Below are 40,982 nucleotides of genomic sequence, written 5' to 3' on the forward strand. Positions count from 1 at the left end.
GCTGCACCCATGGGTCACCTTCAACTGGACCCTCAGCTATGCGCCCACCCGCCGACTCAGCCTCATGCTCACGGTGGACAACCTCGCCAACAAGATGCCGCCGCGCGATGCCACCTTCGGCGACTACCCCTACTTCGACGTCGAAAACTACGACATCTACGGTCGCCAGATCATGATGCAGGCGCGGCTGGTCTTCGGTGCCCGCTGAGGCCTCTGGCCAGCAAGGCAAGTAAGACGGCAACAAGGCGGTTCCCGCACGCACCGGATCCACCGGGTCCGGACAGCGCAGAACGGTGCCGCCCCGGCATCCGACTAACCGACGCGCCCCACGCGGGTGAAGAACGGCCAGCGCACGGCTCGCGCCACCGTGGGGTCGCCCCAGGCCGCCGCAAGCTCCGCAGCAGCTGCACCGACCGCATCGTTGCCGGTGCGTTTCGCGTGCCGCTGGGTGGCCGACCACGAACGCAGGTAGGCGAGGAACTGCGCGAGATTCCAATCCGCGCGCATCATGAAGCTGGGGGGCTCCACCGGCTCGAACGGGAACGGCAGCCCTCGGTAGCCGGCATCCACCAGTTCGCGCTCTGGCGGCCAGTCCGGTCCAAAGGTATCGGCGTAGAGGCGGCGTTCGACCGCATCCACCGCGCGACTCACGCTGCAATTGCCATAGGCGGAGATCGCCAGCAGTGCGCCCGGCTTCGCGACGCGGCGCACCTCGGCGTGGAAGGCGTCGAGGTCGAACCAGTGCAAGGCCTGCGATACGCCGATCAGGCTGGCGCTGCCCGCGGCAAGCGTGCTGCGTTCGGCCCGCTCCACGCGGTAGTCGATGCGGGGGTGCGCTGCGGCCTGCCCGATCTGCGTGGCGCTGGGATCGGTGGCGACCACCTGTCCGAAATGGGCGGCGAGGCCAAGGCTGGCCTGGCCGTTGCCGCAGCCGGCATCCCAGGCCAGCCCGCCGTCGGGCGCCTGCTGCGCCAGCCAGTCGAACCAGTCAACAGGCGGCAGCGGACGGGCGTCGCGGTACAGCGCGGCATGGCTGGAGAAGTGATCCTTGAAGTTCATGCGAGGCACCGTGGGAACGGGTCCGGGGATTATCGCGCTTCAACCCTGCAGCACACGCGTCTGGCCCGGCGCCAGCCCGTCCAGCGCGTATTCGCCGATGCGCAGGCGGATCAACCGCAGCGTGGGGAAACCCACCGCCGCGGTCATGCGCCGTACCTGGCGGTTGCGTCCCTCGCGCAGGGTAAGGGTGAGCCAGCTGGTCGGGATGCTCTTGCGGAAACGCACCGGCGGATCGCGCGGCCACAGCCACTCCGGCTCCACCGCGTGTTCGGCCGGCGCGGGCAAGGTGGGCCCGTCGTTCAGCATCACGCCGCGGCGCAGGGCGGCGAGCGCCGCATCGTCGATCGCGCCGTCCACCTGGACCAGGTAGGTCTTGGGCTGCTTGTGGCGCGGGTCGGCCAGCCGCTGCTGCAGCCGGCCGTCGTCGGTGAGCAGCAGCAGGCCTTCGCTGTCGTGGTCCAGCCGGCCCGCCGCGTACACGCCCTTCTGTTTCACGCAGTCGGCCAAGGTCGACCGGCCGTGCTCGTCGGTGAACTGGCAGAGCATGCCGTAGGGTTTGTTCAACGCGATCAGCATGACGGCCTGCGCGTGGCGTTCAGTGCGCCGGCGCGGCGGCCGTTCCCGCCGGCTTCACGAAGCGCAGCGTCATGCGGTCCGATTCGCCGATCGCCAGGTACTTCGCCCGGCCCTGCTTGCCCAGCGCCAGCGTGGGCGGCAGGGTCCACACGCCCTTCGGATAGTCCTTGGTGTCTTTCGGGTTGGCGTTGATCTCGCTCTGGCCGGCGAACTTGAAGCCGGCGTCAGTGGCAAGCTTGATCACGTAGTCCGTGGGCAGGTAGCCGCTGGACTCCACCGCCGCCAGCCTGGCGCCAGGCGCGGCGCGGTGGTCGGTGACGCCGAGCACGCCGCCCGGGCGGAGCACCGCGAAGAACGCCTTGAACATCGCCGGTGCGGTGCCGGCTTCGGTCCAGTTGTGCACGTTGCGGAACGTCAGCACGCGGTCGGCCGAGCCGGGCGGCCCGAACACCGGTGCGCGGGGATCGAACTCGACGATGCGCGCATTGCCGTAGTCGACCGGATCGGCCGCGAATTTCTTGCGCAGCCTGCTGTCGTCGCGCCTGGCCTCGTCGCCGCTCGCCGGCGTGGGCTCGGCGGCGATGTAGTGGCCGTGGTCGCGCAGCAAGGGCGCGAGCACCTCGGTGTACCAGCCGGCGGACGGATTGATCTCGACCACCGTCTGGTCCGGCTCGACACCGAAGAACTGCAGCGTGGCCTTCGGATGACGGTAGACGTCGCGCGCGCGGTTCGCCGGCGAGCGCCAGCCACCCGCCAGCACCGCATCGATGTTGCCGGTGCTGCTCGATGCCGCCGCGCCGGCGGGATGCTGCCGGGCCGCCTGCCGTGCGCCTGCCGCTGCGCCGAAAACCATCAGGGTGACGCCTATTCCACGGAGCTGCGAACGTTTCATGGGTGACTCCTTGGGCATGAAACCGGCTGCAAAGCCTGCCAACCGGTCGGTGGAGGGAGGGTCGAGACGCAGCAACCGGCCTCAGAACGGCCGCGGGCACACCGACTGCAGGCCGTCGATGTGCTCGTGCAGATCGCTGGCGATGCCCTGCCACATCGGGTCGAGGATGAAGTCGATGCCCTCGCGCCGCGCGAGTTTGGCCGCGGGAATGAAATCCGCGTCGCCAGCCACCAGCACGATCTGGTCCACCAGGTGCTTGTAGGCCAGCGCGGCGATGTCGATGCCGATCTTCATGTCCACCTGGGTCTGGCGCATGTCGGGCTCGAAGTGGTCGTCGCGCAGGTCTTCCCACTTCAGGCTGCCTTCGCGGAGCTGCTGCATGGCGGTGTATTTCAGCTTCCACTCGCCGCGCTCGGCCAGCCGGCCGAGCCGCAACGCCATCTTGCGCTGGCGGCGCAACTGCTCGTGCAGCTCGCGGCGGAACGCGGCGGCGCCGCTGCGGCCGAAATCCACGCTGTCGCCGCTCACCGGGCGCACGAAGGTCTTGTCCAGCGGAGGACAGTCGTAGAAGAAGATGCGATACAGCGATTCGCGCGGGCGGTCCAGCGCCTTCAAGTGTTCCAGCGCCATGCCGAACACGGTCTTGGCCACGGTGCGCGCGTCGTTGGCGTCGCGCTCGCCCCACACCTTGCGGTAGCGGGCAAGGAAGAAGGCGCCGTCGACGAGGATGGCGGTGCGTTGCATAGGAAATCCTTATGGGTGGAGCGCAATGGATAGGGCGTGCCGTGCATGACGGCCGCGCAGCGGCATTTTAGAGCCTGTTCAATGTCTCCGCGTGGCCTGCACCGGAGCTGCCTGCACGCCGCCGACGGAACGTCAGGCGACCGCCAGCGGTGCGCCCGGCTCCCAGGCGGACATCTGCGCGCGGTAGGTCTCCGCCTCGGCCAGCAGCCATTCGCGGAAGCTCTGCAGGCCGCGGTGCTCCTGCGACCGTGGTGGGTATACCAGCCAGTACGCCTCCTGCACTGGCAGGTAATTGCGGCCAAGCACCACCAGCAGGCCGGCGTCGATCAGCGACTTCGAGGTCACCATGCGGCCCAGGCCGACGCCGAGGCCTTCCAGCGCCGCGTGGCGCGCCGCGTCGATGCTGTCGAAGTTCGCCACGCGGCGCGCCGGCAACCGGCCGCCGAAGTTCGCGAACCAGTCGCGCCAGCGGTCGGCCGGGTGCGGATCGCCGAGCAACGGCCAGTCGCTGAGGTCGTCGCGGCTGGCGTCGCCCATGCGCGCCACCAGTTCGGGCGCAGCCACCGGCGCGATCCACTCGCCGAACAGCCGCTCGCAGTGCAGGCCTTCCCACTGGCCGCGACCGTAGCGCAGCGCGCAATCCACCGGCTCGCGCTCGAATTCCACCAGGTTCGAGCCGGACTGCAGGTTGAGCTCCAGCTCCGGATGAGCCGCCACCAGCCGCGGCAGCCGCGGCACCAGCCAGCTCGACATGATGCCGGGGCTGGCGCTCAGCACGAGCGCGTCGTGGCGGTATTCGCGGTAGCGCATCAAGGCGTGCTCGATGCCGTCGAAATGCGTACCCACCGCCTCGAACAGGCGGCAGCCTTCCACGGTGAGGCTTACCCCGCGCGGGCCGCGCTCGAACAGGCGCCGGCCCAGCCGTTCCTCCAGCTGGCGCATCTGGTGACTGAGCGCGCTCACGGTGAGGTGCGCCTGCTCGGCGGCGCGCGACAGCTTGCCGTGGCGGGCAACCAGCACGAACTGCTGCAGCAGGTCCAGCGAGAGCCGCGTCATGTTGAACGTCCTTCAAGGCAGGCTTGCGAAGATATCGCTTTTTCGGGCGCCCGCAACGCTTTAACTTGCACTCGTCCCCCACCCCACTTGCAAGGAATTCATCATGCGCTCGCCCTTCGTCGGCCTGCTGCTGCAGCACGGCCATGTGCATTCCCCCGAACTCGCCCGCCAGCTGGACCGCGCGGACCGGCGCCCGCTGACGTTGCGGGGCGCGTTCCGGCAGCTGACTGCGCCGGATCCCGCCGAACGCCGCAACTCCTGGCGTGCCACGGCCGGCGGTGCGCGCCGGCTGTTCCCCATCAACTCGCCGTGAGCGGGCCAGCCGGCGCAGGCCCGCGCCGACACGGCCGACGGAGTCGCGCATGAGCCGCCAGGCCATCAACTTCCGGCAGAAGTTCGCCCTGTTCGCCGAGCCCTGGCAGCCCAGGGTCGTGGCTGAGAGCCTGTTTACGACCTCTGCATAGCCCACGTTGCCTTGCCATGGCCGTTAGGTGGTGGCGCGTGGCGCAGCGCCTGCCTGGCTGGCAGGCCAAGCCGCGCGCTGCCGCATGGCGGCCACGGCAAGACAACCCGAAGGGCCGGGTCTGTTTGCCCGCATCCCCGCGTCATCACTCGGTCGTGGACGGACGTCCACTCTTTCGTTCTTCCTTGGCCTGCGCGCAAACAGCTCCCGGCGCGGGCCATGCGGAGGTCGTAAACAGGCTCTGCAATGAACGACTACCAGTTCAAGCTAGTGCGGCTGGCGGGTGAGTTCGTCTGGCATGCCCACGCGGACACCGACGAGGTCTTCATCGTGCTCGAAGGCCGGCTGCGCATCGACTTCCGCGACGGCGCCGTGGATCTCGCCGAAGGCGAGATGTTCGTGGTGCCGCGCGGTGTCGAGCACAAGCCGTTCGCCGACGGCGAGGCCAAGGTCCTGCTGGTCGAACCGCGCGGCGTGGTCAACACAGGGCAGACGACCAGCGACCGCACGGCCCGCAACGATGTCTGGATCTAGGCCGTTGCCGATCCGCCGACCAGGGAGAATCCGATGATCTGCCGCATCTGGCACGGCATCACACCATGCTCGAAGGCCGATGCCTACGCGGACTTCCTTGAGCGGCGCGCCATTCCAGACTACCGTTCCGTCTCCGGCAACCGCTCGGTCGCCGTGCTCCGCCACGACGAGGCCGCGGTCACGCATTTCGTGACCGTGACGCACTGGGATTCGGAGGAAAGCATCCGCGCCTTTGCCGGAGACGATCTGCTCAAGGCCAGGTACTACCCCGAGGACCGGGACTATCTGCTGGAGTGCGAACCGCTGGTCCGGCATTTCGTCGTGACCGCCTTCGAAACTTCCGGCTGACATGGGCCCCGCGGGCGCCGGCCACATCCGCACCAGGAGCCCGCCATGCCACATCGCCCGCTCGGCCACTCGCCACTCTCCATCGCCCCGCTGGTACTCGGCGGCAACGTGTTCGGCTGGAGCGTCGACGAGGCGCACGCGTTCGAGCTGCTCGACGCCTTCGTCGACGGCGGCGGCAACCTGGTCGACACCGCCGACGTCTACCCGGCCTGGGTGCCGGGCAACCGCGGCGGCGAGTCGGAGGCCATCATCGGCAAGTGGCTGAAAAAGAGCGGCAAACGCGACCGCGTGCTGATCGCCACCAAGGTGGCGAAGTGGGACCAGCATCCCGGCCTGTCGCCGATCAACATCCGCGCGGCGGTGGAGGGCTCGCTGCGGCGCCTGCAGACCGATCGCATCGATCTCTACTTTGCCCACCAGGACGACGCCAGCGTGCCGATGCACGAGACACTGGGCGAGTTCGCGCGGCTGATCGCGGAAGGCAAGCTGCGCGCGATCGGCGCCTCCAACTTCACCGCGGACCGCACCGCCGAGGCGCTGGCGACGTCGAAGGAATACGGCCTGCCCCGCTACGAATGCCTGCAGCCCGAATACAACCTCGTGGCGCGCAGCGGCTACGAGACGGAACTCGAACCGCTGGTGCGCAAGGAAGGCCTGGGCGTGACCTGTTACTACGCGCTGGCCAGCGGCTTCCTCAGCGGCAAGTACCGCAGCGCGGCGGACCTAGCCAAGAGCAGCGCGCGCGGCGGCGCGGCAAGGCGCTTCCTCAACCCGCGCGGCTTGCGGGTGCTAGCCGCGCTGGACGGCATCGCCGCCGCGCACCAGGCCACGCCCGCACAGGTCGCGCTGGCGTGGCTGATCGCCCGCCCGACCGTCACCGCGCCGATCGCCAGCGCGACCAGCGTGCCGCAGCTGCGGGAGCTGCTGGGCGCGATGCAGCTCGCGCTGGGCAACGACGAGATCGAGGCGCTGGATGCCGCCAGCGCGGGCTGATCAGCGCGCGGCGGAAACCGCTGGTGCGGGCGCAATGCCGCCTGGCGCGACCGGTGCCTCGTCCAGGCCGATCGGCGCTTCCACCGTGTAGCCCTCGGCCTTCAGCTTGCCCACGTAGCCGGCGGGCGACAGCAGCTCCTCCATCGGCAACATGGCGAAGCTCACCGCATTGCTTGCCAGCGTTGCGCGGGCCGCGGCCAGCCAGGCGGCCTCCAGCTGCGCGGGCACGTCGTCGAGGCCGAGCTGATGGGCGAAGCCGGCGCTGGTGATCGCGGTGACGCAGGCGTCGCGGCGGTGGCTGTCGGGTAGCCGGCGCAGCTCCCCCAGGTCGCCGGTGGCCCAGGCGTTCGCGCGCGCAGTCATCGCCGGCACGTCGTACTCGACGCTGTCCAACGTGCGGTTGAAGCATTCCAGGTCGCTCGGCGCCGCGGCCTTGAACGCCTTCAGCGCGTCGCGCGGCTGCCTGATCTCCACGCGGTACGCCACCGGCGTCTCCGGCACGCCATCCCGCCTGGCCATCGCAGCCACCGCGCCCGACACGCCGCCGTCGCTGCTCAGACCGTTCGCCTTCAGCGCCTTGCGGTATAGCTCCTGCGCCGCGAACAGCGGGCGCCAGCGCTCGATGCCGCGGTCGTCGCCGAGGTACTTTTGCTTCAGCGCCAGCCAGCGCGCGTAGGTCGGCGCATCCATCACCTGGTCCAGCGTCTTGCCGTCCGGATTCTTGCGCGCCCCGTAAGCCGAGGGCAGCAGGAAGAGCTTGCCGAAGAAACCGATGTCCGCCTTCAGCTTGATCTTCGGCTCCAGCAGCACCTGCCTCGACTGCGCGAGCACCCGCTCCACCTCATGCGACTCCCACTGCATGTGCCCCGGCAACGGCGACAGCGTGCCCAGTACCCACAGCACGTGGCCGCCCTTGCTCACCTTCCACAGGCCGGGGCCGGGAACGATGCCGCTGACCACGACGGGGGCCAGCAGCGGCACGTCGCCTGGTACCGGCGGCACCGAGGTCGTGGCCGCCGCCGACGGCACCTGCGCGGGGGCGGCAAGCAAAGCCGGTGCAGCCAGCGCGAGACACAGCAGCGGAATCCAGGGGCGCATCCGGTTCATCCTCGTCATCGATCGCGGCTGCGTCGGTTGCGCGATGTTCGCCGCGGCGACGGCAACGGCACTTGAACGGCTGTCACCGCCACGGAATAATCCTCGCGTTCGCGTCACTGGCGCCGCGAGAGGGAGCACCCTCGGGGAGCGCGAACACCATACCGCAGCCGCGCGCCTGGGCACTCCTCCCTCTGCCACGGAGTCGTGCCATGCCCGCCACGCCCCACCTGCTTGCCTTCGCGCTGGTTGCCCTCGGCCTCGTGCTCACGCCAGGCCCGAACATGATCTATCTGGTCTCGCGTTCGATCTGCCAGGGCCGCGCCGCCGGGCTCATTTCGCTTTGCGGCGTGGCGCTGGCGTTCATCGTTTACCTGCTGTGCGCGGCACTGGGCATCACGGCTCTGCTGCTCACCGTACCCTATGCCTACGAAGCACTGCGTTTCGGCGGCGCGCTCTACCTGCTCTGGCTGGCCTGGCAGGCAGTGCGTCCCGGCGGACGCTCTCCGTTCCACGTGCGCGAGCTGGAACGCATACAGCCCCCCAAGCTCTTTGCGATGGGCTTTCTCACCAATCTGCTCAATCCGAAAGCGGCCGCGCTTTATCTTTCGCTGCTTCCGCAATTCATTGCCCCCGGGCAAGGCAGCGTGTTGAGCCAGGCGCTCGTGCTCGGCACCACGCAGATGAGCATAAGCCTCACGGTGAACGCAGCCATCGTCATGCTTGCCGGCAGCATCGCCGCATTCCTCGGCAGTCGACCGCTCTGGTTGGGAGTGCAACGCTGGATGATGGGCACGGTGCTCGCGGGGCTTGCCGTGCGTATGGCCGTACAGTCCAGGCGTTGAAGCGACAAAACAAACGGGGCGCCGCAGCGCCCCGTTTCGCCGGTCGGCGGGATGGCTTACCGCAAACCCGCCAGCGCCGCATTGAACGTGGCGCTGGGCCGCATCGCGGCACTCACCAGGCCCATCTCCGGGTGGTAGTAGCCCTTGATGTCGACCGGCTTGCCCTGCGCCCCGTTGAGTTCGCCGACAATGGTCGCCTCGCCCTCGGCCAGCGCCCTGGCCAGCGGCGCGAACTTCGCCTTCAGCTCCGCGTCCTCGTCCTGCGCGGCCAGCGCCTGCGCCCAGTACAGGGCGAGATAGAAATGGCTGCCGCGGTTGTCGAGTTCGCCGACCTTGCGGGCGGGCGACTTGTTGTTGTCGAGGATCTTGCCGTTGGCCCGATCCAGGGTCTTCGCCAGCACCTTCACCTGCGTCTCGCCGGTCTTGTCGCCCACGAACTCCAGCGAGGCCTGCAGGGCCAGGAATTCGCCCAGCGAATCCCAGCGCAGGTAGTCCTCTTCGAGGAACTGCTGCACGTGCTTGGGCGCGCTGCCGCCGGCACCGGTCTCGAACAGTCCGCCGCCGGCCATCAGCGGCACGATGGAAAGCATCTTGGCGCTGGTACCCAGCTCCATGATCGGGAACAGGTCGGTGAGGTAGTCGCGCAGCACGTTGCCGGTGACCGAGATGGTGTCCTCACCCTTGCGGATGCGCTCCAGCGAGAACCTCGTGGCGGCCACCGGATCGAGGATGCGGATGTCCAGTCCCGCGGTATCGTGGTCCTTGAGGTAGCGCTCCACCTTCTTGATGATCTCGCGGTCGTGCGCGCGCTGCGGATCGAGCCAGAACACGGCGGGCGTGCCGGACAGGCGCGCGCGGCTCACCGCGAGCTTCACCCAGTCCTGCACCGGCGCGTCCTTGGTCTGGCACATGCGCCAGATGTCGCCGGCGTCCACGGCGTGCTGCAGCAGCACCTTGCCGGACTCGTCGGTGACCTTGACCGTGCCGTCGGCGGCGATCTGGAAGGTCTTGTCGTGCGAGCCGTATTCCTCGGCCGCCTGCGCCATCAGGCCCACGTTCGGCACGCTGCCCATCGTCGCCGGGTCGAACGCGCCGTGCGCCTTGCAGTCCTCGATGGTCGCCTGGTAGACGCCGGCGTAGCTGCGGTCGGGGATGATGGCCTTGCAGTCCTGCTGCCTGCCTTCGGCGTCCCACATCTTGCCGGAGTCGCGGATCATCGCCGGCATCGAGGCGTCGATGATCACGTCGCTGGGCACGTGCAGGTTGGTGATGCCCTTGTCGGAATTCACCATCGCGAGCGCAGGGCGCTGCGCGTACTCGGCGGCGATGTCGGCCTTGATCGCCGCCTGCGTGGCGGCGGGCAGCGCGTCGAGGCGCGCGTACAGGTCGCCGATGCCGTTGTTCGGGTTGAAGCCGGCCTGCTTCAGCGCCTCCGCATGCTTCGCCAGCACGCCCTTGTAGAACTCGCCCACCACCACGCCGAACATGATCGGGTCGGACACCTTCATCATGGTGGCCTTGAGGTGCACGGAAAACAGCACGCCCCGCGCCTTGGCGTCGGCGATCTGCGCGTCGACGAAGGCGGCCAGCGCCTTGCGGCTCATCACCGCGGCGTCGATGATCTCGCCGGCCTTCAGCGCGACCTTGTCCTTCAGCAGCTTGCTGCTGCCGTCCCTGCCGAACCACTCGATCTTCACCGTGGTGGCGCCGTCGACGACGGCGGACTGCTCGCTGCCGTAGAAGTCGCCGCTGTCCATGTGCGCCACATGGGTCTGCGAATTCTTGCTCCACGCGCCCATCTTGTGCGGGTGCTTGCGCGCGTAGTTCTTCACGGAAAGCGGCGCGCGGCGGTCGGAGTTGCCCTCGCGCAGCACCGGATTCACCGCGCTGCCCTTCACCTTGTCGTAGCGCGCCCTGGCGTCCTTCTCGGCGTCGCTGTTCGGCTCGTCCGGGTAGTCCGGCAACGCGTAGCCCTGCGCCTGCAGCTCCTTGATCGCGGCCTTGAGCTGCGGCACCGAGGCGCTGATGTTCGGCAGCTTGATGATGTTCGCGTCCGGCGTGGTGGCGAGGCGCCCCAGCTCGGCGAGGTGGTCGCCGATCTTCTGCGCGTCCTTCAGCCGGTCCGGGAACTGCGCCAGGATGCGCCCGGCCAGCGAGATGTCGCGCGTCTCCACCGCGATGCCGACGGTGGCGGCGAATGCCTCCACGATGGGCAGCAGCGACGCCGTGGCGAGGAACGGCGCTTCGTCGGTGAGCGTGTAGATGATCTTCGGCGTGTTGGACATGGTCGGCGGGACTCTCTAGACGGCGATAGGGATGGCGCGAAACCCCGCCATTGTCGCGGTTTCGTCCGCGGCCGGCAAAGCGCGCGCCCCGTCGGCGCGAATCGCGCCGGCACGGCGCCCGTCCGGCGTGGCGCGGCCTGCCCGCCCGTTACATCGATCTGCTAGCGTGCCGGTTCCATGTGCTTATTCGATCCCGTCATGTTCCCTCGCCGCGCCGCCCTAGCCCTGCTCGCCACCGCCCTGACCGCGGGCTGCGCCCATCAGCCTGCGCATGCGCCGGGCCTGCCCGACGGCGCGCACGCCACGGTGGCGATCCTGGAAACCACCGACATCCACTCCAACATCCTCGGCTACGACTACTACAAGCAGAAGGCCGATCCCACGCTGGGCTTCGAGCGCACCGCCACGCTGATCGGCGCGGCGCGCAAGCAGTATCCGAACCACTTCCTGTTCGACAGCGGCGACACCATCCAGGGCACGGTGCTGGCCGACTGGCAGGCGCAGGTGCAGAAGATGCCTTGCGACCATGAGCTGGCGATCTATCGCGCAATGGACGCGGTGGGCTACGACGGCGGCACCGCGGGCAACCACGAGTTCAATTACGGTCTGGGCTGGCTCTCGCAGGTCACCGGCACGCCGATGAACGTCGACGGCGGCGCGCGGCAGCGCTGCGCCGGCCCGCATTTCCCGCTGGTGCTGGCGAACGTGGACAGCGCGCGCGACGGCCGGCCGATCTTCCAGCCCTGGACGATCGTCACCAAGCCCATCGTCGTGCAATTGCCGGACGGCAGGACCGAGAACGTGCCGCTGCGCGTGGCCATCATCGGCTTCACCCCGCCGCCGATCCTGCAGTGGGACAAGCAGAACCTCGCCGGCAAGGTCACGGTGGACGGCGTGGTAGAGGCGGCGAAGAAGTATCTGCCGCAGATCCAGTCGCAGCATCCCGACCTGGTGGTGGCGATCGTGCACGGCGGCCTCGACACGGCGCCCTACACGCCATCGATGGAAAACGCCGGCTGGCACCTCGCCGGCGTGCCCGGCATCGACGTGCTGCTGCTGGGCCACTCGCACACCGAATTCCCCGGCCCGCGCTTCGCGCACATGAAGGACGTGGACGACGTGCGCGGCTTCGTGCGTGGCGTACCCGCGGTGATGGGCGGCTTCTTCGGCAAGGACCTGGGCGTGATCGAACTGGCGCTGGACCGCAAGGACGGCCGCTGGACCGTGGACAAGAGCCGCACCCACAGCGAGGTACGGCCGATCTGCAGCAGGCCCGGCGACGCCGCCAGCTGCGTGGCGCCCGATCCCGCCATCGCACCGCGGGTGGCCCGGGTGCAGGCGGCCACCGTCGCCTACGTCAATACGCCGATCGGCCGCAGCGACGTGCGCATGTCGAGTTACTTCGCCGACGAGGGCGACATGAGCGCGCTCGCCGTGGTCAATGCCGCGCAGCGCGACTACGTGCGCACCGAGCTGCCGCGCCTGCATCCCGAGCTCGCCGGCCTACCGGTGCTCTCCGCCGCCGCCGCGTTCCGCACCGGCTTCGGCGGCCCCGACGACTACACCGACGTGGCGCCCGGCCCGCTCACCCTGCGCAGCGCGGCCGACCTCTACTTCTACCCGAACACGCTGGCCGCGGTGAAGACCGACGGTGCCGGCGTGAAGGCGTGGCTGGAGGAATCCGCCAGGCGCTTCAACCGCATCGATCCGGCGCAGCCCGGTACGCAGGAACTGATCAACACCCGTTTCCCCGGCTTCAACTTCGACCAGATGCAGGGTGGCCTCCGCTACGTCATCGACGTGAGCAAGCCCGAAGGCCGGCGCATCGTGTCGCTGACGCTCGACGGCAAGCCGGTGCGACCTGACCAGCCCTTCATCGTGGTCACCAACAACTACCGCGCCAGCGGCGGCGGCCGCTTCCCCGGGCTCGACGGCAAGAATATCGTGCTGGCCGCGCCCGACGGTACGCGCGAGATCGTTGCACGCTGGCTGCAGCGGCACCGCGAGATCACCGCGCGCGACCTGCCCGCCCGCTCCTGGCGCTTCGCGAAACTGAAGGTCGCCGGTCCGGTGGTGTTCACCAACGCCAGCGGCAAGGCCGGCATCGCCCGCGCGGACGGGCTCGACCACATCCGCGAACTCAAAGACCACGGCGACGGCACCGCGACCTACGCGATCGACTTGTCGCGCTGAGCCCCGCCCATCACCCAGGACCGCCTGCCGATGCACCGCGCCACCCGGCCCCGTCGCACCATCGCGCCGCGCTCATGCCTTCAGGAGCGCCGGGCATGAGCGGCGCGGCTATGCTGCGACGTATCCCGAAGGGCATCTGGGCGCTGGGTTTCGTATCCCTGCTGATGGACGTTTCCTCGGAGATGATCCACGCGCTGCTGCCGGTGTACCTGGTGGGCACGCTGGGCCTCTCGACCCTCGCGGTGGGCCTCATCGAGGGCATCGCCGAATCGACGGCGTCGATCGTGAAAGTGTTCTCCGGCGCGCTGTCGGACTGGCTGGGCCGGCGCAAGCTGCTGGCGGCGATCGGCTACGGGCTGGCGGCGCTGGCCAAGCCGGTGTTTCCGCTGGCGCAGACGGTGGGCTGGATCATGGCGGCGCGCTTCGTGGATCGCGTCGGCAAGGGCATCCGCGGCGCGCCGCGCGATGCGCTGATCGCCGACCTGGCGCCGCCGGGCATGAGCGGCGCGGCGTTCGGGCTGCGCCAGTCGCTGGACACCACCGGTGCCTACCTCGGCCCGCTGCTGGCGATCGTGCTGATGTGGCTGAGCGCGGACGACATTCCCCTGGTGTTCTGGGGCGCCGTGCTGCCGGCCTGCGCTGCGTTCGCCCTGATCGCATTCGGCGTGCGTGACGCGCCACGCGAAGCGGGCGCGCGACAGCCGCGCATGCCGCTCTCGCGCCGCGAACTGGCCCGACTGCCGGCGCTGTACTGGTGGGTGGTCGCGGTAGCCGCGGTGTTCACCCTGGCGCGCTTCAGCGAGGCCTTCCTGGTGCTGCGCGCGCAGGAGCTGAAGCTGGAGCTGGTGTGGATGCCGCTGGTGCTGGTGCTGATGAACGTGGTCTATGCGCTGGCCGCCTATCCGTTCGGCAAGCTTGCCGACCGCCTCGACCGCGGCGTGCTGCTGGCCGTGGGCTTCGGCGTGCTGGTGCTGGCCGACCTGGTGCTGGCGCTGCCCGGCGGCCTGCCCGGCCTCGCCGCCGGCGTGATGCTGTGGGGGCTGCACATGGGCATGACCCAGGGCCTGTTGGCCGCGCTGGTGGCCGACGCGGCGCCGAGCTCGCTGCGCGGCACCGCGTTCGGCATGTTCAACCTGGTATGCGGGGTCACCCTGTTGCTGGCCAGCGTACTGGCGGGCGAGCTGTGGCAACGCATCGGCGCGCAGGCCACCTTCCTCGGCGGCGCCGCGCTCGCGGCGCTGGCGCTGATCGGCCTGCTGGCGCTGCTGCGGCTGCGGCACGCCGCGAGGCGCTGAGCGACGCCGCCACCGCAGGAACGCCTCCCGCGCGGCGGCGGTCGCGGACTCAGGCGCGGTCTGCTGCCGCCATGCTTCGCAGCCGGTCCGCCGTCGCCGCATCGGCGGGCACGAAGGCCTCCAGCGCCAGCTCGGCCAGGGTGATGTCGACCGGCGTGCCGAACACGGTGGTGGTGCTCAGCAGGGAAAGGACCTGGCCATCGACCTCCAGTTGCATGGGTACGGCAATGGACGCCCGCGGGTCGGTTTCGCCCGCGTCACCCGGCGCCGGCAGCGCCTGCAGTTCGCGCAGCAGCGCGATGAGGCCGGGGTCGTGGCTGGCGTCGATCTGCTGGCGCAGGCGATGCAACAGGTGCGCGCGCCACTGGTCGAGGTTGCGGATGCGCGGCGCGAGCCCGCCGGGATGCAGGCCGAGGCGCAGCACATTGACCGGCGGCTCCAGCAGCGCGGGGGCCACGCCGCCAAGCAGGCGCATGGTGGCGCGGTTGCTGGCGACAAGTTGCCAGTAGCGGTCGACCGCCAGGGCGGGGAAAGGCTCCAGTCCCTGCAGCAGCAGGTCTATGGTGCTGCGCGCGGCGGCGAGCGCGGGGTCGTCCAGCGCGCGCTGGCGGAAGGCGGGCGCGAAACCCGCGGCGGCGAGCAGGGCATTGCGCTCGCGCAGCGGCACATCGAGGTATTCGACAAGGCGCAGGATCATGTCGCGGCTGGGTTGGGCACGACCGGACTCGACGAAGCTCAGGTGCCGCGTGGAAAGCTCGGCGCCGTTGGCGAGTTCGAGCTGCGAGAGGCGCCGATGGCGGCGCCACTCGCGCAGCAGGTCGCCGACGGGGCGGCCGGCATCGATGGGTTGGGCGTTCATGCGGCGATGATGCCAGCGCCGGACGCCCCGGAGGCGCGGGACCCGGCATCGGTCTCGCGCAGGAAGGCGTGGATGTCGGCCATCAGCCGCTCGCGATGCGTGTGGTAGAAGCCGTGCGGGGCGCCGTCGTACTCCAGGAAGCGGCCGTCCGGCACCATCGTCGCGACGGCACGGCCCTGCTGCACCGGCTCGCTGGCGTCGCGGTTGCCGTGGATCACCAGCAGCGGCACCGGCAGCATGCGCAGGTCCTCCCGCAGGTCCACGCGCTTGGCGCGGAAGCATTCCACCAGCGCCTGCAGCGAAGCGTCGCAGATCGCGTCGATGGTGTACTGCATGTATTCCGGCGTGGTGCCGGTTTCGGCGGGCAGGAAGAAGTCGTTCGCGTTGTCGGTCAGCCAGTACGGCAGGTCGTGGCGAATCGCGGCAAGTACGGCGGCGGTGGTGGGCTCGTCCATGCTCCACGGTTCGCGGCTGCCCTCGGCGTAGCTGGGTGCGGTCGGTGCAAGGAAGACCGCGCGGGCGACGCGCCCCCGGCCGTGCCGCGCCAGGCAGCGCGTGGCTTCGCCGCTGGCCATCGAGTGCGTCACCACGCTGACGTCGCGCAGGTCCAGGTGTTCGAGCAGCTCGGCCACGTCGTCGGCGAGCCGGTCCAGCCGATAGCCGTGGCCGGGATCGTCCGAACGACCGTGGCCGCGCCGGTCCAGCGCGACGCAGCGATAGCCAAGCTCCTGGAAATGCAGCATGTACGGGCCCCAGGCGCGCGAATCCAGCGCCCAGGAGGCGACGAACACGATGGGCTGGCCGCGACCGCAGTCGCGGTAGAACAGCCGCGTACCGTCGGTGGTAGTGAAGTGGCTCATGGCGTACTCCGGCAAAAGGGGGGGGGGTGGAGACGGATGCGATGCGCCCGGCTCAGGCCGCCTGCGGCACCTTGTCGAGGAAGCCGCTGATGCGGCGCATGCGGCCTGCGTCCAGCTCGACCACGTCGAAGCCGATCACCAGCGGTTCGTCGGCGCCGTGGGCACCCAGCTGCCACTGGAAGCGGGCGATGTCGTGGTGCGCGTCCACCGTGCCGGCCAGGGCGAAACGATGGCCGGGGAACATGCCCTGCACCGCGGCGATGGTGGCGTCGATGCCTTCCCAGCCGCGCACCTGCGCCAGCGGGTCGGTGTAGGCGACGTGCTCGTCGCAGACGCGCTCGATCAGGGCGCGGCGGCGCAGTGGATCGGTCTCGTTCCAGCTGCGGATGTAGTTCTCGATCAGCTCGCGGGTGGCGCTCATTGGCTGTGCTCCGTGGTGGGTATGGGCACAGCTTGCGGCGGCCACCGCAGCGAGGCGATTACCTGGCAGGTAATCGAAAAGGGGGCGGGCTGTGCGACGGGGTCGCCGCGCAACCGGCACGACGCCTCAATCCACCGGCGTGTGGCGCAGGCGACCGACTTCGGCGGGCCGCACCGCGCTGGCGCGGTTCGACCAGGACTGGCGGATGTAGCTGACCACCGCGGCCACCTCGTCGTCGCTCAATTGCTGGGCGAACGGGGGCATCGAATACGGCCGCGGGTTGCCGGCAGTGGCCGGCGCGAAACCGCCCAGCAGCACGCCGCGCACCGCATTGGTGGCGGTGGGCCCGGTCACTGAGCTGTTGCCGTCCAGCGGCGGGTAGATGCCGGGCACACCTTCGCCCTGCCTGCCGTGGCAGGCGGCGCACTGCCGCACGTAGAGCTCGCCACCCTGCGCGTGGCTGGCGGCCTGCGCGAATGCACCGGGCGCGGGTGCAGGCGCGCGAACGGGCAGCGCCTGTAGGTAGGCCGCCACCGCCTGCAGGTCGGCATCGCTCATGTGCTGGGTGCTGTTGCGCACCACGTCGGCCATGGGACCGAATGCGGCACCCCTGGCCGACTGGCCGGTCTTCAGGAGGTCCACGATGTCCTGGCTGCTCCAGCCCGCCAGGCCGCCGCCCGGTTGCGTGCCGAGATCAGGCGCATACCAGTCCTGCGCCGGAATGGTGCCGCCCGCGAGGCGGCGATTCCGGTCCATGCCGCCCCAGGCATTGCGCGGGGTGTGGCACTCGTTGCAGTGGCCCAGGCCCTGCACGAGATAGGCGCCGCGGTTCCACTCCGGCGACCGGGCCGGGTCGGGCCGGTACACGCCCGGCTCGAAGTACAGCGCACGCCACGCCAGCAGGCTGCTGCGCACGCTGTAGGGAAAGGCCAGCGCCGGCTCGCGGTCGGGCTGGTGCACCGGCGGCAGCGATTTCAGCCAGGCAAAGATCGCCAGCGCATCGTCGCGGGTGACCTTGGTGAACGAGGTGTAGGAGAACACCGGATACAGGGGTTCGCCGCGGCGGCCCCTGCCCTCGTGCAGCGCGCGCCAGAAGTCCTCGAAGTTCCACCGGCCGATGCCGGTCTCCGGATCGGGCGTGATGTTGGGTGCGGGCAGGTCGCCGAACGGGGTGGCCAGCATGCGGCCACCGGCATAGCGCCGGCCTCCGCGCTCGGTGTGGCAGGCGGCGCAGTCACCCACCGCGGCGAGGTATTCGCCACGCGCGATCAACGCGGGGTCGCGCAGTCTCGCCGCCTCGGCCTCGCGTTGCGCGATCTGCACCTGCTGTACGCGCCCGGGCACGAACAGCCACCAGCCGAGCAGCACCATCCCGGGCAGCACGAAGACCAGGACGCCGCGCAGCCATCTGCGTGTCATGGGTTCACTCCGCCATTGCCAAGCACGCACCAGCCCGGCAGCGGCTCGCGCTGCGCACCGGCCGGCGCGGGATGCACGCCGGCCGGCGGCGGCTGGCTGGCCAGCCATGCGGCCACCGCGACGACATCGCCGCCGGTCATGCGATTGGCCACCATGACCATGCAGCCGGGGCCCTCGGCGACGCGCCGGCGCGTGCGCCACGCATCGAGCTGGGCGTCGATGTAGGCGTAGGACAGGCCCGCCAGGCCCGGCATCATCGGCTGCACGCCGGTCAGCGCGTCGCCGTGGCAGCTCTCGCAGGGCGGCACGCCCCGGCCGGGATCGCCGTGGCGTACCAGTTGCTCGCCGCGCCGCATTGCGGCGGCGGAAACCGCCGGCGCCGCCTGCCTGCGATACGGCACCTGCAGGGCCGCGAAGTATTCGGCAATCTCGCGCAGGTAGTCCGGATCCAGCTCGCGCACCACGTATTCCATCGCCGCGTGGTGGCGCCGGCCGCCCTGGAAGGATTCGAGTTGCTGCAGCAGGTAGCCGGCCGGCTGGCCCGCCAGGCGCGGTGCGTTCGCGCTGCCGGGCAGTCCTTCGCCATGGGCGCCATGGCAGCTGGCGCAGGCCGCCACGCGCTGCTGCATGGGGTCCCGAACATCCGCCGCAGCGGCTGCCGCACCGGCGCCGGACACAAGCAACGCGACGCCGGCGCGGAACAGCCAGCGCGAGGGGGAAGAGGAATTCATCGCCGCGATTGTAGTGACGCGGGTCCGCGCCGGACGGCTGAAGCGGGCCATCGCGACAACCTGCCGCGGCCATCCGCCGCCGTCTTCAGCGGCGAGACAGTTGCAAATGCATCTGTTGACTGCAGTGCAGCATCGGACTTAGTGTCGATGCCATGTCGCTGCATTCCGCCCTCGCCCGCATGCACTTCGCCCCGGCTTCGGCCGGCCGCATGCCGTCGCGCGCGGGCGACATCACCAGCATCATTACCACCACGATTACCACCGGTACCACGCGTCCCGGGCGGAGCATCGTGCGTAACTGAGTTTTCCCACGCAACGGCCCGCCCTCGACGAGGCGGGCCGGCACGCGCCGACACGCCAGCAGGGACGGGCCTCCAACGGAGAGGCCGTCGTGATTACCTGTGCACCCGAGCAAGTCCCGCTGCATCCCCTGCCGCCGCTGGCGATGCCGCGCACCGGCACCACCGGCCGGCGCACGCTGGCGGTGGGCGTGATCGGCCCCGGCCGGGTCGGCGGTGCATTGCTGGAGCAGTTGCGCGCGGCACGGCCTCGCCTGGCGCGTGACCACGCCCTGGAGCTGAGACTCTGCGGCGTGGTGGCCAGCAAGCGCATGTGGCTGGACTGCGACGACGCCGAACTCAACGGCCGCCATGGCGGCGCGCAGACCTGGCGGCCGAACGACCTCGACGCGTTCGCAGCCCATGTGCGCGGCGACGGCGACCGCCACGCGCTGCTGATCGACTGTAGCGCCAGCGAGGCGGTAACCGCGCACTACCCCGGATGGCTGGCTGCAGGCTTGCACGTGGTGACGCCGAACAAGCTGGCCGGCAGCGGTCCGCTGGAGCGCTGGCGGGCGATCCGCGCGGCCTGCGCCGGCGGTGCGCGCTTCCGCTACGAGGCCACCGTCTGCGCCGGCCTGCCGGTGCTGCAGACCCTGCGCGACCTGCTCGACACCGGCGACGAACTGCTTGGCATCGAGGGCATGTTCTCCGGCACGCTGGCGTGGCTGTGCAACCGTCACGACGGCCGCCAGCCGTTTTCCGCGTTGCTGCGCGAGGCGCATGCGCTCGGCTATACCGAGCCCGATCCTCGCGCGGACCTGTCCGGCCTCGATGTGGCGCGCAAGCTGGTGATCCTGGCCCGCGAGGCCGGCTGGCCGCTGTCGCTGGACCAGGTGGACGTGGAGAGCCTGGTGCCGCCCGGGCTGGCCACGCTGGCACCGGAGGAGTTCATGGAGCGGCTGGACGAACTCGACGCGCCGCTGGCCGCGAAACTCGCCGCCGCACGCGCCGAAGGCGGCGTGCTGCGCCATGTCGCCAGCCTCGACCACCGCGGCAACGCCAGCGTGCGTCTCGCGGCGTTGCCGGCCACGCATGCCTTCGCGCACAGCCGGCTCACCGACAACGTGGTGCAGTTCACCACCCGCCGCTACTGCGATAATCCGCTGCAGGTGCAAGGCCCCGGCGCTGGGCCGGAAGTCACCGCGGCCGGCGTGTTCGCCGACCTGCTGCGCATCGCCGAGTCGCTGGGGGTGCAGGCATGAACGCCCTAGCCCCGCTGCAGGAACCCATGAGCGTACGATCGCACCGCCCAGCCCACGCCGCCGCCTTCGCGCCCGCCTGCGTGGGCAACGTCGGCGTAGGGTTCGACATCCTCGGCCACAGCATGGCCGGTGCCGGCGACCGCGCGGAGGTGCGCCGCATCGACGAACCGGTCGTGCGCATCGCGGCGATCCACGGCGTGATCCGCGAGCTGCCACTCGACGCGGCCGCGAACACCGCCGGCGCCGCCCTGCTTGCCCTGCGCAAGGCGCTGGGCCTGCAGCACGGTTTCGAACTCGTGCTGCACAAGGGCATCGCGCTGGGCTCGGGCATGGCCGGTTCCGCGGCCTCCTGCGTGGCCGCCCTGGTGGCCGCGAACGCGCTGCTGGAACGGCCGCTGCCGCGCGAGGCGCTGTATGGCTTCGCGATGGACGGCGAGTCGGTGGCCAGCGGCGGCCGCCACGGCGACAACGTGGGGCCGCAACTGCTCGGCGGACTCGCACTGGCCACCCACGAGCGCGTGCTGCGCATCCCGGTGCCTGCCGACTGGCACTGCGCCCTGGTCCATCCGCATTACGTGCTCGAGACGCGCAAGTCCCGCGCCGCGCTGGCCGGAGCCTACGAGCTGCGCGAGTTCGTGGCGCAGAGCGCGAACCTGTCGCTGCTGCTTGCCGGCTGTTTCCGCGGCGATGCCGCGCTGGTGCGCGAAGGCCTCAAAGACGTGCTGGTGGAGCCCCGGCGTGCAGCGCTGGTGCCGAATTTCGCGCGCGTGAAGCAGGCGGCGCTCGATCATCGCGCGCTGGGAGCAAGCATTTCCGGAGGCGGCCCCAGCGTGTTCGGCTGGTTCGAGGGCCGCGCGGAGGCCGCGGCGGCTTCCGTCGCGATGCAGGCGGCGTTTGCCGAGGCTGGCCTGGACAGCGATGCCTACGTCGCACCGATCGACGGACCTGCCGCCGAGTTGCTCGACGACGCGGCGAAGGCCGGCCATGAGTGAGCGCTTGCGGTACCCGAGCACCCGCGGCCGCGCGCCGGCCGCCACCCTGAGTGCGGCTATCGCCACCGGCCTCGCACCCGATGGCGGCCTGTACGTGCCGGAGCGGCTGCCCACCCTGGCTGCCGCCGACTTCGACCCGGCTGGCACGCTGGCGGATACCGCCGCCACCTTGCTCGCCCCGTTCTTCGCGGGCGATCCGCTGGCTTCCGAGCTTTCCGCGATCTGTGCCGAGGCGCTGGATTTCCCCGTGCCGCTGCGCCCGCTACGGTCCCGCAGCGCCCAGGTGCTGGAGCTGTTCCACGGCCCCACCGCAGCATTCAAGGACGTGGGCGCGCGTTTTCTCGCCGCCTGCCTGCGCCGGCTGCCGCGGGCGGACGCACGGCCGCTGACCATCCTCGTCGCCACCTCGGGCGACACCGGTGCGGCGGTGGGTGCGGCGTTCCATCGCCAGCCGAACGTGCGCGTGGTGATTCTGTATCCGGATGGCCTGGTCTCGCCGCGGCAAGCGCATCAGCTCGGCTGCTTCGGCGGCAACGTGCAGGCGCTGCGCGTGGCCGGCCGCTTCGACGACTGCCAGCGCATGGTGAAGGCCGCGCTCAACAACGCGGAACTGCAGCGCGACGTGCCGCTCAGTTCCGCCAACAGCATCAGCCTCGGCCGCCTGCTGCCGCAGATGAGCTATTACGCGCACGCCGCGCTGGGCTTCTGGCACGCGCATGGCGCGCCACTGAACTTCATCGTGCCCACGGGCAACCTCGGCAATGCGCTGGCCTGCCTGTGGGTGCGCGCGCTGGGCCTGCCGGTGGGCGAGCTGCGGCTGGCCTGCAATGCCAACGCCACCCTGCCCGAATTCTTCTCGGGCCGCGACTACGCGCCGCGCGAGGCGGTGGCCACGCTGGCCAACGCGATGGACGTGGGGGCGCCCAGCAACTTCGAGCGCCTGCGCTGGAGTTTCGGCGACGACGACCGGGCGCTGCGCCATGCCCTGCATGCGCAGGGCGTTGACGACGCCGGCATCCGTCACACGCTTGCCGCGCACGCGCGCGAGCATGGCGAAGTGTTCTGCCCGCACACGGCGACCGCCGTGCATGTGCTCGACCGCCTGCGCGAAAGCGGGGACGCGCAGGCGTGGGCCGTGGTCGCCACCGCGCACCCGGCGAAGTTCGAGCAGGTGGTCGAGCCGGTGCTCGGGCATGCCGTCGACGTGCCGCCCGCGCTGGCGGACATGCTGCAGCGCTCGGCCAGCGCCGAACCGCTGGCGGCGACGGATGCGGCGCTGGAGCACTGGCTGCGCGGGCGGCTGCCGGCCTGAACGCAGCCACGACGGCGACCGTGCGCGCTATGCGACAGGACGGAGCAGCCGCTACGATAGGTCGAGCGGGAGCGCCAGCGTCAACTTTCGAGCGCACGATCCCGCACCTGCGGCCCGCGGATCCGTCCGCGACCGCGGCGGCGCGACCGCCGCCATCCGTAGCGGCCGCCCCGAGGCAGCCGCGTGCCAGCCAGCAGATCCCAAGGACGCCCGCATGCGGAATCCGGAAGACAGCAAGATCGCCATCATCGGCCTGGGCTACGTCGGCCTGCCGCTGGCGGTGGAATTCGGCAAGCACCACGACACGCTCGGCTTCGACATCAACCGGACGCGCATCGAAGAATTGCGCGCCGGCGAGGACCGGACGCTGGAAGTGGATGCCGACGAACTGGCCGCCGCGAAGCGGCTGAGGTTCTCCGCCACGCCGGACGAGCTGCGCACGTGCGACGTCTACATCGTCACCGTGCCCACGCCGATCGATGCCGCCAAGCGGCCCGACCTCACCCCGCTGGTGAAGGCCAGCCAGATGCTGGGCAAGGTGCTCAAGCGCGGCGACATCGTGGTGTACGAGTCCACGGTCTACCCCGGCTGCACCGAAGAGGTCTGCGTGCCGCTGCTGGAACAGGGCTCCGGCCTGGTGTTCAACCGCGACTTCTACGCCGGCTACAGCCCCGAGCGGATCAATCCCGGCGACAAGCAGCACCGCGTCACCGGCATCCTCAAGGTCACCTCCGGCTCCACGCCCGAGGTTGCCGATTTCGTCAACCGCCTGTATGGCTCGATCATCACCGCCGGCACGCACCAGGCCAGCTCGATCAAGGTGGCCGAGGCGGCCAAGGTGATCGAGAACACCCAGCGCGACCTCAACATCGCCCTGGTCAACGACCTCGCCATCCTGTTCAACAAGCTCGGCATCGACACCCTGGAGGTGCTGCAGGCCGCCGGCACCAAGTGGAACTTCCTGCCGTTCCGCCCCGGCCTGGTCGGTGGCCACTGCATCAGCGTGGACCCCTACTACCTCACCCACAAGGCGCAGGAAGTGGGCCACCACCCCGACGTGATCCTCGCCGGCCGGCGCACCAACGACGGCATGGGCCCGTACATCGCCGGCGAGGTGATCCGGCTGATGGTGCGCAAGGGCATCAACCCGGTGAACGCCCGCGTGCTGCTGCTGGGCCTGGCGTTCAAGGAGAACTGCCCGGACCTGCGCAACACCCGCGTGGTCGACATCGTGCACGCGCTGCGCGGTTACAACGCACAGGTCGACGTGCACGACCCGTGGGTGGATGCCGCCGAGGCCGAGCACGAATACGGCCTCGCCCCGCTGGCCGAGCCGGCCACCGGCGCCTACGACGCGGTGATCGTGGCCGTCGGCCACCGCCAGTTCGTCGCGCTGGGCGCCGCGGGCGTGCGCGCCTACGGCAAACCGCAATCCGTCGTCTACGACGTGAAATACGTGCTGCCCCGCGAGGCAGTGGACGGGAGGCTGTGATGGCGATGCTCGACACCCTGCTGCCGGCCGACCTGCAGGCACGCGTGCGCGCCGAATCGGGCACCTGGCTGGTCACCGGCGCCGCCGGCTTCATCGGCTCCAACCTGGTCGAGGCGCTGCTGGGCCTGGGCCAGCACGTGGTGGGCCTGGACAACTTCGCCACCGGCCACCGGCGCAACCTCGACGAGGTTGAGCAACTGGTCGGCTCCGCGGCCTGGTCCCGCTTCCGCTTCATCGAGGGCGACATCCGCGAGATCGCCGACTGCCGCACCGCCTGCGCCGGCGTGCGCCACGTGCTGCACCAGGCCGCGCTGGGCTCGGTGCCACGCTCGATCGAGGATCCGCTGGCCACCCATGCGGCCAACGCCACAGGCTTCATCAACATGCTGGTGGCCGCGCGCGACGCCGGCGTGGCCAGCTTCACCTACGCCGCCTCCAGCTCCACCTACGGCGACGAACCCAGCCTGCCCAAGGTCGAGGACCGCATCGGCCGCGCGCTGTCGCCCTATGCGGCGACCAAGCTGTTCGACGAAATCTACGCCGAGGTGTTCGCGCGCTGTTACGGCTTCAAGTCGATCGGCCTGCGCTACTTCAACGTGTTCGGTCGCCGGCAGGATCCGGAAGGCGCCTACGCCGCGGTGATCCCGCAATGGATTGCCACCATGATCCGCGGCGACAACGTGTTCATCAACGGCGACGGCGAGACCACGCGCGACTTCTGCCACGTGGCCAACGCGGTGCAGGCGAACCTGCTCGCCGCGCTGGCCTCGGACGGGGACCGCGACCTGATCTACAACGTGGCGGTAGGGCAGCGCACCAGCCTCAACCAGCTGTTCGAGGGACTGGTGCAGCAGCTTGCGGCCGAGCGGGTGCGCTACGATCACCCCCCCGTCCACCGCGAGTTCCGCGCGGGCGACGTGCGCCATTCGCTGGCCGACATCAGCCGCGCCGCCACGCGGCTGGGCTACGCGCCCACCCACACCCTGGTCCAGGGCCTAGGTGAGGCGATGCCGTGGTACCTGGGCTTCATCGCGCAGCAGCCCACTCCGTGAGCCTGTGCCCGCCCGGCACCCCGCCGGGACGGGCCCGTCACCGCCGCCGCCTGCGAGCCCAACTCGCCGCAGCTGAGCCGCTCCCAACCCCCTCGAAGCCGGCGGCCGGGCATTCGCCGTGCGCGCCCGTCGGGGATCCGTCCATGCGGCGACCGCGATCCGGGAGCGCGCCCGCGGCAGGGGATTCCGGGTTGGCGGGCGACCCACCGGTGACGATGTTTCATTTTGTGATTCATTTCGCAAAATGTGTCTTGCGTAACAGTCATGTAAATGTTATGGACAGCGGCTCGCCGCGTTGCTAATCTTCCACCCCCGCCGGCACCGGATGCCGGGGAAGGGGGTAGAGGGATGTTGCGGTTCATGCACCGACAGTCCACGCGCTGGCTGCTTCTGCTGGCCGTGGCCGAAATGCTTTTGCTTTGCGCGTCGCTCAGCGCCGCCATCTGGCTGCGCTTCGGCAGCATCGACGAGCTGAGCCACCTGCCTGCGCGTTCGTTGATGTTCGCGTGGGTGCTGATGCTGGGCCTTGCGGCGATGGGCCAGTATCAGGCGCACATGCGCGCGACCTGGTTCGGCCTGCTGGCGCGCCAGGCGGTCGGCTTCGCGCTTGGCGGCTTGGGCCTGGTCGTGGCCTATTACGTGCTGCCGAAGGCCTATGTCGGCCGTGGCGTGCTGGGCATCGCGCTGGCGCTCGGCTTCGTGGCGGTCACCGCGTTCCGCGCGGCGTTCCTTCAGCTGGTCGAAGTGGAAGCGTTCAAGCGGCGCATCCTGGTCCTCGGCGGCGGCACCCGCGCTTCGCAGATCCACAACCGCATGCGTCGCCGCTCCGACCGGCGCGGCTTCGTCGTGGTCGGTTTCGTGCCCCGGCCGGGCGAGGCCGTCGACGTGCCCGCGGAATTGCTGGTCACGCCCGATGCGCCGCTGGACGTCTGGGCCGAACGCCACGGCATCGACGAGATCGTGGTCGGCGTCGACGACCGTCGCGGCAGCCTGATGATGGACGAGCTGCTCGAGTGCCGGCAGCTGGGCATCGAGGTAACCGACCTCACCACCTTCTTCGAGCGCGAGTCCGGCCGCGTGCAGCTGTCGCTGACCTACCCCTCCTGGCTGGTCTACTCGGGCGGCTTCTACGCCTCTCCCATGCGCCGGCTCAGCAAGCGCTGCTTCGACCTCGCCGCGGCGCTGCTGGTGCTGGCGCTGACCTGGCCGCTGATGCTGCTCACGGCACTGGCGATCCGCCTCGAATCCGGCCCGGGCCAGCCCATCCTGTACCGGCAGGAACGCGTAGGCGTGCGCGGCCGCACCTTCTGGCTGATCAAGTTCCGCAGCATGCGCACGGATGCCGAACGCGACGGCGTGGCGCGCTGGGCGGCCAAGGACGACCACCGCGTGACCCGCGTCGGCCGCTTCATCCGCAAGGTGCGGCTGGACGAGCTGCCGCAGTTGTGGAACGTGCTGAAGGGCGAGATGAGCTTCATCGGCCCGCGGCCCGAGCGGCCGCAATTCGTCGCCGACCTGGCGCAGAAGATCCACTACTACAACCTGCGCCACTGCCTCAAACCCGGCCTGGCCGGGTGGGCGCAGCTGCGCTACGCCTACGGTGCGTCGGAGGACGACGCCGCCGAGAAGCTCAAATACGACCTCTACTACGTCAAGAACAACAACCTGCTGTTCGACCTGCTGATACTGATCCAGACGGTCGAGGTGGTGTTGTTCCGTCGAGGCGCGCGCTGACCGGGAGCTTCCGCCGGGGGCGGCCTGGCGGGCCCATCTGATCCGAGGATTCGCCATGCCGAGCCGAAGCTTGCCGGGTCATCCGGATACTTCCGTCCCGCTCGGGCGGGAACCCGCCATGCCCCGCCGCTGGCGTTGGCGTTGGCGCGCGATGCTGGCCGCAGTCGCCGCCCTGCTGGCAGCCGTGGTGATGGCGCAGGCGATCGTGCGCACCCGCAACCAACGCACCGCGCTGCCGCCGGAGGGCCCCATCTCGGCGCCAGCCGCGGTGCGGGCAGCGGAACCGGACGCCATCCCCGCCCCCGCACCGGCTCGCGTCGCAGCGGCGGCCGTGCAATCCGCGCCTGTCGTGCCGGTGATGCGGGCGGCGCCAGCCGCGCTGGATGCCGCAGCCACCGTGCAACTACCCTCGGAGCGCCTGGCGTGGATGCACCAGGTGCTGCCTTGCGAGGCCGGCGCCGCTCCCTGCAAGCCCTCGCACGTGCTGGCCCTGGTGGACACCAGGACGACGACGCACGGCGCGCCTGCACCCGCCGCCTTCGCGGTGCGGGCGCTGGCCACCGTGACGCTGGCGCCGCATCCGCGCCTGATCCTGGACGCCACCACGCTCGCGGCGCTGCGTCAGCGGGCCACCTCCTCCAACCCGCAATGGACGGCGCTGAAGGCCAAGTGCGACTCCTACATCGGCGGCACGGTCGAATACCCCTCGGGCAACGCCTATCCGAACCTGCCCAATATCGGCCAGGGCTACCAGGGCAGCGACTATGTTCCCGCGCTGCTGGCCGAGGGCATGTGCTACCAGGTGCTCAAGACCAGCAATGCCTCGGCGGCCGCCGGCTACGGCGCCAAGGCCGTGGACATCCTGATGAAGATGTCCGCCCCCGGCAGCCAGGGCCAGCCGCCCTGCACCGACAGCGGCTATGGCATCCGCTTCTACGGGGTGGGCATGGGCTTGGGCTATGACTGGGTCTACGACTTGCTGACGGCGGCGCAACGCACGCAGGTCTACACTACCGCGAATGCCTGGATCACCGCCTGGGAAGCGCCGAACGGTTGCGCGGATTTCGAGTACGCGCACCCGCAGAGCAATTACTACGCGGGCTATTTCCACGCCAAGGCCGCCATCGCGCTGGCCACCTACGACGAGAATCCCTCGGGGCCGGCGGAGTGGGACGACTGGCTGAACAACCAGTTCGCCAAGCGCGTGCAACCGTACTACCAGCAGCACATGCTGGGCGGCGGCTGGCCGGAGGGCTACGCCAACTACGCGCCGCTGGGCATCCTCAACATGACCTTGCCCCTGCGCGAGGTGAAGACCGCCACCGGCCAGGATCTGGTGCACGCCAGTGCGCCGTACAGCTATCCGACGGACAGCGCCGAGTACGCGATGCACTTCACCTGGCCCTCGCGCGCCTATTTCGATGACCGCGACACCAACCACTCGAACTCCGACAGCCAGCCTCCGGGCACGACCCAGGTAGGCCTGTTCCAGCAGCTGCTCGGCGCACTCGACTACTGGGGCTCGCCGCACACCGCGATCTTCCGCCAGTACCTCGCCGACGTGGACGCAGCCACCAGCGGCTATGGCTACGCGGACGAATGGCTGCGCTTCCTGTCGCTGGATCCGGCCGGCACCACGGCGCCGGTGAGCGGCTTGCCGCTGTCCTATTTCGCGCCGGGCCTGGACGCGGTCGCGGCGCGCTCGGACTGGGGCAACAGCGCCGCCTGGATGTCTTTCCGCGCCGCGCCCTATGCCAACAACCCCGGGCAGGGCGAGGAATACTTCGACCAGGGCAGCCTGGCCCTGGTGCGTGGCGGCACGCCACTGCTGCTCAACGCCAGCGGCTGGCTGGTGCACAACCCCAACGGCACCGCCGACGAGAACCTGGTCTATACCGACAACTTCGGCAGCTTCAGCAGCGGCAACGCGTACTCGGGCAACCGCCAGATCTACAACATCTTCTACGTGCGCAACCTCAGCAACGGCGCACCGGCAGAGCAGTACGGACAGTTCGCCAGCACCACCGAAAGCAACCAGGCCACCACCAAGATGGCCGCGTTCGAGGACGGCAGCAGCTACGTCTACATGCTGGCGACCGGCCTGCAGGACATGTACCGCAGCTTTGCCGCCGGCCCGGCCGTGACCAACTGGTCGCGCGAGATCGTGTACGTGCGGCCCGACCGCTTCGTGGTCTACGACCGCACCACGGCGGGCAGTGCCAGCTACGACCAGTACCTGGCCTGGCATTTCCCGGCCAACCCGACCGCCAGCACGAACTCCAGCGGCGGCAATCGCCTGGATGTCACTTACGGCGGCAGCTACGCCGGCGCGATGACCACCGTGCTGCCGCAGAAGGCCACGCTGTCCACCCTGGCGATGTACCCGTCCAGCAACCCGACCAAGGCCTGGCAGGTACAGGTGCGCTCGCCGGTCGCAGGCGCCAGCCAGCAGTGGCTTACCGTGTTCGACCTGTCCACCGCGTCATCCTCGGTGGCCAGCGCGAAACCGGTGGCCGTCGTCCAGGGCGGCATCCTCGGCGTGCAGCTGGCGGCGCCCGACGGCAACGCGGTGGTGGTCAGCAGCACCGGCGCAGCAGGCACGCCGCTGAGCGGCACGATCGGCTACACCGTCGACAACCTCGCCGCGCTGCACGTGATCACCGACCTGGCTCCCTCGGCCGGCTACACCGTGACCGTCGCGACCAGCGGCAACCAGCAGACCATCACGGTGACCCAGGGCGGATCCTTCGTAAGCAGCGTGCACGGGGTGCTCAGCTTCACGGTGAACGGCGGCAGCGTGCAGCAGCCGACGCTGCGGCCGCCACCGGTGTCCGACCTTCCGGTATCCGGCTACCCCAGGCCGTATACGGGATGAGTGCAGCGGTGGAGATGCCGGCAGTGCGCAAGCGCCCTTCAGCCATCCTGTTCGATGTCGGTGATGTGCAGGCCGATGCCGACATCACCGTCGTGGCCCGCTTCCGTGCCGTGCACGAAGAACGGTCGCTGCCCGCGCGTGACGAAACCCTCGGCGCGCCACGCATCGAGCACCGGCTGCGCGGCGGTCAGGCGCAGCTGGATAGCGTCGTAACCGGCTTCGTAACCCATCCGGCACAGTTCGCGGATCGCACGGCGATCGGCCGCGCGCACGCCACCCGCGAACCAGGCGTCGGTCACGGTCATGAGCCCGGCCGCATGCGCATTGGTCTCGCAGGCAAACCAGGCCAGCAGCGGCGCGCCCGGTGCCGGAGAGACCAGCAGGAAGCGGCGGCGTACCGCGGGCAACCCGAGGAAACGCCATTCGAACATCCGCGTGCTGCGCAGGGTGCACAGGCCCTGGCCATGTTCGGACTGCTCCCACAGCGTCTGCATGCGCGGATCGACGGCATCCGACCAGGCCACGTGGAAGGCGGCGCGGCGCCCCCGCAGGGGCAGATGCCGACCCGGGGCGAGCGCGCCGTCCAGCAGCACGCCGCCGGCGTGCCCGAGCGGTCCCGGCAGCACGCGTGCCATGTAGCGTCGGTAGTGCGGCACCCGCACGTGCCGGAACAGTTGCGCGGGCACCGTGAAATCCACGCGGCTGCAGATCGCGCCGCCGCTGGAGTTGGTCATGGCTTAGCCGAACGCGAAATGCTCCCGGCAGCTTGCGATCATGGCTCGGGCCAGCCGCATCGCAGGCTTGAGCGAGCGGTGCGCAGGCAGCACCACGAAATGGCTGGAGACGCCAACCAGCAGCTCGCGCCCCTGCCACAGCATGGGCCGCGGTCCGACGCCGACCGTGCCCACGATCTCGCCGCTGGCACGATGGCGCAGCAAATGCAGCCGCGGTCGCCCGAACGGGCAGCCCAGGTAGAACACGTCGTACATCCGATCCAGCTGGTCCTGCCAGCCGATCTGGCCACGCCAGAGGCCGATCACGGTGTTGCGATCCCGTTCGAGGTGGCCCTCGACCGTCTCGTAGCGATCGTCGAAGACGGTGTCGGACATCCCCATCGGTGCAGCCCCCTTGCTTCCGCGCCGGCATTCTGCGCAACACCCGCCCTTCGCACAAGGCGAGATCGCCACGTCGACATGCACCGGGCGAGGGAACGTCCATGAGCCCGCAAACCGGCCTGCTGCAGATCGATTGGGATGCGTTCGATCCCTGGGCGGTCACTCCGGTGCGCCATCGACTGATGCAGCATCCGCTGCTGCAGATGGACGCGCTGGTGGAACTGGGCGCACGCCTCGATGCCCGCGGCTGCGTGCGCACGCACAGCAATGACGCCACCGCGGGTACGCCGTTCAACAACGCCCCGCGGATGCATCCCAATCGGACAGGCACGGTCGCCACCCTGGCCGGCATCGCCGAGGCGAAGGCCTGGATGTCGCTGCTGAACGTGCAGACCGACCCGCTTTACCGCACCCTCGTCGACGAAGTGCTGGACAGCATCGCCCCCGGCATCGCACGCCGCGACCCGGGCATGTGCTACCGAGGCGGCTGGATCTTCGTCACCTCGCCGCGCACGGTCACGCCATACCACTTCGACAAGGAACACAACTTCATCCTGCAGGTCCACGGCCGCAAGACACTGTACGTGTGGGACCCGCGCGACACCGTGGCCGCCAGCGAACAGGCGCGCGACCTGTTCCACGCCACCCACAGCCGCGATCGGCTGCGCTGGGACGAGTCGCTGCGTGCGCGGGCACGGGTGTTCCACCTCGAACCCGGCGACGGCGCCTACATGCCCTCCACCAGCCCGCACATGGTGGAGAACGGCGACGGGCCATCGGTGACGATCAGCTGCACCTACTACACCGACGCCACGCGCCGCGACGCGCTGCTGCACCGGGCGCACGAGCGGCTGCGCGCGTGGGGCGTGGAGCCGCCGCCGGTCGGCCACAACCGCTGGCTGGATGCCGGCCTGCTGGCCGGTTTCCGTGCCGCTGCCCTGCTGCGCCGTTGCCGCGCGCGCGTCGCCGGCGTTCCATTGCCGCAACCGGACCGCGGGCCGTACGCGCTCGCCCGTTCGTCGTGACCGCCATGGGCAACGAACACGCCCTCGCCGTGTCGGACGCATCGCCGGGATTGCCGGAGGCCCTCCCCTACGTCGGCCCACGCGGCACCGGCGTCGCCGACACGGCATGGCCGCTGGATCCGTCGCTCCCGGCCGCGCTGGAGCGCCGCGCCGCACGGGCCGGAATCGATCCGCCCAGCCTCTACCAGGCCGCCCTCGCCCTGCTGGAAGCACGCCTCACCGGACGGGGCGCCGTCGGGCTTGCGATGCCGGAACCGGCACCGCCGGCAGTCCGCATGATCGCCGTGCCGGCGCGTGCCGGCGTCGACGATTGGCTGCGTGCCTGTGCCGCCGCGCCGCTGCAGGCAGACGCCGAACCCAGCCCGATCGGCGCATGGCAGCAGGAGGCGTTGGCCCGGGTGCCGCTCGCCTGGTCGATCACGACGGGCGCATCGGCCAGCCTGCGCCTGCGTCACGACCTTGCGGTGTTCGACCCGGCGGCGGCTACGCTGCTGGTTGCATGCATGCGTCGCGTGCTCGCCGGACTGGCCTCGGCGGAACGACTGGAAGCGGTGACAGCCTGCGATCCGCAGGAACGGCAGTGCATCGACACGGCCTGGAACGCCACTGCCGGATCGCGCCAGCCGGCGGACACCGTGCATGGCTTGTTCGCGGAAATCGCGCGCAGCCACGCCACGGCCCCTGCCCTCGCCTGGAACGGCGGCGAGACGAGCTACGCCGAACTGGACCAGCGCGCCACGCGCATCGCCACCGGCCTCGCCGCTGCAGGCGCGAAGGCCGGCTCCGTGGTGGCCATGCTGCTCGACCGCTCGGCCGACGCCATCGCCGCCATGCTCGGCATCCTCAAGGCGGGCGCGGCATATCTCCCGCTCGACCCGAACGACCCGCCGGAGCGGCTGGCCCGCATCGTCGCGGACGCCGGCGCCGCGCTGGCGATCGGCGATGCACAGGCCGCGCCGCCGGTCGGGCCCGGGGTGCCGCTGCTGACGGTGGCGCAGCTGGAACAGACGGTCGGCGACATGACGCCTCCGGAAACCGCCGGCGACGCCCTGGCCTACGTGATGTACACCTCCGGTTCGACCGGCACGCCCAAGGGCGTGGAAATCGCGCATCGCGGCATCATCCGGCTGGTGCGCGAGGTGCATTACGTCGACCTCGGCGGGCAACCGCGCGTGCTGCACGCCGCGCCGCTGGGCTTCGACGCATCCACCTTCGAAATCTGGGCCGCGTTGCTGAACGGGGGCACCTGCGTGATCCACGACGAGCGTGTGCCCAGCGCGCGCGGTCTCGGCGCCACCATCACCGCGCATCGGGTGCGCATCGCCTGGCTCACGGCCGCGCTGTTCAACGCGGTGGTGGACGAGGATCCATCCCGGCTCACCGGGTTGCGGCAGTTGCTGATCGGCGGCGAAGCCTTGTCGGTACCGCATGTGCGGCGCGCCCTCGCGGCACTTCCGGACACCGCCATCATCAACGGCTACGGCCCGACCGAATGCACCACCTTCGCGGCGACCTGGGCCATCCCGCGCGACCTGTCCGCGCAGCTGCGCTCGATCCCGATCGGCCGTCCGATCGCCGATACCACGTTGCACGTGCTCAACGCCCGCGGCGACCCGGTGCCGGTGGGCGTGGTCGGCGAGCTGTACATCGGCGGCGCGGGCCTGGCCCGCGGCTACCGCGGCCAGCCGCGGCTCACCGGCGAACGCTTTGTCACCAACCCGGCGAGCGGCGAGCGCATGTACCGCACTGGCGACCGTGCGCGCTGGCTGCCCGAGGGCGTGGTGGAGTTCGCCGGGCGGCTGGACGACCAGGTGAAGATCCACGGCCACCGCATCGAGCTGGGCGAAATCGAGGCCGCGCTGCGCTCGATCGACGGCGTGCGCGCCTGCGCGGTACTGGCGCGCGAGAACCGACCGGGCCAACGGCAACTGGTGGCCTATGTCGTGGCCGACGGGGCCCCGAGCGCCTCCGCGCTGCGCGCGCAACTCGGCCGGCACCTGCCCGACTACATGGTGCCGGCGCGCTGCCTGCTGCTGGCATCGCTGCCGGTCACCCGCAACGGCAAACTCGACCGAAATGCGCTGCCCGCGCCGGATCGCAGCCGCCCCGAATGGGCGCAGCCCTGCGTGCCTCCGCAGGGCGCGCTGGAAGCCGCCGCGTGCCGTGCCTTTGCCGAGGTGCTGGCGATCGACGAGGTCGGCCGCAACGACCACTTCTTCGAGTTCGGCGGCAGCTCGCTGCTGGCGTTGCAAGTGCTGCTGCGCATTCGCGAACAGTGCGGCATGGCGCCCACGCCCGCCGCGTTCTTCGACACGCCCACGCCCGCCGGCGTCGCCCGCGCGCTGCAGGCACCGGATGCGGCGCTGGCGCCGGACGCGGCGGCGCACGGCGGCGAGGAGCCCATCGCCATCATCGGCATGGCCGGGCGCTTCCCCGGCGCCGCCAGCGTGGAGGCGTTCTGGGACAACCTCTGCGCGGGACGCGAGTCGATCACGTACTTTGCCGACGGCGAGCTGGATGCGTCGATCCCCGCCTCGCTGCGCGGCGACCCCGCCTACGTGCGCGCGCGTGGCGTGCTCCAGGACGTGGAGTGGTTCGACGCCGGGTTCTTCGGCATGCCGCCCCGCGAGGCCGAGCTCACCGACCCGCAGCAGCGGCTGTTCCTGGAACTGTGCTGGGAATGCATGGAGCGCGCCGGCCACGTGCCGGACGCGGAGACGGTGCCGGTGGGCGTATTCGCCGGCATGCACAACGCCACCTACTTCCAGCACCACCTCGCCGCGCGGCAGGATCTCGTCGCGCGGTTCGGCGCTTTCCAGGTGATGCTGGCCAACGAGAAAGACTACGTCGCCAGCCGCGTCGCCCACCGGCTCAACCTCACCGGCCCGACGCTCAGCATCAACACCGCGTGCTCTACCTCGCTGGTGGCGATCTGCGAGGCGGTGGAAGCGCTGCGCGGCGGACGCTGCGGCATGGCGCTGGCCGGCGGCGTGGCGATCACCTGCCCGCCGCGCAGCGGCTACCTGGGCCAGGAAGGCACCATGCTGTCGCCCGACGGCCACACCCGCAGCTTCGACGCGCAGGCGGCCGGCACGGTGTTCAGCGATGGCGCCGGCGTGCTGCTGTTGCGTCCCCTGTCCCACGCGCTGGCCGACGGCGACCCGGTGATCGCGCTGATCCGCGGCGGCGCGGTGAACAACGACGGCGGCGGCAAGGCCAGCTTCATGGCGCCCAGCAGCCTGGGGCAGGCGCGGGTGGTGGCGCAGGCGCAGGCGCGCGCGGGCGTCCCGCCGCGCAGCATCAGCTACGTGGAAACGCACGGCACCGCCACGCCGATCGGCGATCCCATCGAGCTGGAAGGCCTCACTCGCGCGTTTCGCCAGGGCACGGCGGATACCGGCTTCTGCCGCATCGGCTCGCTGAAGAGCAACGTGGGCCACCTGGTGATCGCCGCCGGCGCCGCCGGCGTGATCAAGACCGCGTTCGCGCTGGCCGAGCGGAAGCTGCCGCCGAGCCTGCATTTCCACACGCCGAATCCTGCGATCGATTTCGCCGCCTCGCCATTCGTGGTCAACGACGCGCTGTGCGACTGGGAGGCGGGCGCCACGCCGCGCCGTGCGGGCGTGAGCTCCTTCGGCGTGGGCGGGACCAACGCGCACGTGGTGATGGAAGAAGCGCCGGCGCGGGAGGCGTCGATGCCCGCCGAGGGTCCGCAGCTGCTGCGGCTGTCGGCGCGGACGCCGGACGCGCTGGCGGCGATGGCGACGCGTCTTGCCGATCACTTCGATGCGCACCCCGCGCTGAACCTCGCCGACGCGGCGTGGACGCTGGCGGCGGGCCGCAAGGCATTCGGCCATCGTCTTGCGCTGGTCGCCGAGGATGGCGCCGGGACCGCCGCGCGGCTGCGCGCGAAGGCCGCGGTCGCGCGCAGCCGCGCGGCGCAGTCGCCCGACGTGGTGTTCCTGTTCCCGGGCCAGGGTGCGCAATACGCCGGCATGGGCCGTGAGCTGCATCGCCGCGAACCGGTGTTCCGCGCCGCCTTCGACGAATGCGCCGTCGCGCTGGGCGGCGACTTCGGTTTCGACCTGCGCGAGCGCTGCTTCACCGACGATGCCGAGGCCTTGCTGCCGACCGCGGTGATGCAGCCGGCCACGTTTGCGCTCGAGTACGCGCTTGGGCGCTGGTGGATGAGCCTGGGCGTCGCGCCCGCCGCCATGCTCGGCCACAGCGTGGGCGAATTCGCCGCGGCGACCCTGGCCGGCGTGTTCGCACCGGGCGACGCCGCGCGGCTGGTGGCGCGACGCGGCCAGCTGATGCAGGCACAGCCGGCCGGCGCGATGCTGTCGGTGCGGCTGGCCGCCGCGGCACTCCTCGAGCGGTTGCCGGAGGACCTTGCGCTGGCGGCCGAGAACGCGCCCGATGCCTGCGTGGTCGCCGGGCCGTCGCCCGCGGTCGCGTGCTTCCAGGCTGCGCTCGAACGCGAAGGCATCGCCTGCCGCCCGCTGCGTACCTCGCACGCGTTCCACTCGCCGATGATGGAGGCCGCAGTGGAGCCGTTCCGCGCCGCGGTCGCGGCGACCGCACGCTGTGAACCGCTGCTGCCCATCGTGTCCAGCGTCACCGGGCTTCCGCTCGCGCCCGGCGACGCCATGTCGCCGGGCCACTGGGCGCGGCAGTTGCGCGAACCGGTGCGTTTCGCGTCCGGACTGCGGACGCTGCTCGACGCGCCGGCGCGCGTGCTGCTCGAAGTGGGCCCGCGCGCGGTGCTGAGCACGCTCGCGCGCCAGCAGCTCGGCGCGGCGCGCGGCACCGTCGACGCGCTTGCCTCGCTGGCCGATGCCGCCGCGGCCGAGCACGCCAGCCTGCTCGCCGCGGCTGGCGAGGCCTGGTGCCGCGGCATCGCGATCGATGCGACGGCACTCGACCACCGCGCGCGCCGCCGGCGCCTGGTATTGCCAACCTATCCGTTCGAGCGCCAGCGCCACTGGGTCGAGGCGGCGCCGGCATCGCGGGAACCCGCACCCGTGCCCGCAACCGCCCCCACCGCCTCGCTGCCGCCTGCCGAGGGAACGCCCATGCCTACTCCCGCCGTGTCGTCCATGGATCGCCGGCCCCGCCTGATCGGCCAGCTGAAAGCAGCGTTCGAGGACATCTCCGGCCTCGACCTCGCCGACGCCGATCCCGCCAGCCACTTCATCGAGCTGGGGCTGGACAGCCTGATGCTGACCCAGGTGGCGCTGCACCTGTCCAAGGCCTTCTCGGTGCAGGTGAGCTTCCGCCAGCTGATGGGCGACTGCGCGAGCTTCGCGCAACTGGCGGCGCTGCTCGACGCGCAGCTGGCGCCGGAAGCGCCGGCCGCTCCCGCGCCGGTCCCGCCTGCGGCGACGGTGCCGCAAGCGCCGGTACCCGCCGCCACCCTGCCCGAAGGCTACGTGCAGCAGGTGATCGCGCAGCAGATGCAGCTGATGGCGCAGCAACTCGCCCTGCTCAACGGCACGCCTGTCACCCCGCTTGCCGCACCGGCACCGGTGCCCGTGCCGGTGCCGGCCGCCACGGCGGCAGCCGCTCCTGCCGCCGGCGACGAAGAAACGGCGCTGGCGCACACCCGCTACGACGTGAAGAAGGCCTTCGGTGCGATCGCGCGCATCGACACCGGCAAGGCCGAGCTGTCACCGCGCCAGCAGGCGCGGCTGGACCGCTTCGTCGAGCGTTACGTGGCACGCACCCGGAAATCGAAGGCGTACACCGAGGCCCATCGTCCGCACATGGCCGACCCGCGCGTGGTCAGCGGCTTCCGCCCACTGACCAAGGAGATCGTCTACCCGCTGGTGGTCGAGCGCTCGAAGGGTGCGCGCCTGTGGGACCTGGACGGCAACGAATACGTCGATGCGCTGAACGGCTTCGGCATGAGCCTGTTCGGCTGGCAGCCGGATTTCGTGCTGGAGTCCGTACGCAGGCAGCTGGAACTGGGCTACGAGATCGGCCCGCAACACCCGCTCGCCGGCGAGGTGGCGAAGCTGCTGTGCGAGGTCACCGGGCACGAGCGCGCGGCGCTGTGCAACACCGGTTCGGAAGCGGTGCTGGGCGCGCTGCGCGTCGCACGCACGGTGACCGGGCGCGAGACCGTGGCGCTGTTCACCGGCTCCTACCACGGCATCAACGACGAAGTGATCGTGCGCGGCACGAAGAAGCTGCGCGCGGTACCGGCCGCGCCGGGCATCCTGCGCAACACCGCCGAGCACGTGCTGGTGCTCGACTACGGTACGCCGGAGTCGCTGCAGGTCATCCGCGAGCATGCGCACGAGCTGGCCGCGGTGCTGATCGAGCCAGTGCAGAGCCGGCGTCCGGATTTCCGCCCGGTGGAGTTCCTGCGCGAAGTGCGCGCGATCACCGAAGCCAGCGGCGCGTTGTGCATCTTCGACGAGATCGTCACCGGCTTCCGCTGCCACCCGGGCGGCACCCAGGCGCTGTTCGACATCCGTGCCGACCTCGCCACCTACGGCAAGGTGATCGGCGGCGGCTACCCGATCGGCGCGATCGCGGGCCGGCGCGCATACATGGACGCGCTGGACGGCGGCGCGTGGCAGTACGGCGACGGTTCGGTGCCCACCGTGGGCGTCACCTATTTCGCCGGCACCTTCGTGCGCCATCCGCTGGCGCTGGCCGCCGCGAAGGCCGTGCTGGAGCACCTGAAGCACGAGGGTCCCGCGCTGCAGGAGCGGCTCAACGCGCGTACCGCGGCGATGGCCGACGAGCTCAACGGCTTCTTCGTGGAGGTGGGCGCGCCGATCGCGGTCAAGCAGTTCGCTTCGCTGTGGCGCACCCAGTTCCTCGAAGACCACCCGCTGCAGGATCTGCTGTTCGCGATGATGCGCAGCCGCGGCGTGCACATCCTGGACAACTTTCCCTGCTTCTTCACCACTGCGCACAGCGAAGCGGATTTCCGCCAGATCACCCAGGCGTACAAGGAATCGGTGCTTGAACTGCAGGAGGCCGGCTTCCTGCCGCGCAACGTCCCGGCGGCACAGACGGTGATGGACGCGGCCAGGCCGCCGGTACCCGGCGCGCGGCTGGGCCGCGAGCCCGACGGCCGACCGTGCTGGTTCGTGCCCAACCCGGCGCAGCCCGGCAAGTACATGAAGGTCGAGCCATGAACACGCCGATGGACGCGCACGCCGGCCTTGCGGCCGTCGACTACGATCCGTTCGCCGGTCCCGCGCTGGAACGCGTGGTGCCCAGTACCGAGGCGCAGCGCGAGATCTGGCTGGCCGCGAAGCTGGGCGAGGAGGCTTCGCTGGCCTACAACGAAGTAGTGGCGCTCACGCTGCGAGGTACGCTCGACCGCGCGGCCCTGCTCGATGCGCTGCAGGTGCTGGTCGACCGCCACGACGCGCTGCGCGCCAGCTTCGGTCCGGACGGCGAGACCTTCTGCGTGGCCGGCAGCGCCGCGCTCGCGGTGCGGCAGGACGAACTGGACGCACTCGATGCGTCCGCGCGCGCCGCCGCGCTGGAGCAGCATCGCGCGCAGGCCGTGCTGACGCCGTTCGATCTGGAGACCGGCCCGCTGTTCCGCGCCGAACTGCTGCGCCTGGACGCGCAGGAACACGTGCTGCTGCTCGGCGCGCACCACCTGGTCTGCGACGGCTGGTCGTGGTGGGTGATCGTGCGCGAACTGGGCGCGCTGTACGGGCAGCGTACCGGTGCCGGTGGCGCGGCGTTGCCACCGGCGCCCTCGTTCGCCGACTACGCCCTGCAGTGTGCCGGCCCGGCGGGTCGCCAGGCCGGCGCCGCCGACGAGGCGTGGTGGGTGGCCCATCACGCGCATCCCGTGCCGGCGCTGGACCTGCCGGGCGACCGCCCGCGGCCGCCGCGGCGCGGCTTCGCCTCCGGTCGCGAGGATCACCGGCTCGATCCCGGGCTGGTCGGTGCCTTGCGCCAGCTGGCGGCGCATCACGGTGCGAGCCTGTTCGCCGCGCTGCTCGGCAGCTTCGCGGGCTTGCTCGGCCGGCTGGCGGGACAGGACGAGGTGGTGCTCGGCATCCCCGCCGCGGCGCAGGCCAACCAGGGCCTGGGCCAGCTGGTCGGCCACGGCGTGCACCTGCTGCCACTGCGTTGCGGCGCCGATCCGGCGCTGCCGTTCTCGCGGATGCTGGCCGCGGCGAGCGGGGAGTTGCTCGACGCGCTGGAACACCAGCGCTGCACCTTCGGCAGCCTGCTGCAGCAGCTGGACACCGCGCGCGATCCGGCGCGCCTGCCGCTGGTCAGCGTGCTCTTCAACATCGACCAGGCGCTGGAGCAGGAAGGCGAGGCCTTCCCGGGGCTGCGGCTGGACTTCGCCAGCGTGCCGCGCCGCTACGAGAACTTCGAGCTATTCGTCAACGCGGTGCAGGAGCACGGCGGCCTGCGCCTGGAATGCCAATACAACAGCGGCCTGTTCGATGCCGCCACCGTGCGTTGCTGGCTGCGCGCCTACGAGACCCTGCTGCGTGCCGCAGTGGCGGATCCGGACTGCGCGCTGGGCGCGCTGGCGCTGGTCGATGCGAGCACGCAGCGCGAACTGGCGGCGCTGCAGCCGCCGCCGCGGGCCTGGGACGATGCCGCGAATACCATGCACGGCGCCTTCGAACGCCAGGCGGCCGTTTCGCCGGACCGCCCCGCGCTGCGCTGCGGCGAGCAGACGCTGAGCTACCGCACCCTCGACGAACAGGCCAACCGCATCGCCCACGGCCTGATCGCGCAGGGCGTCGGTCCCGGCGACCTCGTCGGCATCGCCCTGGAACGTGGCCCCGCCATGCTTGCCGCCCTGCTCGGCACCCTCAAGGCCGGTGCCGGCTACGTGCCGCTCGACCCCGGCTTCCCCGCCGAGCGGCTCGCCTACATGGTCGCCGACGCGAAGCTGGCCGTGCTGCTCACGCAGGTCTCGCTGCTGCCACGCTTCGACCTGCCGGACCGGTCGCCGATCGCACTGGACGCGCCGCCCGCCGGCTGGGACGCGTTGCCGGCCACGCCGCCCGCGCTGGCCATCGATCCGTCGTCGACCGCCTACGTGATCTACACCTCCGGCTCCACCGGCCGGCCCAAGGGCGTGGCGATCCCGCATCGCGCCGTCGCCAACTTCCTCGCCAGCATGGCCGAGCGTCCCGGCCTGCACGCCGACGACCGCCTGCTCGCCGT

At 70.6% G+C, this 40,982-nt stretch carries 33 protein-coding genes and 1 riboswitch (1 of these 34 only partly in view); of the genes, 19 read left to right on the forward strand and 14 right to left on the reverse strand.

Annotated elements, in window-relative coordinates; translation table 11 throughout:
* Nucleotides 1-208, forward strand: the 3' end of a protein-coding gene (locus tag AC2EWF_RS17360; protein WP_483640644.1) for a TonB-dependent receptor. 2,792 nt of this gene lie to the left of the window's left edge; only the last 208 of its 3,000 coding nucleotides appear in the window; its start codon lies beyond the left edge, outside the window; its stop codon occupies nt 206-208.
* 104 nt (nt 209-312) lie between these two features.
* On the opposite strand, the gene AC2EWF_RS17365 is transcribed toward AC2EWF_RS17360, so the two are convergent.
* From AC2EWF_RS17365 to AC2EWF_RS17385, 5 genes are all read right to left on the reverse strand, one after another.
* Nucleotides 313-1,059: a class I SAM-dependent methyltransferase gene (locus tag AC2EWF_RS17365; RefSeq protein WP_483640645.1), complete on the reverse strand. Its 747-nt coding sequence runs from the start codon at nt 1,057-1,059 to the stop codon at nt 313-315.
* A 39-nt stretch (nt 1,060-1,098) separates the two neighbouring features.
* Nucleotides 1,099-1,635 (reverse strand): pseudouridine synthase, encoded by a 537-nt coding sequence (locus tag AC2EWF_RS17370; RefSeq protein WP_483640646.1) that lies wholly within the window; start codon nt 1,633-1,635, stop codon nt 1,099-1,101.
* A gap of 19 nt (nt 1,636-1,654) precedes the next feature.
* Nucleotides 1,655-2,527: a class I SAM-dependent methyltransferase gene (locus tag AC2EWF_RS17375; RefSeq protein ID WP_483640647.1), complete on the reverse strand. Its 873-nt coding sequence runs from the start codon at nt 2,525-2,527 to the stop codon at nt 1,655-1,657.
* Nucleotides 2,528-2,608: 81 nt separating this feature from the next.
* Nucleotides 2,609-3,271 carry an NYN domain-containing protein gene (locus tag AC2EWF_RS17380; RefSeq protein WP_483640648.1) on the reverse strand — a complete coding sequence of 221 codons (663 nt, stop codon included), beginning with the start codon at nt 3,269-3,271 and terminating at the stop codon, nt 2,609-2,611.
* A 132-nt stretch (nt 3,272-3,403) separates the two neighbouring features.
* Complete coding sequence (locus AC2EWF_RS17385) at nt 3,404-4,327, reverse strand: LysR substrate-binding domain-containing protein (protein ID WP_483640649.1); 924 nt, start codon at nt 4,325-4,327, stop codon at nt 3,404-3,406.
* 103 nt (nt 4,328-4,430) lie between these two features.
* On the opposite strand from AC2EWF_RS17385, the gene AC2EWF_RS17390 reads away from it, so the two are divergent.
* The 4 genes from AC2EWF_RS17390 to AC2EWF_RS17405 all read left to right on the forward strand — a co-directional run bounded on the left by AC2EWF_RS17390 (nt 4,431) and on the right by AC2EWF_RS17405 (nt 6,665).
* Nucleotides 4,431-4,640 carry a hypothetical protein gene (locus AC2EWF_RS17390; RefSeq protein ID WP_483640650.1) on the forward strand — a complete coding sequence of 70 codons (210 nt, stop codon included), beginning with the start codon at nt 4,431-4,433 and terminating at the stop codon, nt 4,638-4,640.
* Between the two features lie 396 nt (nt 4,641-5,036).
* Nucleotides 5,037-5,324, forward strand: coding sequence for a cupin domain-containing protein (locus tag AC2EWF_RS17395; protein WP_483640651.1), 288 nt, complete (start codon nt 5,037-5,039; stop codon nt 5,322-5,324).
* A 33-nt stretch (nt 5,325-5,357) separates the two neighbouring features.
* On the forward strand, nt 5,358-5,672 hold the full coding sequence (locus tag AC2EWF_RS17400) for an antibiotic biosynthesis monooxygenase (RefSeq protein WP_483640652.1): 315 nt from the start codon (nt 5,358-5,360) through the stop codon (nt 5,670-5,672).
* Between the two features lie 45 nt (nt 5,673-5,717).
* Nucleotides 5,718-6,665, forward strand: a complete 948-nt coding sequence (locus AC2EWF_RS17405; RefSeq protein WP_483640653.1) for an aldo/keto reductase — start codon at nt 5,718-5,720, stop codon at nt 6,663-6,665.
* On the opposite strand, the gene AC2EWF_RS17410 is transcribed toward AC2EWF_RS17405, so the two are convergent.
* Nucleotides 6,666-7,763: a TraB/GumN family protein gene (locus tag AC2EWF_RS17410; RefSeq protein WP_483640654.1), complete on the reverse strand. Its 1,098-nt coding sequence runs from the start codon at nt 7,761-7,763 to the stop codon at nt 6,666-6,668.
* 102 nt (nt 7,764-7,865) lie between these two features.
* Nucleotides 7,866-7,951: riboswitch (ZMP/ZTP riboswitch) on the forward strand.
* Between the two features lie 21 nt (nt 7,952-7,972).
* Between AC2EWF_RS17410 and AC2EWF_RS17415 the strand changes: the two genes are divergently transcribed.
* Nucleotides 7,973-8,605 carry a LysE family translocator gene (locus AC2EWF_RS17415; RefSeq protein WP_483640655.1) on the forward strand — a complete coding sequence of 211 codons (633 nt, stop codon included), beginning with the start codon at nt 7,973-7,975 and terminating at the stop codon, nt 8,603-8,605.
* A 56-nt stretch (nt 8,606-8,661) separates the two neighbouring features.
* On the opposite strand, the gene AC2EWF_RS17420 is transcribed toward AC2EWF_RS17415, so the two are convergent.
* Nucleotides 8,662-10,890 carry an NADP-dependent isocitrate dehydrogenase gene (locus AC2EWF_RS17420; protein WP_483640656.1) on the reverse strand — a complete coding sequence of 743 codons (2,229 nt, stop codon included), beginning with the start codon at nt 10,888-10,890 and terminating at the stop codon, nt 8,662-8,664.
* 198 nt (nt 10,891-11,088) lie between these two features.
* Between AC2EWF_RS17420 and AC2EWF_RS17425 the strand changes: the two genes are divergently transcribed.
* Both AC2EWF_RS17425 and AC2EWF_RS17430 read left to right on the forward strand, forming a co-directional pair.
* Nucleotides 11,089-13,083 carry a bifunctional 2',3'-cyclic-nucleotide 2'-phosphodiesterase/3'-nucleotidase gene (locus tag AC2EWF_RS17425; protein ID WP_483640657.1) on the forward strand — a complete coding sequence of 665 codons (1,995 nt, stop codon included), beginning with the start codon at nt 11,089-11,091 and terminating at the stop codon, nt 13,081-13,083.
* Between the two features lie 95 nt (nt 13,084-13,178).
* On the forward strand, nt 13,179-14,378 hold the full coding sequence (locus tag AC2EWF_RS17430; protein ID WP_483640658.1) for an MFS transporter: 1,200 nt from the start codon (nt 13,179-13,181) through the stop codon (nt 14,376-14,378).
* A 49-nt stretch (nt 14,379-14,427) separates the two neighbouring features.
* On the opposite strand, the gene AC2EWF_RS17435 is transcribed toward AC2EWF_RS17430, so the two are convergent.
* The 5 genes from AC2EWF_RS17435 to AC2EWF_RS17455 all read right to left on the reverse strand — a co-directional run bounded on the left by AC2EWF_RS17435 (nt 14,428) and on the right by AC2EWF_RS17455 (nt 18,668).
* Nucleotides 14,428-15,237, reverse strand: coding sequence for a helix-turn-helix domain-containing protein (locus AC2EWF_RS17435; RefSeq protein WP_483640659.1), 810 nt, complete (start codon nt 15,235-15,237; stop codon nt 14,428-14,430).
* Nucleotides 15,234-16,097 carry an alpha/beta fold hydrolase gene (locus tag AC2EWF_RS17440; protein WP_483640660.1) on the reverse strand — a complete coding sequence of 288 codons (864 nt, stop codon included), beginning with the start codon at nt 16,095-16,097 and terminating at the stop codon, nt 15,234-15,236. Before AC2EWF_RS17440 ends, AC2EWF_RS17435 begins: the two co-directional genes overlap by 4 nt.
* Nucleotides 16,098-16,149: 52 nt before the next feature.
* Nucleotides 16,150-16,518 carry a nuclear transport factor 2 family protein gene (locus AC2EWF_RS17445; protein WP_483640661.1) on the reverse strand — a complete coding sequence of 123 codons (369 nt, stop codon included), beginning with the start codon at nt 16,516-16,518 and terminating at the stop codon, nt 16,150-16,152.
* A 126-nt stretch (nt 16,519-16,644) separates the two neighbouring features.
* Nucleotides 16,645-17,937, reverse strand: a complete 1,293-nt coding sequence (locus tag AC2EWF_RS17450; RefSeq protein WP_483640662.1) for a c-type cytochrome — start codon at nt 17,935-17,937, stop codon at nt 16,645-16,647.
* A complete protein-coding gene (locus tag AC2EWF_RS17455) occupies nt 17,934-18,668 on the reverse strand; it encodes a c-type cytochrome (protein WP_483640663.1) in 735 nt (244 codons plus the stop codon). The genes AC2EWF_RS17450 and AC2EWF_RS17455 overlap by 4 nt, the downstream gene beginning before the upstream one ends.
* 152 nt (nt 18,669-18,820) lie before the next feature.
* Between AC2EWF_RS17455 and AC2EWF_RS17460 the strand changes: the two genes are divergently transcribed.
* From AC2EWF_RS17460 to AC2EWF_RS17495, 8 genes are all read left to right on the forward strand, one after another.
* Complete coding sequence (locus tag AC2EWF_RS17460; protein ID WP_483640664.1) at nt 18,821-18,970, forward strand: hypothetical protein; 150 nt, start codon at nt 18,821-18,823, stop codon at nt 18,968-18,970.
* Between the two features lie 89 nt (nt 18,971-19,059).
* A complete protein-coding gene (locus AC2EWF_RS17465) occupies nt 19,060-20,211 on the forward strand; it encodes a homoserine dehydrogenase family protein (protein ID WP_483640665.1) in 1,152 nt (383 codons plus the stop codon).
* 26 nt (nt 20,212-20,237) lie between these two features.
* Nucleotides 20,238-21,203: a homoserine kinase gene (locus tag AC2EWF_RS17470; RefSeq protein ID WP_483640666.1), complete on the forward strand. Its 966-nt coding sequence runs from the start codon at nt 20,238-20,240 to the stop codon at nt 21,201-21,203.
* The gene (gene thrC, locus AC2EWF_RS17475; RefSeq protein WP_483640667.1) at nt 21,196-22,515 is read left to right on the forward strand and encodes a threonine synthase; all 1,320 of its coding nucleotides are present in this window, start codon (nt 21,196-21,198) and stop codon (nt 22,513-22,515) included. The genes AC2EWF_RS17470 and thrC overlap by 8 nt, the downstream gene beginning before the upstream one ends.
* 214 nt (nt 22,516-22,729) lie before the next feature.
* The gene (tviB, locus tag AC2EWF_RS17480; protein WP_483640668.1) at nt 22,730-24,007 is read left to right on the forward strand and encodes a Vi polysaccharide biosynthesis UDP-N-acetylglucosamine C-6 dehydrogenase TviB; all 1,278 of its coding nucleotides are present in this window, start codon (nt 22,730-22,732) and stop codon (nt 24,005-24,007) included.
* Nucleotides 24,007-25,059 (forward strand): SDR family oxidoreductase, encoded by a 1,053-nt coding sequence (locus tag AC2EWF_RS17485; protein ID WP_483640669.1) that lies wholly within the window; start codon nt 24,007-24,009, stop codon nt 25,057-25,059. The genes tviB and AC2EWF_RS17485 overlap by 1 nt, the downstream gene beginning before the upstream one ends.
* A 360-nt stretch (nt 25,060-25,419) precedes the next feature.
* Nucleotides 25,420-26,793 (forward strand): TIGR03013 family XrtA/PEP-CTERM system glycosyltransferase, encoded by a 1,374-nt coding sequence (locus AC2EWF_RS17490; protein ID WP_483640670.1) that lies wholly within the window; start codon nt 25,420-25,422, stop codon nt 26,791-26,793.
* A 118-nt stretch (nt 26,794-26,911) separates the two neighbouring features.
* A complete protein-coding gene (locus AC2EWF_RS17495) occupies nt 26,912-29,668 on the forward strand; it encodes a hypothetical protein (protein WP_483640671.1) in 2,757 nt (918 codons plus the stop codon).
* 38 nt (nt 29,669-29,706) lie between these two features.
* On the opposite strand, the gene AC2EWF_RS17500 is transcribed toward AC2EWF_RS17495, so the two are convergent.
* On the reverse strand, nt 29,707-30,402 hold the full coding sequence (locus AC2EWF_RS17500; RefSeq protein WP_483640672.1) for a hypothetical protein: 696 nt from the start codon (nt 30,400-30,402) through the stop codon (nt 29,707-29,709).
* A gap of 3 nt (nt 30,403-30,405) precedes the next feature.
* Entirely contained in the window at nt 30,406-30,777 is a 372-nt protein-coding gene (locus AC2EWF_RS17505) for a hypothetical protein (protein WP_483640673.1), read from the reverse strand.
* Nucleotides 30,778-30,884: 107 nt separating this feature from the next.
* Between AC2EWF_RS17505 and AC2EWF_RS17510 the strand changes: the two genes are divergently transcribed.
* The 3 genes from AC2EWF_RS17510 to AC2EWF_RS17520 form a co-directional block, all read left to right on the forward strand.
* Nucleotides 30,885-31,808, forward strand: a complete 924-nt coding sequence (locus tag AC2EWF_RS17510; RefSeq protein ID WP_483640674.1) for a cupin-like domain-containing protein — start codon at nt 30,885-30,887, stop codon at nt 31,806-31,808.
* 5 nt (nt 31,809-31,813) lie between these two features.
* The gene (locus tag AC2EWF_RS17515; protein WP_483640675.1) at nt 31,814-38,962 is read left to right on the forward strand and encodes an amino acid adenylation domain-containing protein; all 7,149 of its coding nucleotides are present in this window, start codon (nt 31,814-31,816) and stop codon (nt 38,960-38,962) included.
* On the forward strand, nt 38,959-40,982 hold a 2,024-nt coding region (locus tag AC2EWF_RS17520; RefSeq protein ID WP_483640676.1), incomplete at its 3' end, for a condensation domain-containing protein. The genes AC2EWF_RS17515 and AC2EWF_RS17520, both read left to right, overlap by 4 nt.

It is taken from the genome of Rhodanobacter sp. sgz306013 (assembly GCF_057031145.1).

Excerpts from the sequence above, each read along its gene's own strand:
- AC2EWF_RS17365 (WP_483640645.1), bottom strand. The coding sequence starts at position 1,059 with ATGAACTTCAAGGATCACTTCTCCAGCCATGCCGCGCTGTACCGCGAC.
- AC2EWF_RS17370 (WP_483640646.1), bottom strand. The coding sequence starts at position 1,635 with ATGCTGATCGCGTTGAACAAACCCTACGGCATGCTCTGCCAGTTCACC.
- AC2EWF_RS17375 (WP_483640647.1), bottom strand. The coding sequence starts at position 2,527 with ATGAAACGTTCGCAGCTCCGTGGAATAGGCGTCACCCTGATGGTTTTC.
- AC2EWF_RS17380 (WP_483640648.1), bottom strand. The coding sequence starts at position 3,271 with ATGCAACGCACCGCCATCCTCGTCGACGGCGCCTTCTTCCTTGCCCGC.
- AC2EWF_RS17385 (WP_483640649.1), bottom strand. The coding sequence starts at position 4,327 with ATGACGCGGCTCTCGCTGGACCTGCTGCAGCAGTTCGTGCTGGTTGCC.
- AC2EWF_RS17390 (WP_483640650.1), top strand. The coding sequence starts at position 4,431 with ATGCGCTCGCCCTTCGTCGGCCTGCTGCTGCAGCACGGCCATGTGCAT.
- AC2EWF_RS17395 (WP_483640651.1), top strand. The coding sequence starts at position 5,037 with ATGAACGACTACCAGTTCAAGCTAGTGCGGCTGGCGGGTGAGTTCGTC.
- AC2EWF_RS17400 (WP_483640652.1), top strand. The coding sequence starts at position 5,358 with ATGATCTGCCGCATCTGGCACGGCATCACACCATGCTCGAAGGCCGAT.
- AC2EWF_RS17405 (WP_483640653.1), top strand. The coding sequence starts at position 5,718 with ATGCCACATCGCCCGCTCGGCCACTCGCCACTCTCCATCGCCCCGCTG.
- AC2EWF_RS17410 (WP_483640654.1), bottom strand. The coding sequence starts at position 7,763 with ATGCGCCCCTGGATTCCGCTGCTGTGTCTCGCGCTGGCTGCACCGGCT.
- AC2EWF_RS17415 (WP_483640655.1), top strand. The coding sequence starts at position 7,973 with ATGCCCGCCACGCCCCACCTGCTTGCCTTCGCGCTGGTTGCCCTCGGC.
- AC2EWF_RS17420 (WP_483640656.1), bottom strand. The coding sequence starts at position 10,890 with ATGTCCAACACGCCGAAGATCATCTACACGCTCACCGACGAAGCGCCG.
- AC2EWF_RS17425 (WP_483640657.1), top strand. The coding sequence starts at position 11,089 with ATGTTCCCTCGCCGCGCCGCCCTAGCCCTGCTCGCCACCGCCCTGACC.
- AC2EWF_RS17430 (WP_483640658.1), top strand. The coding sequence starts at position 13,179 with ATGAGCGGCGCGGCTATGCTGCGACGTATCCCGAAGGGCATCTGGGCG.
- AC2EWF_RS17435 (WP_483640659.1), bottom strand. The coding sequence starts at position 15,237 with ATGAACGCCCAACCCATCGATGCCGGCCGCCCCGTCGGCGACCTGCTG.
- AC2EWF_RS17440 (WP_483640660.1), bottom strand. The coding sequence starts at position 16,097 with ATGAGCCACTTCACTACCACCGACGGTACGCGGCTGTTCTACCGCGAC.
- AC2EWF_RS17445 (WP_483640661.1), bottom strand. The coding sequence starts at position 16,518 with ATGAGCGCCACCCGCGAGCTGATCGAGAACTACATCCGCAGCTGGAAC.
- AC2EWF_RS17450 (WP_483640662.1), bottom strand. The coding sequence starts at position 17,937 with ATGACACGCAGATGGCTGCGCGGCGTCCTGGTCTTCGTGCTGCCCGGG.
- AC2EWF_RS17455 (WP_483640663.1), bottom strand. The coding sequence starts at position 18,668 with ATGAATTCCTCTTCCCCCTCGCGCTGGCTGTTCCGCGCCGGCGTCGCG.
- AC2EWF_RS17460 (WP_483640664.1), top strand. The coding sequence starts at position 18,821 with ATGTCGCTGCATTCCGCCCTCGCCCGCATGCACTTCGCCCCGGCTTCG.
- AC2EWF_RS17470 (WP_483640666.1), top strand. The coding sequence starts at position 20,238 with ATGAGCGTACGATCGCACCGCCCAGCCCACGCCGCCGCCTTCGCGCCC.
- thrC (WP_483640667.1), top strand. The coding sequence starts at position 21,196 with ATGAGTGAGCGCTTGCGGTACCCGAGCACCCGCGGCCGCGCGCCGGCC.
- tviB (WP_483640668.1), top strand. The coding sequence starts at position 22,730 with ATGCGGAATCCGGAAGACAGCAAGATCGCCATCATCGGCCTGGGCTAC.
- AC2EWF_RS17485 (WP_483640669.1), top strand. The coding sequence starts at position 24,007 with ATGGCGATGCTCGACACCCTGCTGCCGGCCGACCTGCAGGCACGCGTG.
- AC2EWF_RS17490 (WP_483640670.1), top strand. The coding sequence starts at position 25,420 with ATGCACCGACAGTCCACGCGCTGGCTGCTTCTGCTGGCCGTGGCCGAA.
- AC2EWF_RS17495 (WP_483640671.1), top strand. The coding sequence starts at position 26,912 with ATGCCCCGCCGCTGGCGTTGGCGTTGGCGCGCGATGCTGGCCGCAGTC.
- AC2EWF_RS17500 (WP_483640672.1), bottom strand. The coding sequence starts at position 30,402 with ATGACCAACTCCAGCGGCGGCGCGATCTGCAGCCGCGTGGATTTCACG.
- AC2EWF_RS17505 (WP_483640673.1), bottom strand. The coding sequence starts at position 30,777 with ATGTCCGACACCGTCTTCGACGATCGCTACGAGACGGTCGAGGGCCAC.
- AC2EWF_RS17510 (WP_483640674.1), top strand. The coding sequence starts at position 30,885 with ATGAGCCCGCAAACCGGCCTGCTGCAGATCGATTGGGATGCGTTCGAT.
- AC2EWF_RS17515 (WP_483640675.1), top strand. The coding sequence starts at position 31,814 with ATGGGCAACGAACACGCCCTCGCCGTGTCGGACGCATCGCCGGGATTG.